The 57,671-nt window shown below is 68.6% G+C and carries 43 protein-coding genes (1 of these 43 running past the window's edge); 16 read left to right on the forward strand and 27 right to left on the reverse strand.

The features are described from left to right. Positions 1–686: the 3' portion of an FAD-dependent oxidoreductase gene (locus OHA64_RS48730; RefSeq protein ID WP_405606373.1), read on the forward strand. It extends 499 nt beyond the left edge of the window; 686 of the gene's 1,185 nt are visible here — the last part of the coding sequence; its start codon lies off the left edge, out of view; it ends in the stop codon at positions 684–686. Positions 687–764: 78 nt separating this feature from the next. Here the strand turns inward: OHA64_RS48730 and OHA64_RS48735 are convergent, their stop codons facing one another. From OHA64_RS48735 to OHA64_RS48790, 12 genes are all read right to left on the reverse strand, one after another. After that, positions 765–1,079, reverse strand: coding sequence for a non-heme iron oxygenase ferredoxin subunit (locus OHA64_RS48735; protein WP_405606371.1), 315 nt, complete (start codon positions 1,077–1,079; stop codon positions 765–767). After that, positions 1,076–1,900 (reverse strand): SDR family NAD(P)-dependent oxidoreductase, encoded by an 825-nt coding sequence (locus tag OHA64_RS48740; protein ID WP_165340141.1) that lies wholly within the window; start codon positions 1,898–1,900, stop codon positions 1,076–1,078. The genes OHA64_RS48735 and OHA64_RS48740 overlap by 4 nt, the downstream gene beginning before the upstream one ends. After that, positions 1,897–2,424, reverse strand: a complete 528-nt coding sequence (locus tag OHA64_RS48745) for an aromatic-ring-hydroxylating dioxygenase subunit beta (protein WP_328643415.1) — start codon at positions 2,422–2,424, stop codon at positions 1,897–1,899. Before OHA64_RS48745 ends, OHA64_RS48740 begins: the two co-directional genes overlap by 4 nt. Before the next feature lie 31 nt (positions 2,425–2,455). Further along, entirely contained in the window at positions 2,456–3,652 is a 1,197-nt protein-coding gene (locus OHA64_RS48750; protein WP_405606368.1) for an acyl-CoA dehydrogenase family protein, read from the reverse strand. 36 nt (positions 3,653–3,688) lie between these two features. After that, positions 3,689–4,792: an acyl-CoA dehydrogenase family protein gene (locus OHA64_RS48755; RefSeq protein ID WP_206341633.1), complete on the reverse strand. Its 1,104-nt coding sequence runs from the start codon at positions 4,790–4,792 to the stop codon at positions 3,689–3,691. 30 nt (positions 4,793–4,822) lie between these two features. Beyond that, the gene (locus OHA64_RS48760; protein ID WP_405606366.1) at positions 4,823–6,142 is read right to left on the reverse strand and encodes an SRPBCC family protein; all 1,320 of its coding nucleotides are present in this window, start codon (positions 6,140–6,142) and stop codon (positions 4,823–4,825) included. Between the two features lie 113 nt (positions 6,143–6,255). Continuing rightward, positions 6,256–7,017, reverse strand: coding sequence for a dienelactone hydrolase family protein (locus OHA64_RS48765; protein WP_405606364.1), 762 nt, complete (start codon positions 7,015–7,017; stop codon positions 6,256–6,258). A gap of 28 nt (positions 7,018–7,045) precedes the next feature. Further along, positions 7,046–8,575, reverse strand: coding sequence for an AMP-binding protein (locus OHA64_RS48770; RefSeq protein WP_405606362.1), 1,530 nt, complete (start codon positions 8,573–8,575; stop codon positions 7,046–7,048). Beyond that, complete coding sequence (locus OHA64_RS48775) at positions 8,572–10,875, reverse strand: CoA transferase (protein ID WP_405606360.1); 2,304 nt, start codon at positions 10,873–10,875, stop codon at positions 8,572–8,574. The genes OHA64_RS48770 and OHA64_RS48775 overlap by 4 nt, the downstream gene beginning before the upstream one ends. Before the next feature lie 110 nt (positions 10,876–10,985). Next, positions 10,986–12,194, reverse strand: coding sequence for an NAD(P)/FAD-dependent oxidoreductase (locus OHA64_RS48780; RefSeq protein ID WP_405606358.1), 1,209 nt, complete (start codon positions 12,192–12,194; stop codon positions 10,986–10,988). A 143-nt stretch (positions 12,195–12,337) separates the two neighbouring features. Further along, a complete protein-coding gene (locus tag OHA64_RS48785; RefSeq protein ID WP_266802490.1) occupies positions 12,338–12,865 on the reverse strand; it encodes a gamma carbonic anhydrase family protein in 528 nt (175 codons plus the stop codon). Between the two features lie 2 nt (positions 12,866–12,867). Further along, on the reverse strand, positions 12,868–13,719 hold the full coding sequence (locus OHA64_RS48790) for an alpha/beta fold hydrolase (RefSeq protein ID WP_405606356.1): 852 nt from the start codon (positions 13,717–13,719) through the stop codon (positions 12,868–12,870). Between the two features lie 295 nt (positions 13,720–14,014). On the opposite strand from OHA64_RS48790, the gene OHA64_RS48795 reads away from it, so the two are divergent. Together OHA64_RS48795 and OHA64_RS48800 are read left to right on the forward strand one after the other, a co-directional pair. Continuing rightward, positions 14,015–14,707 (forward strand): zinc-binding alcohol dehydrogenase family protein, encoded by a 693-nt coding sequence (locus tag OHA64_RS48795; protein ID WP_405606354.1) that lies wholly within the window; start codon positions 14,015–14,017, stop codon positions 14,705–14,707. Beyond that, the gene (locus OHA64_RS48800) at positions 14,671–15,321 is read left to right on the forward strand and encodes an NAD(P)-dependent oxidoreductase (RefSeq protein ID WP_405606352.1); all 651 of its coding nucleotides are present in this window, start codon (positions 14,671–14,673) and stop codon (positions 15,319–15,321) included. The genes OHA64_RS48795 and OHA64_RS48800 overlap by 37 nt, the downstream gene beginning before the upstream one ends. Positions 15,322–15,496: 175 nt before the next feature. Here the strand turns inward: OHA64_RS48800 and dmpG are convergent, their stop codons facing one another. Genes dmpG through OHA64_RS48815 form a run of 3 tightly spaced genes read right to left on the reverse strand, consistent with a single transcriptional unit; the run spans position 15,497 to position 18,335 of the window. Continuing rightward, the gene (dmpG, locus tag OHA64_RS48805; protein ID WP_405606350.1) at positions 15,497–16,513 is read right to left on the reverse strand and encodes a 4-hydroxy-2-oxovalerate aldolase; all 1,017 of its coding nucleotides are present in this window, start codon (positions 16,511–16,513) and stop codon (positions 15,497–15,499) included. Next, positions 16,510–17,505, reverse strand: a complete 996-nt coding sequence (locus OHA64_RS48810) for an acetaldehyde dehydrogenase (acetylating) (protein ID WP_405606348.1) — start codon at positions 17,503–17,505, stop codon at positions 16,510–16,512. The genes dmpG and OHA64_RS48810 overlap by 4 nt, the downstream gene beginning before the upstream one ends. After that, complete coding sequence (locus tag OHA64_RS48815; protein WP_405606346.1) at positions 17,502–18,335, reverse strand: 2-keto-4-pentenoate hydratase; 834 nt, start codon at positions 18,333–18,335, stop codon at positions 17,502–17,504. Before OHA64_RS48815 ends, OHA64_RS48810 begins: the two co-directional genes overlap by 4 nt. A gap of 194 nt (positions 18,336–18,529) precedes the next feature. On the opposite strand from OHA64_RS48815, the gene OHA64_RS48820 reads away from it, so the two are divergent. Together OHA64_RS48820 and OHA64_RS48825 are read left to right on the forward strand one after the other, a co-directional pair. Continuing rightward, positions 18,530–18,661 carry a hypothetical protein gene (locus OHA64_RS48820; protein ID WP_268978797.1) on the forward strand — a complete coding sequence of 44 codons (132 nt, stop codon included), beginning with the start codon at positions 18,530–18,532 and terminating at the stop codon, positions 18,659–18,661. Positions 18,662–18,774: 113 nt separating this feature from the next. After that, entirely contained in the window at positions 18,775–19,134 is a 360-nt protein-coding gene (locus OHA64_RS48825) for a hypothetical protein (RefSeq protein WP_405606344.1), read from the forward strand. Between the two features lie 79 nt (positions 19,135–19,213). Here OHA64_RS48825 and OHA64_RS48830 read toward each other — a convergent pair whose 3' ends face one another. Genes OHA64_RS48830 through OHA64_RS48845 form a run of 4 tightly spaced genes read right to left on the reverse strand, consistent with a single transcriptional unit; the run spans position 19,214 to position 27,734 of the window. After that, positions 19,214–24,079, reverse strand: a complete 4,866-nt coding sequence (locus OHA64_RS48830; protein ID WP_405606342.1) for an SAV_2336 N-terminal domain-related protein — start codon at positions 24,077–24,079, stop codon at positions 19,214–19,216. Next, on the reverse strand, positions 24,076–25,104 hold the full coding sequence (locus OHA64_RS48835; protein ID WP_405606340.1) for an AAA family ATPase: 1,029 nt from the start codon (positions 25,102–25,104) through the stop codon (positions 24,076–24,078). The genes OHA64_RS48830 and OHA64_RS48835 overlap by 4 nt, the downstream gene beginning before the upstream one ends. Positions 25,105–25,111: 7 nt before the next feature. After that, positions 25,112–27,238 (reverse strand): trypsin-like peptidase domain-containing protein, encoded by a 2,127-nt coding sequence (locus tag OHA64_RS48840; protein WP_405606338.1) that lies wholly within the window; start codon positions 27,236–27,238, stop codon positions 25,112–25,114. Positions 27,239–27,254: 16 nt separating this feature from the next. Next, positions 27,255–27,734 carry a CU044_2847 family protein gene (locus tag OHA64_RS48845; RefSeq protein WP_405606336.1) on the reverse strand — a complete coding sequence of 160 codons (480 nt, stop codon included), beginning with the start codon at positions 27,732–27,734 and terminating at the stop codon, positions 27,255–27,257. 702 nt (positions 27,735–28,436) lie between these two features. Here OHA64_RS48845 and OHA64_RS48850 point away from each other — a divergent pair. From OHA64_RS48850 to OHA64_RS48870, 5 genes are all read left to right on the forward strand, one after another. Beyond that, a complete protein-coding gene (locus tag OHA64_RS48850; protein WP_405606334.1) occupies positions 28,437–29,705 on the forward strand; it encodes a hypothetical protein in 1,269 nt (422 codons plus the stop codon). Positions 29,706–29,814: 109 nt separating this feature from the next. Next, on the forward strand, positions 29,815–30,261 hold the full coding sequence (locus OHA64_RS48855; protein ID WP_405606332.1) for a hypothetical protein: 447 nt from the start codon (positions 29,815–29,817) through the stop codon (positions 30,259–30,261). A 4-nt stretch (positions 30,262–30,265) separates the two neighbouring features. Then, positions 30,266–30,916, forward strand: coding sequence for a hypothetical protein (locus OHA64_RS48860; RefSeq protein ID WP_405606330.1), 651 nt, complete (start codon positions 30,266–30,268; stop codon positions 30,914–30,916). Continuing rightward, positions 30,913–33,984, forward strand: coding sequence for a hypothetical protein (locus OHA64_RS48865; RefSeq protein WP_405606328.1), 3,072 nt, complete (start codon positions 30,913–30,915; stop codon positions 33,982–33,984). The genes OHA64_RS48860 and OHA64_RS48865 overlap by 4 nt, the downstream gene beginning before the upstream one ends. Next, on the forward strand, positions 33,977–35,395 hold the full coding sequence (locus OHA64_RS48870; protein WP_405606326.1) for a Wadjet anti-phage system protein JetD domain-containing protein: 1,419 nt from the start codon (positions 33,977–33,979) through the stop codon (positions 35,393–35,395). Before OHA64_RS48865 ends, OHA64_RS48870 begins: the two co-directional genes overlap by 8 nt. A gap of 144 nt (positions 35,396–35,539) precedes the next feature. Here OHA64_RS48870 and OHA64_RS48875 read toward each other — a convergent pair whose 3' ends face one another. The 5 genes from OHA64_RS48875 to OHA64_RS48895 form a co-directional block, all read right to left on the reverse strand. Beyond that, the gene (locus OHA64_RS48875; RefSeq protein ID WP_405606324.1) at positions 35,540–36,574 is read right to left on the reverse strand and encodes a hypothetical protein; all 1,035 of its coding nucleotides are present in this window, start codon (positions 36,572–36,574) and stop codon (positions 35,540–35,542) included. 129 nt (positions 36,575–36,703) lie between these two features. Then, complete coding sequence (locus tag OHA64_RS48880) at positions 36,704–37,477, reverse strand: AAA family ATPase (protein ID WP_405606322.1); 774 nt, start codon at positions 37,475–37,477, stop codon at positions 36,704–36,706. Further along, entirely contained in the window at positions 37,474–38,991 is a 1,518-nt protein-coding gene (locus tag OHA64_RS48885; RefSeq protein WP_405623789.1) for a Mu transposase C-terminal domain-containing protein, read from the reverse strand. The genes OHA64_RS48880 and OHA64_RS48885 overlap by 4 nt, the downstream gene beginning before the upstream one ends. 393 nt (positions 38,992–39,384) lie before the next feature. Beyond that, positions 39,385–42,594, reverse strand: coding sequence for an AAA family ATPase (locus tag OHA64_RS48890; RefSeq protein WP_405606320.1), 3,210 nt, complete (start codon positions 42,592–42,594; stop codon positions 39,385–39,387). Then, entirely contained in the window at positions 42,591–43,847 is a 1,257-nt protein-coding gene (locus OHA64_RS48895) for an exonuclease SbcCD subunit D (protein ID WP_405606318.1), read from the reverse strand. The genes OHA64_RS48890 and OHA64_RS48895 overlap by 4 nt, the downstream gene beginning before the upstream one ends. A gap of 165 nt (positions 43,848–44,012) precedes the next feature. Between OHA64_RS48895 and OHA64_RS48900 the strand changes: the two genes are divergently transcribed. The 5 genes from OHA64_RS48900 (at position 44,013) to OHA64_RS48920 (ending at position 50,034) form a co-directional block, all read left to right on the forward strand. After that, a complete protein-coding gene (locus tag OHA64_RS48900) occupies positions 44,013–44,834 on the forward strand; it encodes a hypothetical protein (RefSeq protein ID WP_405606316.1) in 822 nt (273 codons plus the stop codon). Positions 44,835–44,882: 48 nt separating this feature from the next. After that, positions 44,883–46,028, forward strand: a complete 1,146-nt coding sequence (locus OHA64_RS48905) for a hypothetical protein (RefSeq protein ID WP_405606314.1) — start codon at positions 44,883–44,885, stop codon at positions 46,026–46,028. Next, positions 46,025–47,485, forward strand: a complete 1,461-nt coding sequence (locus OHA64_RS48910; protein ID WP_405606312.1) for a hypothetical protein — start codon at positions 46,025–46,027, stop codon at positions 47,483–47,485. The genes OHA64_RS48905 and OHA64_RS48910 overlap by 4 nt, the downstream gene beginning before the upstream one ends. Continuing rightward, positions 47,482–48,810 carry an AAA family ATPase gene (locus tag OHA64_RS48915; RefSeq protein WP_405606310.1) on the forward strand — a complete coding sequence of 443 codons (1,329 nt, stop codon included), beginning with the start codon at positions 47,482–47,484 and terminating at the stop codon, positions 48,808–48,810. The genes OHA64_RS48910 and OHA64_RS48915 overlap by 4 nt, the downstream gene beginning before the upstream one ends. A gap of 195 nt (positions 48,811–49,005) precedes the next feature. Further along, on the forward strand, positions 49,006–50,034 hold the full coding sequence (locus OHA64_RS48920) for a hypothetical protein (RefSeq protein WP_405606309.1): 1,029 nt from the start codon (positions 49,006–49,008) through the stop codon (positions 50,032–50,034). A 433-nt stretch (positions 50,035–50,467) separates the two neighbouring features. Here the strand turns inward: OHA64_RS48920 and OHA64_RS48925 are convergent, their stop codons facing one another. From OHA64_RS48925 to OHA64_RS48935, 3 genes are all read right to left on the reverse strand, one after another. Beyond that, on the reverse strand, positions 50,468–51,781 hold the full coding sequence (locus OHA64_RS48925) for a hypothetical protein (RefSeq protein WP_405606307.1): 1,314 nt from the start codon (positions 51,779–51,781) through the stop codon (positions 50,468–50,470). A gap of 94 nt (positions 51,782–51,875) precedes the next feature. Continuing rightward, complete coding sequence (locus OHA64_RS48930) at positions 51,876–52,238, reverse strand: hypothetical protein (protein ID WP_405606305.1); 363 nt, start codon at positions 52,236–52,238, stop codon at positions 51,876–51,878. A 211-nt stretch (positions 52,239–52,449) separates the two neighbouring features. Beyond that, on the reverse strand, positions 52,450–52,665 hold the full coding sequence (locus tag OHA64_RS48935; protein WP_405606303.1) for a hypothetical protein: 216 nt from the start codon (positions 52,663–52,665) through the stop codon (positions 52,450–52,452). A 420-nt stretch (positions 52,666–53,085) separates the two neighbouring features. On the opposite strand from OHA64_RS48935, the gene OHA64_RS48940 reads away from it, so the two are divergent. Further along, complete coding sequence (locus OHA64_RS48940) at positions 53,086–57,450, forward strand: NACHT domain-containing protein (protein WP_405606301.1); 4,365 nt, start codon at positions 53,086–53,088, stop codon at positions 57,448–57,450. The last annotated feature ends 221 nt before the right edge of the window (positions 57,451–57,671 follow it).

The following is a 57,671-nucleotide window of genomic DNA, read 5'->3' on the forward strand; positions in this document are numbered from 1 at the left end:
GCCAGGTCCGGCGGTCGCTGGGCATGGGCTTCCCCGGCGTGACCTGGCCCAAGCGGTTCGTGGCCGCCGATATCCGGTTCGACCTCGCCGGGCTCGGGATGTCTCCCTCCTCTTGGCAGCTCGATCTCGACAACGGCGCGCTGATCGGTCTGGCCGACGACACGGGCCTGTGGCGGTACACCTTCGCGGAGAGCCGGCTGCTGCCGGAGGAGACGATCGCCGACCGCATGTCCGCCGTGTTCAAGGCCGTGCTGCCGCACGGGGCCGACCCGCTGCTGGAGAGCTGGGCGGCCTCCCGGGTCCATGAGCGTGCGGCCGAGAGCTTCCGGTCGGGACGGGTCGTACTCGCCGGAGACGCCGCCCACGTCACCAACCCGAGCCGTGGCTTCGGCCTGGCCTGCGGGGTCTTCGAGGCCCTCGCACTCGCCCGGCTGCTGGCCTCCGTGGTGCACGGCGACGCGGAACACACGGTTCTCGACCAGTACGCGGAGGACCGCCGCAAGGTCTTCGAGGAGTCCGTGTCCCCGCTGTCGGCGCAGGCCATGCGTCTGCTGTTCCTCACCGAGAGCCCGGAGCAGTTCGCCGAGGGAGTCGAGCACTGCCGCCGTATGGCCGCCGATCCGCACCTGCTCCGCGGCCACCTCCTCGAGAGCCTGGAACTGCGCGGCACGTTGTTTCTTCCATGAGACGTTTGTGCCGTGAGACCGGCAGTGAGGCCCACAGCGTTGCGCTGTGGGCCTCACCGTCGCTGAGCCGGCTCGCGCTCAGCCGACGACGAACACCTTGCCGTCGTCGATCTCTGTCGCGTACGTCCGGAGCGCCACGGTGGCGGGGAAGCAGAGTGCCTCGCCCGTGCGGATGTCGAACCGCGCCATGTGCAGCGGGCAGGTCACCTCGCAACCCTCCAGGTCGCTGTCGGACCCGAGCGACCACTTCTCGTGGGTGCAGGTGTCGGCCGTCGCGTAGAACTCGCCTCCCTCCGTGCGGTACAGGGCGATCGGCGGGTCCCCGGGCACGGTGATGGCCGTGCCCGGCGCAACGTCCTCGGCCAGGCAGGCGAAGCGGCGTTCGGTGGTCATGGCCCAAGCCGTCCTTCCTGACCCGAGCCGGAGAGCCAGGGCCAGTACTTGGCCGTGGCTCCGCCATCGACGGTGATGTTGCTTCCGGTGATCATCGAGGACTCGTCCGAGGCGAGGAACACCACTGCGGGGACGTAGTCCTGGGGAGTGGGCAGCCGGCCCATCGGGAAAAGACCCTGAAAATTCATCGGGTACTCGCTGGGCCCGGCCATCAGTCCCACGAGCTCACGGGCCCGCTCAGGGTCGTCGGGAAGGGTCACGGTGGGAGTGAAGCCGTTGACCCGGATGCCGTGCCTGGCCAGTTCCATGGCGGCGGAGCGGGTGAAGTTGATCAGCCCGCTCTTGCCGGTGGAGTAGCCGATGTTGCCCGGTTCACCCTGCCAGGCCGCCGTGGACAGGATGTTGATCACGCTACCGTGAGTGCCGGCGTCAATCATGTGCATGGCGACTTCGCGGGTGAAGAGGAAGGATCCGCCAAGGATCACGTCGAGCTGCCGACGGTAGTCCTCGACGGTCATCGTCAGCAGCCCGCGCTTGTGGAACCACACGGCGCTGTTGACCAGGATGTCCACGCGCCCCCAACGGGCCACCGCCTGCTCCACGACCTCCGGGGCGTGCGCCGGGTCGGTGACGTCGCCGATGGCGGCGATCGCCTCGCCGCCCGCCGCCTCGATGGCCGCGACGGACGGCTTGACCGACTCCTCGTCGAGCCCGGTGCACACCACCCGGGCGCCCTCGGCGGCGAGTCCCGCCGCTATGGCACCGCCGATGAGCGGGCCGGTACCGGTCACGATCGCGACCTTGTCCTGCAGGCGGTTCACAGGATCACGCTCACCTTGCCGTGCGGGTGCAGCGCGTCGAGGTCGAGTACGGACTTGCGGAGCTCGTAGCGGAAAGATCCGTCCTCGTCCTGAAGCAGGATGTGCCGGTACTGGCCGACATACGTGTCGACCGTGCCCGAACGCACCCGGTACACCGCGAAGTTGGCAGTGACGGTCAGCCGTCCGTCGGTGGCGTCGGTGACCCGCACATTGGTGATCAGGTGCCGGGTACGGGAGTGCGGGTACTCGGCGTGTGCGGCGCGGGTGAGCAGCGAGTTCACCCGCTGCTCCAGCAGGAAGCGGTCGTCCTGGATGAGGAAGAGATCCCGCGCGGGGTCGCCGTCCGGCTTGTCGGTGGACGGAACCTGGTACTGCCCGTGCGGGGCGAACAGCTCCAGCCACTCGTGCAGCCGCCATGTGTCGAGCAGCTCGGCCTCCTCGTAGAGGTAGCGTTCCACCGAGCGGACCAGGCTGTCGGGGACATGCGCCGGTGCGATCGGCGGGGTGGGGGCTTGGGTGGCCATTGCGACTCCTTGTTACGTGTCTGCGCTCGGTTCAGCCGACCAGTCGGCCCATGAGTGAGCGGCCGGCGATGATGCGCTGGATCTGGCCCGACCCCTCGAAGATGTCCATGATCTTCATGTCCCGGTACCACTTCTCCAGGAGCAGTTCCTTGCTCCAGCCCTCGGGCCCCAGGAGCTGGATGCAGCGCCGGACCACGCGCTCGCAGGACTGCGGCGCGTAGCCCTTGGCAGCGGCGGCGGCCGCGGTGTCGCTGCGGTCCTTGCCGATGTCGACGAGATACTGGGCGCGCAGGACGAGTCGGCGGCCCCGCTCCAGCGTGTGCTCCATGTTCTCCAGCTCGGTCTCGATCTGGGACCACCGCTGCGGAGTGAACCCCGCCTTCTGCCCGACCAGGAGGCCCTTGGTGACATCCAGCGACGCCTGGGCCAGGGCGATGGCCATGGAGGAGATGCGAGGACGGTTGTGGACCAGAGCGGCGAACGCACCGCTGCGGCCGCTGGCCCTGGTCTCCGCTTCGCCCTCGGCCGTCCAGCCGAGCCGGTTCTCCAGCGGGACCACACAGTTGTCGAAGAACAGTTCGGACGTCACCCAGCTGCGGATGCCCAGCTTGCTCTCGCTGACCTTGGGAACGGTGAAGCCCGGCGTTCCCTTGGGCACCACGAAGGAGCTGATGCCCTTGGCGCCCAGCGACTTGTCGACCGTGGCGAACACGGTGACGTACTCACCGGTGGCTCCGTTGGTGCAGAAGATCTTGGTGCCGTTGATCACCCAGGTGTCGTCCTCGCGGGTCGCGGTGGTGGACACCAGGGAGGTGTCCGAACCGAAGCCCGGCTCGGTGAGTGCGAAGCCCGTCGGGGCGCCCCCCTCCACGATGGGGTCGTACCACTTGGCGACCTGCTCGGGCGTGCCCATGGCTTCCACGACCAGTTCGCCGATGCCGCCGCCCAGCACGGGCGGCACCCACACGTCGCCGTAGACGAGCGCTTCCGTGATCACCGCCTTGGACACATAGCCGCCCTCCTCGAAGTCCGGTACGGAACCCTCTTCGGGCTTGTCGGCGCGGCCGAGCGGGACCGGGCTGGTGTCGAGGATCTCGGCCCAGTTCGCCGGCGGGGCGTGCCGGTCGTCGGCCTCTCGCGCGTATGGCCGGCACTCGGCGACCGACCATTCACGTACCGTATTGGCGTAGTCGGCCAGTTCCTTGCTGATCTCGAAGGGCAGGCTCATGACTCCTCGTTCTCTGTGATCGGGTCTGTGGGGCGCTCAGAGCGCGGGGGTGAAGGCCGACCGCAGCGGGTCGAAGTCGATGGCGGAGAGCGCTGCCGCGCTCCGGTACCACTGCTCGACCGGGTGCTCGTCGATGAAGCCATGGCCGCCGAGTGTCTGTACGGCGGTCCGCGTCGCCTCTGCGGCCACCTCACTGGCGTAGTTCACGGCTCGGGTAACGGCGGGTGCGGCCTCGGTGTACCGCTCCGCGTCGACCAGGACAGCCGCCTCGAACACCTCAGCGCGCACTTCGTAGATCCGCATCAGCGCTTCGGCCAGCGGGAAGGAGACGCCCTGGAATCCGGCGATCGGCTTTCCAAAGGCGACACGCTCGGTGGCGTAGGCCGACGCGTACTCCACCGCGCGCGTCGCGGTGCCCACCTGAGCCGCGGCCAGGGCCAGACGCAGGCGGTGCACGGTTCCGGCGAGTTCTTCGCCGTCGATCGCCGCGGCGGCCGCCAAGGTCACGTCGAACGACACGGTGGCCAGGGCGGCGGCATCCAGCGCGAGGCCGGGTGTCGTTCCCCGCACGCTGACTCCGGCGGCCGAGACGGGCACGAGCGAGGCGCGCAGCGCCCCGGTGTCCGCGTCGCGGCCCACCACGATCAGGGGGTCGGCCGTCTCGGCGAACGCTACGGCGACCTTGCGGCCCTTGACGCGCACGGTTCCGTCGGGCGCGGTGCTGATGGTGGTGGTGAAGTCCTCGGGGCCCCGCCCGTATCCCTCGTAGAGGGCGACGGCGCCGCGGGCCTTGGGGTCCTCGCTCAGGCGGGCAAGGCCGGCGGTCTGCTCCGGCGAACCGTGACGGGACAGCAGCAGCGCGGGAGCGCCACCCCACAAGGCCGCCATCGTGAGACCGGGATCGCCGTACGCCAGGTTCTCGATGGCGATCATCTGCGTCACGGTGTCCGGAATCCCCCCGCCGCCGAGTTCCTCCGACAGCGGCATGGTCAGACCGGTGTCCACCAGGGTCCGCCACACGTCGTCCGGTACGGCTCGTTCCTCCTCCGCCGTCCGCGCTGCGGGGGCCAGAACGTCGAGTCCGATGGCGCGGGTGAGTTCGGCGACGGCGAGATGCTCTTCAGTGGGCTGCAGATCCATGATCGACTCTCTGCTTTCGGTTGGAGGGGGCTATTTGGCCTCTGCGGTCGCGGAGGCCGGCCGCTGCCGCTGTCCGGCGAAGAAGTCCGGAAGCGGGGCCTGCGGTTCTTCGGGGAGCGCCTCCCCCGCGACCAGCTCGTGCCAGCGGCGCCACCACGTGCGCATCTGGTATTCGCCGTTCATCCCCTTGTGAGGCGTGTGCATCCCACGGGAGATGTCGGACCAGGGCAGTTCCCGCTGGGCCGCGTAGGACCGCTGGCACGTCTCCAGTGCCTCCACGTCGTCGGGCGAGGCGAGTCCGCCCGGACCCCAGAAGGTGAGGAAGTTGTCCAGGCGCTGCCTGTGCAGTTCCTCGCCCTCCTCCGGTGGCACCAGCTGCCAGGCACTGACTTCCATGTAGTCGGGCGTGACGGGCTCGATCCTGCGGATCAGCACGCCCATGACCAGGTCGATGACCACCAGGTTGGGGAAGATCACCAGGTTGCGGGTGCCGCCCATGCGATCCACCCACGCGTCGCCGTGCGTCTGACGGAGCCGCTCGAAGTGTTCGGCCTTCTCGTGTTTGGCCTCCTCGGACAGCGGCCGTCCCAGCGCGGCGCCGCTCGCGGGAGTGCCGGCCATGACGGCGTGGCCACCGCCCAGGTTGACGGCTATGGAGTTCGAGGCGAAGGAGATGTCGGCCTTGCCGTGGGCGGCGGTGATCATCTCCAGATAGCGTTGGTGGGTGGAGACGAGGTGGTAGCCGTCGTAACTGTTCTCCGTCAGGAGCTTCCAGTTGGCCTTCACCGAGTACTCGTGCGTGCCCGGCAGGACCCTCATGCCGACCTCGGACTGGTCGGACACCAGGTCCAGGTACTCCTTGGCGCCCGCCAGGTAGGTGGGGAGATCGACGATGTCCGGATCGAAGCTGACGAAGACGAAACCGCGGTAGGAGCCGACCTTCGCGGGAGCCGCCAGCCCCGGTCGCTCGAAGCCGGCCCCGTAGCCCGCGTCGTCGGGGATCGAGACGACCTCGCCCGAGTTGTTGAAGCTCCAGCCGTGGTAGAAGCAGGTCATGAAGCGAGCGTTGCCCTTCGGCTCACGGCACAGCATCGCACCGCGGTGGGGGCAGGAGTTGACCCAGACCCTCACCTTCCCCTTGGCGTCCCGGGCCAGGATCAGCGGCCGCCCGGCCACGGTTCGGGTGACGTAGTCGTTGGGCTTGGCGAGTTCGGTCTCGTGACCGATGTAGAGCCAGCTGTGGTCGAAGACGCGCTCGCGCTCCACGGCGAACACAGCCGGATCCGTCATGACCTTCCGGTTCACCCTGAAGCGGGGGATTTCCTGGTCGACCTCGATGTATTCAGACACCTGTAGTCCGTCCTTTCCTGTCCCAATGGCACCGTGCCGTGGAGCTGCATGTGGCGCTCCCCCCGGTTCCGGCGGCTGGAACCGGGGCGTCGAATTCACAGAAGTGAAAGGAATTACGCGCGGGCCGCGCTTGCGACACGTCTTTGCCATTCCGCGGCCAATGGCGTGGGCCGCGGCACCACGCGCCGATCGAGCCACTCGATGGTTCGCTGCCACGCGTCGAAAGAGGCCACGTGCGCCAGGGTCTCGCGGGCGTCGCGATAGAAATCCCGGGCGACGCCCGGATAGGTGACCACTTCCGTGTGGGCCGGCGAGCCGCCCAGGTACGAGCCCAGCCTGGCCAGGACGTCCGCAGGGGCACCGGGGTCCTGCTGACCGAACAGTCCGAGCCACGGCGTCCGGACGTGCCGGGCCACTTGGATCAGCGGCGGCAGGGCGTCGGACCATGCGTCCGCCACTCCGGACGGGGCGATGCTCACCGCCGCGCCGAGTGCGAACTCGGCGGTGGCCAAGAGTGCCGTCCGGCCCCCGAAGCCGTAGCCGACGAGGCCCACCTGCGCCGGCGACCAGCCGCGTTCACCCAACCGCCCCACCAGCACGGCGACGTCGCTCACCAGATCCCGGTCGGTCGTGCCGGTCGGGTCGCCACCGGTGGGCGACAGGTCGACGGCGACGGACTCGTATCCGTGCTCGGCCAGTCCGCTCATGAACCCGGCGGCGTCCCGTTCCAGGGCGCCGGCGTCGCAGAGCACGATCGCCGCGCCTCTCGGGACACCGCCGAGCTCGATCCGGGCCACCGGCAGCGACCTACCTGATCCATGCCTGAACGAGTCCTCCGCAACACTCGGCTCGATCCGCGGAAATGCGATGTCCATGCGCATGTACCTCCATGGCGGCCACGTTCTATGGCTCACGCAACTTGCTCTTGAGTACTTTTCCCGAGGCGTTCCTCGGGAGCTGCGCCACGAAATCCACCACGGTCGGGCTCTTGTAGCCCGCGAGGTATTCCTTGGCGTACGAAATGACCTCGCCCTCTGTCAGCGAGGGCTGTGCGGGCGCCCGTACGACGACGGCCCGCACCGTCTCGCCCCACCGGCGGGAGGGGGCCCCGATCACCGCGACCTCGGCGATCCCCGGGTGAGTCGAGAGGACGTGCTCCACCTCGGTCGGGTACACGTTCTCGCCGCCCGTGATGATGACGTCCTTGAGCCGGTCGCACAGATGGAGATAGCCACCGCGCAGGAACCCGGCGTCGCCGGTGCGCAGGAACCCGTCCGGGGCGAGAACGTGTGCCGTCTCCTCCGGGGCCTCCCAGTACGCGGACATCGCCGTCGGTGTCTTCGCCCAGACCTCGCCCACCACGCCTTCGGCGACGTCCTTCTCCGTCAGGGGATCGACGACCCGTACCGTCACTTCGGGAAGTGGGAGCCCGGCCGAGCCCAGTCTGCCGTCGGTGTCGGCCAGATCGTGGTCCTCGGGAGGCAGCACCGTGATGCCGATGGTCTCCGTCGATCCGTAGAACTGGAGGAACTTGCAGCGGAAGCGGCGCAGGCAGGTCCGCAGCAGGTCGGGGTCCATGGGAGAGCCGGCATAGGCGATGGTGTCGAGGGCGGAGAGGTCGTAGTGGTCGACGTCCTCGTCCTGGAGGGCCTGCAGAACCGCGGGCACGACCATGGTCGTGGTCACCCGGTGGCGTTCCACGACTTCCAGCACCGAGCGGGGTTTGGCATCGGCGGACAGCACGCAGTGTGCCCCGACGGCCAGTGCCGCGATCGCTGTGTTCAGCCCTGCGGCGTGGAAGAGGGGAAGCGCCGCCAGCAGAACGGATTTTTGGGTGACGCCCATGACGCCGGCGGCGCTGAACGTCGCGCGCACGGCCCGGCCGTCGAACAACGCGGCCTTGGGCACTCCAGTCGTGCCGGAGGTGTACATCATGAACGCGGGATCGGAGTCCGTGGTCACGGCAGGCGGCTCCTGCGGGTCCCGGCAGAGAAGCCATTTCTCGTAGTCGTCGGTCTCGTCCCCGATGACCACGACGGTTTCCACCGTCGTAAGCTCGTCCCGGACAGGGGTGAGCTTGCCGACGAGATCCTCCGAGACGAACAGCACTCTGGGGCGCGCGTTGTTGACCACGAAGAGCAACTCCGGCGGGGCGAGCCGCCAGTTCGCGGCGACGCTCACCCAACCCGCCATCGACGCACCGAACAGGACCTCGAAGAACTCGGGCCTGTTGCGGCCCAGGTAGAGCACCCGCTCCCTCGCACCCGGCGCGGAACCGGTGAGCCCCTGTGCGACACGGCAACTGCGTTCGTACACCTCGCGCCAGTTCCGGGTCACACCGTCGTAGGTGAGACAGGCAGCTTCGGGTGTGCGTGTCGCCCACGTGCGGCAGATCGCCGCAAGTGCGGCCGTATCTTCGGGAATGTGCGTCATTTGTACGTGATTCCGTACGGGCTGTCGCCCACCAGACGCTTTTCGGCGAGCTCCCGTATCTCCGCCTCGGTGCACCCGAGTTCGGTCAGCACGGCCTCGTTGTCCTGGCCGAACAGCGGGGCGGGGCCCACGGCCGGCGGACGGGGGGCGTGGGAGAAGCGCATGGCCGGTGCGAGGTGTCGCACCGTACCGGCGACCGCATGGTGCACCGGGAACGGCCGCTGCCGATGAACGAGTTGAGGGTGGTCGGCGAGATCCAGACCGACGGCCATGACGGCCGCGGGCACCCCCGCGGAACGAAGGGCCGCCACGATCTTTTCGGCGGGCTCCCCGGCACACGCGTGGGCAAGGCCGTCGTCGAGCTGCGCATGCCGTTCGCGGCGTCCTTCGGCCGTCGCGAACTCCGCGTCGGCGGCCCAGTCGTCGCGGCCCAGGACACGGCACAGGGCCGTCCACTGCGCGTCGGTCGTGACGGAGATCGCGATCCAGTCGTCGTCGGCGCACGGGTACATCCCCTGCGGGATCGCGAGCGGGGATCTGTTACCGGCACGTGTGCGCGGCTCTCCAGTGGCCGACGCTTCGATCACCGGGCGGGCGGTCAGCTGTATGGCGACATCGCCCAGCGCCAGCTCCGCGCACACGGCCTCGCCGGTACGGCGGCGCCGCCGGATCGCCGTCAGCAGTACCAACGACGCCAGGTGCGCGGAGAACGGGTCGGTGACCGTGCCGGTGACAACCGGTTCGCCGTCCTCGTACCCGGTCATCTGGGTGACCCCTGCGGCCGCTTCGGCGGTGTAGGTGAACCCCGGGCGGTTATGCCAGCTGCCCGTGAGCCCCCATGCGGGCATGCGGACGACGATGAGGTCCGGGTTGACCTCGCGCATGCCGTCGAAGTCCAGTCCCCGGTCGTCAAGCACGCGAGGCGTGTAGTTCTCCAGCACCACGTGCGCGGTGGCGATCAACCGCTTTGCCAGGTCCAGGCCCTTGGCGTCGGAGAGGTCCAGTGTGACCTCCCGCTTGCCGATGTTGGGGCCGAGGAAGGGGCCTGCGCGCTCCCACGAGCGGTTCACGGTCATGGGATTGCCCGAGAAGCGCATGGCGTCGGGGCGGTTCACCGCCTCCACCTTGATCACCTCGGCGCCCAGGGAGGCGAGATGGGCCGTGGCCAGGGGCCCCGCCTGGAAGGTGCCGAACTCCACGACGCGCAGGCCCTTCAGAGGCTGCGCGGGGTCCGCCTCGGCAGTGGCCGCAGCGGGAGTCCGCACGCTCGGGCGCGAGATCCGGAACGGCGGTGCAGGCTGTAGGAAGCCGGCTTCCGGATGCCGTACGAAGGAGTTCCGCTCGGCGTACGGCGCCAGCTCGGCGACCGTGTCGGGCGAGGTCAGCGGGACCACGGGCACACGGTGGAGCACACCGAGCTCGGTCAGCTCCTCGACCGTGTGGCGCTCGGTGAACCGCCGGACCAACGGGGTGATCTCGGTGCCGTTGTACAGCCGGTCCGAGACCATGTCGAACCGGGAGTCGTCCAGTTCGGGCACCCTTGCCATCTCCTTGAACGCCTTCCACTGCGCGTCCGTGACGGCGACGACGCACACCCAGCCGTCCTTCGCGCGTTCGACACCGGGAACGGGGTTCTGCGGGATCGGGTAGCGCGTGTGGGGAGAGAGCTGGGAGAACAGCCAGGGGAACTGGAGCAGTCCGACCAGCGCCTCGAAACGCGAGACGTCGACGTCGATCGCCGAGGCCGCCCCGGCCTCGGTGCTCAACAGCGCTGACACCGCACCCACGGCCGCGCACGCTCCGGCCGTGAGCTCGCCAAACTCCACGCCGCTGGCGACCGGCGGACGGTCCCCTCTGGGGTGGAGCACGGTGAGGCCGGCCTCGGCCTGGAGTGTGAACTCGGTCGCCGGCAACTTGGCGAACGGGCCGTCGAGCCCGTAGTCGGAAACGGTGACCACGACCAGCCGCGGATTCTCCCTGCGCAGGGCTTCCGCCAGCGCCCGGAATCCCGGCAGGTCGTCGTCGCAGATCACGACGGCCGGGCCGGTCGCGAGTTCCGGCACCAGCCGGGCGACGGCGGTCCGGGCGTCCGCGAGTTCATCGGAGTCGCACCGCACCACGCGCTTGCCCTGGTGCAGATGACTCACGTAGGCCTCGTATCCGGCGTCCTGCGCCGTCGGCCGTTCGCCGGCACGCGGCTCAAGGCGCACCACGCGGGCGCCGACATCGGCTAGCAACCTGCCGCAGTACATGGTCGAGACCCGGCTCCCGGCCTCGACCACGGTGACATCGTGAAGCATCTTTCACCCTCCCGTCAGCGGTGTCCTGCACCTTCGCGCGGCCCGCGGCCACCGGACAGCGGTGGTTCCGTCGGCTGGAACAGCCCGGCGGCCTCGTGGGCCCGCACTACTCACGCGGCTTCCAGCAGGCCCAGGCCGAGGTCACTGACCTGCGCCCCGGAGGCGACCGCCTTGCGGCAGGACATGAAGGTGCGCGGATCGTCGACGACCAGGGCGCCGACGGCCCGCCCCGCCTCATCGGCGTAGACGGCGGTCATCCCGCTGTCTTCGATGCCGCCTCGCAGCGCGCTCAGCCGGCCCTCAGCGGGCCTGCCGACGATCTGGATGCGCCGACCGTACTGGTCGGACCAGACGTAGGGCACCTGGGCCCGTGGCGCCTGCTGCCCGAGGATGTCGGCCGCGACGATCTCCCCGTGCTCCCCGGCATTGGTCCAGTGCTCGATGCGCAGCGACTTGCCGCACATCGGGTGATACCGGTGAGCGATGTCACCTGCGGCGTAGACCGCGCCCACGCCCACGCCCGTGACACGCAGCCGGCTGTCGCAGGCCACCCCGTTGGCGAGATCGAGCCCGGAGGACTCCAACCAGTCCGTGGCGGGACGTGCGCCGATGCCGACGACGACCAGGTCGGCAGGGAGGGTGCGGCCGTCGGCCAGGACGACACCGGTTACCCGGCCCCGTCCGTCGTCGGTGAAGCTGCTGAATCCGACGCCGGCCTCGACCGCGACGCCGTTCATGGCGTGAATGCCCGCCAGCATCCGACCTACCCGCTCACCGAACAGATGGGCCATGGGGATCGGCTGCGCTTCCACGACACAGACGTCCAGCCCGCGCGCCCGGGCCGCTGCAGCGAACTCGGCGCCGATGAAGCCGGCCCCGATGACCACCACCCTGGGCGAACGGTCGAGTTCGGCTCGCAGCGCCCACGCGTCGTCGGCCGTCCGAAGGGTGTGGACGCCCGAGAGGTCGCCGGTACCCGGCAGTGTGCGCGGGGTGACCCCCGTGGCGAGGACCAGCCGGTCGAACGGCAACCGCTCGCCCCCGTCGGTCGCCACGCGCCGCTCGGTGAGGTCGAGACCGACCGCCTTCACGCCGAGCATCAGCTCGATGCCGCGTTCGTCGGCCTCCTGTTTCGTCAGCAGGACGGGAGGCTCGCCCGCACGGTCGGGGGCCAGCACCTCCTTGGACAGGGCCGGCTTGTCGTACGGCTGGTGCCGCTCCTCGCCGACGAGGGTGATGCGCTCCTGGAAGCCCCCCTGCCGGAGAGCCTGCGCCGTACGCACGCCCGCCACCGAGGCGCCGATGATCAGAACAGTCATGCATGCACTGTCGGAATTACCGGCAGCGGCCACAATGTCGAGTGCCGGTCACTGGAACTCATTGCCATGAACGCCACCGATAACGGCAGTTGCCCCGGAACCGGCCTTGATCGGGCCGATCCCGGGGCAGCTCCCGCCCATGCTCACCGAACTGGTTTGATTCCCGCGGCGTGTCTTCGCGCCAACACCTCATACACACCTGGGTTGTTCAGTATCCACTGCTCGGCGGTCGTTCCGACGATGGACCGCTTGACCACCGCCGGAATACCCGCCACCAGGGCCTCCGCCGGGAAGTCCGAACCGGCCGGTACCAGCGAATGCGCGGCGACGAGCGACCGCGCCCCGACCCGCGCACCGTCGAGCACGGTGCTGCCGTTCCCGATCAGTGCCTCTTCCCCGATGACCGCGCCGTGCACGACGCACAGATGCCCCACGGTCGCGCCGGGACCGATCTCCGTGGGCAGATCGGGTGGTCCATGCAGCACACTGCCGTCCTGCACATTGGCTCCTCGGCGCACCGTGATGCGGGAGTAGTCGCCCCGCAGGACCGCGTTGTACCAGACCGACGCGCCCGCCTCGATGACAACGTCGCCGATCAGTACGACGGTGGGCGCGACGAACGCGTCCGGGTGGACGGCGGGTGCGATCCCGTCGAGCTCGTACAGCGGCACTGTCACAGGCTCCCGCTGACGAAGCCGCGCACGGCGGCCACGAAACGGTCGTGCTGCTCGATCTGCGTCCAGTGGCCGCACTTCCCGATGCCGTACAGCCGCACGTTCGGGAGGTGGTCGAAGAACCACTTGCCGCCGTCGAAGACAACGAACCGGTCCTCACGCCCGTGGATGACGAGAACATCCTGCTCGATCTTGGCCGCGTCCTCGGGCGTCAGCGCCCACGGCCGGTCGAGGACGTCTACGAAGGTGGCCCGGTGGGAGCGCTCCACATCCGGCCGCACGGCGCGCGGGATCCGCTGCTCCGCGATCTTCCGCAGGTCCCCGCCGAACAGCTGCGGGTCGTAGACGAACTGTTCCAGCATGTGCTGCATGGCCTCGGTCGTCGGATTGTCGTAGAACAGGGCCAGCGACGGGATCGCGGCACCGGGCGGAATCGGCGAACCGCCGGAACCCATGAGAACGATCTTCTCGACCCGCTCCGGCGCCTGCAGCGTCGCACCGAGCGACCATATGCCGCCCATGGAGTTGCCGACGAAGACCGCCTTCTCCAGTCCCAGCTCGTCCAGCAGCCCGATCAGGGTGTCGACTCGGAGCTGGGTGAAGGCCGCCATGCCCTGCGGCGGCGGCTCGGGGTGGCTGGAGTCGCCGAAGCCGATGACGTCCGGCGCGAGGCAGTAGTAGTCGTTCCCGAGATCCTTCAGCACCGCCTCCCAGTTCGAGAGGCCGGTCGCGCCCGGTCCGGAACCGTGCAGGAACAGGAGGGCCGGCTTGGACTTGTCACCGGAAGCGTTCAGCTGGAATTCGTACTCTCCGACCGCGACCTTGGTCGTGGTGATCGGTGCGTCGGCCATGCTCACTCCTCACTTGACATGTGCTGCAGACCGCCATGATTCACACGCCACCGTTGTGACGGCAGGAGGTTGTTCCACCCCCCGGAACCCCGTCACTCGCGCGTTGGCGTCCACGCGGCAGAAACAAAGCTGAATCCGATCCCCCTGGACATGTCGAGCACGTCTCGACCGAGCGAGCGCACGGGCGCCGCCCCGGCCACGCCACGGGCTCCGGGCGTCATCGTGCCGCCTCCGGGGTTCCAGCAGCCGAAACCGGCGCTCGGCAGCTCTGGCCGTCCGGCCTAGCGTCGCCGTCATGCGAGCAGCTGTCATTACAAAAGCCGGAGGGGTCCCTGCGCTGCAGGAGGTCGACGAACCCCGCCCGACCGAGCACGGCACGGTTGTGACCGTCACGGCCGCCGGGGTCAACCCGCATGACTTGGTGGTCGCGGCCGGAGTCAACCAACCTCCGCCGGTTCCCTATGTGCCGGGCTCCGAGGGCGTCGGCACCGTCGGTGACGGAACTCGCGTCTACTTCGGACGCACGCACCTGCCACATGGCTCGTTCGCTGAGCGGGCGGTCACCTCGGCGGACTCGGTGCAGGAGATCCCGGACGCGCTGGCGGACGGTGCCGCGCTCGCGATCGGCGTGGCCGGAATCTCCGCGCGGCTGTCCCTGACCCGGAAGGCCGGTCTCCGCCAGGGTGAGCAGGTTCTGGTCCTCGGGGCCACGGGCAGCGTCGGTCGGATTGCGATCCAGGCGGCCAAAGTCCTCGGTGCCGGACGGGTGGTGGCGGGCCGCAACCCCGCCGTGCTCGACGCCCTCAAGGAGCGGGGAGCGGACGAGGTCGTCCGGCTGGACGACGACTGTCCCGCCGCGCTCCGCAAGGCGAGCCAGGGCGGATTCGACCTGGTGGGTGGACATGCTCTACGGAGCGCCGATGGTCGCAGTGATGAAAGTGAGCAAAGTCCATGGCTGAATCACACAGCACGTCTGGTCCGTCGTTGAACGTCGCGGTGGTGGGTGCCACCGGCAACGTCGGCCGCCCCCTGATCGCCGAGCTCATCGCACGGGGACACCGGGTCACCGCCGTGACAACCCATCCGGAGCTCGTCGCATCCCACCCGTCGGTACGGACCGTCGAGGCCGACGCCAACGACTCCGCCCAGCTCGTGCCCGTCATCACGGGCCACGACGTGGTCGTCACGGCGATCCAGTACGCCAAAACAGACCACGCCCGGCTGATCTCGTCCGTCAGGGAATCGAAGGCGCCGCTCTACTTCGTCACGGGCGGAAGCGGAACCCTGCTCGTGCCGGGCACGAAGACACGCGTCATGGACACGGACGTCTTCCCCGCGGAATTCGCGAAATCGGCCGCCGCCGCGGCGCACTTCTGGAAGCTGTTGGAGCAGGTCGACGACCTGGACTGGATCTACCTCGCTCCGCCGCCCGGAATCGGCCCGGGTGAGCGCACCGGCCGTTTCCGTCGTGGTGGTCGGGAACTGCTCCAAACCCCGGACGGGACGCTGCCCGGGATCTCGTTCGACGACTACGCCATCGCGATCGTCGACGAGCTGGAGAGTCCCTCACACATCCGCGACCGATTCACGGTCGCCTACTGAAGCAGGCATCAGGGGCCGACGGCCGGCACCGGAGCCAGTACCAGGGCAGGGGCCTGATCCCGGTGGATCAGGCCCCTGCCGGGCTTCCGCGCCAACAGCGATGAGGAGCAGGCACAAGACACGAGATCACTCAGCGTGTCCCGCAAAGGCACCCGCCGCCCCGCCCTCCCCGCCGTCAGGCCGACGACGCCTGGGACACGAGGTCGAGGGCGATGTCGGTGATCATGTCCTCCTGGCCGCCGACCATCTTGCGGCGTCCGACCTCGACGAGAATGGCGCGGGTGTCGATGCCGTAACGCTCGGAGGCCTTCTCGGCGTGCCGCAGGAAGCTCGAGTACACGCCCGCGTAGCCGAGAGTGAGGGTCTCGCGGTCCACCCGCACCTCGCGGTCCTGCAGCGGTCGTACGATGTCGTCGGCGGCGTCCATCAGGGGGAACAGGTCGCAGCCGTGCTCCCAGCCCATCAGGTCGGCGACCGCGATGAAGGCTTCCAGGGGGCAGTTGCCCGCCCCGGCGCCCTGCCCTGCGAGGGAGGCGTCGACGCGGGTGACGCCGTTCTCGACGGCGACGACCGAGTTGGCCACGCCCAGGCCGAGGTTGTGGTGGGCGTGGATGCCCAGTTCGGTGGCCGGGTCCAGGACGTCCCGATAGGCGCGGAAGCGGTCGCGGACGCCGTCCATGGTGAGGCGGCCCCCGGAGTCGGTTACGTAGACGCAGTGCGCGCCATAGGACTCCATCAGCTTGGCCTGGCGGGCGAGTTCGGCCGGTTCGGCCATGTGGGACATCATCAGGAACCCGGCGACGTCCATGCCCAACTCGCGCGCGGCGGCGATGTGCTGGGCGGAGATGTCGGCCTCGGTGCAGTGCGTGGCTATGCGCACCGAGCGGATGCCGAGGGAGTGGGCCTGCTTCAGTTCGTGGATGGTGCCGATACCGGGGAGCAGCAGAGTGGTGGGGGTCGCCTGGTGTACGGCGTCCACGACCGCTTCGATCCACTCCCAGTCGGTGTGCGCGCCGACGCCGTAGTTGATGCTGGAGCCGGACAATCCGTCGCCGTGGGCGATCTCGATGGCGGACACTCCGGCCGTGTCGAGGGCGGCGGCGATGGTGCGGGCCTGGTCGACGGTGTAGCGGTGGCGGACGGCGTGCATGCCGTCCCGCAGGGTGACGTCCTGGACGTACAGACGGGTCATCGGGACGCCACCTCCGGGGCGATGGGGGTCCCCCCGCTCGAGCGAAGCCGAGAGTGGGGGAGGCCGGCCATGCGCTCCGCGGTGCGCAGCGCGGCCGAGGTCATGATGTCGAGGTTGCCGGCGTAGGCCGGCAGGTAGTGGGCGGCGCCCTCCACCTCCAGGAAGACGGACACCTTCAGTGCGTCGCCACCGCCGCGGGCGAGGGTGTGCAGCGGGTCGTCAGCGGCCGCCCGCTCGAACTGCACCTTCTGCTTCAGGCGGTAACCGGGCACGTACGCCTGCACCCGCCCGACCATCTCTTCGATCGACGCGGTGACGGCCTCCGTGGCGCAGTCGGAGACCAGGCAGTGCACGGTGTCACGCATGATCAGCGGCGGTTCGGCCGGATTGAGGATGATGATCGCCTTGCCGCGCGCCGCGCCACCCACCTTCTCAATGGCCGACGACGTGGTCTCGGTGAACTCGTCGATGTTGGCCCGGGTACCCGGACCGGCCGAGCGGGACGAGATGGAGGCGACGATCTCGCCGTAGTGCACAGGCGTGACGGCGTTCACGGCGGCGACGATCGGGATGGTGGCCTGGCCGCCACAGGTGACCATGTTCACGTTCGTCGCGTCCAGATGCGCGGCGCCGTTGACCGGCGGGACGACGTACGGTCCCAGTGCGGCGGGGGTGAGGTCGACCACCGTCTTGCCGTGCGCGCGCAGCACCTCGTCGTGGTGGCGGTGAGCGCCGGCGGAGGTGGCGTCGAAGACGATCCTCACGTCCTGGAACTCGTCCATGCCGACCAGGCCGTCGATGCCCTCGTGCGTGGTGGCGACCTTGAGGCGCTTCGCCCGGGCGAGACCGTCGGAATCCGGATCGATGCCCACCATGGCAGCGATCTCCAGGCTCTCCGAGAGCCGCAGAACCTTGATCATGAGGTCGGTGCCGATGTTCCCCGAGCCGATGACGGCCACCTTGGTACGGGGAGAAGATGTTGTGGTGGTCACTGCTGCCCTGCCTTCTGGTCGGATGCGGGTGCGAAGCCGACGCGTACGGAGCCGAGTCCGGAGATGACCGCTTCGAAGCGGCTGCCGGGGGTGGCGACAGCCATGGGGCCGAGGGCGCCGGTCAGCACGACGTCGCCGGCGCGCAGCGGATCGCCCATCCCGGCCAGCGTCGACGCGAGCCACACGGCCGCGTTCAGGGGGCCGTCGAGGCAGTCGGCGCCGGTGCCGTGCGAGACCTCCTCGCCGTCGCGGCTGAGCGTCATGCGCACGGCGCGCAGATCGACAGAGGTCAGCGGCACTGGTGTTGCGCCGAGGACGAACAGGCCGGAGGAGGCGTTGTCGGCGACCGTGTCGATCAGACTGATGTCCCAGTCCGCGATCCGGCTGTCGACGATCTCCAGGGCGGGGACGGCGAAGTCCACTGCTCGCAGCACGTCGGCGACCGTCGTGTCGGGGTGCGGCAGGCCGGCCGCCAGCACGAGCGCGACCTCTGCCTCGATCTTGGGCTGGAGCAGCCGCCCGTAGGGCACCGTCCCGCCGTCGGGCACCGCCATGTCCGCCAGCAGCGCGCCGAAGTCCGGCTGATCTACGCCGAGTTGGGCCTGCACCGCAGGCGAGGTCAGACCGATCTTGCGACCGACGAGGCGACCGCCCTGAGCGAGCTTGCGCTCGACGTTGAGGCGCTGCACGGCGTAGGCGCTGCTCACATCTCCGGCAGGCAACTGGTCGCGTACCGGCGGACATGGCGTACCGGACTGCTCAGCCTCCCAGAGGGCGTGGGCCGTTTTTTTCGTCTCCGGGGAGGGCGTGCGGGACGAATGGGACGGCATGGGCGACCTCCGGAAGCGCGGGTGCAGCAATCGAATGCGGCACTCCTTGGATAGACGACACACCCCGAGCACGGCAGAACATGTTCCATTAACCGGAACAGTTCAGTTCTCGGTCAGTACCCCTGATGGTCAGGGGAAGCCACATCAGCTTCGACGCGCCCAGATCGGCCGTGTTCCAGCGGTCGCCCGCGTAGATGTGCTTGGTACCGGAGGCGCACTGGACGGTGATGACGTTCGCGGTCTGCCTGCCGGAGGTGCGTGTGCCGGGAGCGGCGAAGTCACGGAACGACGACCAGGTGCCGCTCAGCGACGTGGCGGTGGCGTAGATGTTGTCGTCCAGGCACTGTCACGTTGGCTGACCGGTGGGATGATCTTCTGGTTGATCAGCCTGGGAAGGGTTGTCCGTGGGGAGCGCGTCGCTGTCGTACAAGGGTCACCGGTGACGAAGGCGCGGGTCAAAATTGTGCAGACCGGTATGGCAGGTGTGGCTATTGCACTGTTCTCCGGGCATGCCTTGCACCAGAGGGCATGCGCGGGAAGTAGTGGTGAACGGACCGGCATCCGGGTTGGACGGTTTCTGCCTACCGTCGAGGCCGGTGAAAACCTTTCCGGCTGCGGCACTGTCGAGCAGTTCCGCTTGAGCGGCGGCCCAGTGACCGCGGTCTTCGACGACGGCATCCCGGTCCGCGCCCACGTGACGGACGACGGCACCCTCGCCATCGAGCTGGCCGAAGGACGCGAGGTGTTGGTGTACCCGGTGAGAGACCCGACCTCGACATTGCCTCGTGGCTCTGAGTGAGCCGGGTTAGTTTTGGGGATGCGGTAGAGCGGTCCCGGGCTCGGGCGTTGCCGAGGGACTCGTCTGGCGGGGTCGCCGACTACTCGCCGTTCGGCTCGAACACCTTCGGGGAGACTGGCTGGCGCGGTGTGCGGGCCTTGTCGTCCACAGGGAGGACTCCTGCCTGGGTGAGGTCCGCGTCCGTCACCATGGCTTCCGCAAGGATGCGGTGGAGCAGCGCCCTCTGCGTGTAGGCGAGCTCCATTAGTCGGCGGAGCACTGTGAGCAGGTCGATGAGTTCGAGGCCCCACTCGTCGGGCCACCGCCTCACGTGGATGTCGTCCAGCGGGCTCGTCTTCCTGTTGTCCGGCCGCGCCTTGCGGTAACCGAACCACTTCTTGAGGACGTTCATTCCGCCCACGTCATAGGACCACACCTCGGCAGGCACCGGCCCGAAGGCACCGTGACCGACGTGAAGGGTCTGTGCGTCCGCGTCATAGCGCATCTCGCCCGGGACGTTGTCACCGACGGGTGCCAGACACCTGACCCTCCGGGCGTCACCGGGCTCGTAGGCGACGGAGGCGTGGTGACGTCCCGAAGCTGAGTCGAAGCACACCTCGCCGTAGGTGGAGGCCCACAGAACCTCCTCGCCGAGGCGCACGGCCGCTTCCCAGAGCCTGGGATTGCGGGTCAGAGGTACTCGCACGCCCGGAGTGAGGAGCTCTTCCTGGAAGTGCTCGGTGAAGCCGGGGTGTGCAGCCACCGCCATGACGTACGCGGCCACATCCTGGGCGCTCACCTGGCTGTGATTCAGATGGGCTGAGAGGACCGGCAGTAGCCGCGGTGGGACGTTGCTGGTGCCGTCCGGGTGCAGGACGGGGTGCACCCGGCCACCTCGCCCGTTGAAATGGTGCATGTCCGGGAGGAGGCTGGTGGCGACGACAGCAGGCCCGGATTCGATCGGATGCCCCGATGGCTGGTTGAGGAAGACCTGACCTGGCTGCTGCAATGCCGCCCAGAGCCCTGGGCGCGGCTGGTCGATGACACGATCGTCGGCGACCAGCCATTGCCGGTCGAAGCTGCGCATGCCGATGCGCACGACTTCCGCGAGCGTGGAGGTCTCTTGGCTGATCGGCACGCCGTGCGAGGAACGGCCGGGCAGCCCGCCCCGGATTCTGTCCGTGGATCGGTCCCTCGTCTCCTTGAACAGCTCGGCTTTGACCGCGGGATCCTCTTCGCTGACGAGCTGGTTCCAGCGCTGCTCCAGGATCTGCTTGCCCGGCGACACGGCCCATGCCCGGTGCGTGGCCACACCTTGGCTTCCCCAGGGGAAGAGATCGCTGAGTGCGGGGTACGCATCCCAGTCGGAACGCGGGGCCGGGGTGAAGGGAGCGGTACTGCCCGTACGGGTGGTCCGCCACTCGTCCTGGTCCGGCCGCACGGTCTTGAGGTGCTCGAATTTCTCGGTCCGGCGACTGTGCGCGCCCAGTGCCCGACCGCCCAGCTCGAGCAACTTCGCACGCGTCTCCGCATCCGTCGAGTAGACGACAGTCCCCGCCATGCCCCGTGTCAGCAGAACCTTGTACACGTTGCGGATCAGCCGGTCCGTCTCCTCGTCCGCCGCGCCCCTGAGCGTCGGGTCCTTGGAAGACTTCCGGTCAGTGACGAATCGATCGCCTCGCCAAACCATGTCGGGCCCGATGACGACTCCGCTCCAGTCGAACTCGAAGCCCTGCGCCGTGTAGATGGTGCCCACCTGACCGGATCCGGCCGGATCGGTGGCCCACAGCGCGGCAGGAGGCGCCCCGGACACCGAACGGTCACCGCGCAGATTCCAAGGGCGGGCCCAGTCACCGATCACCACGTCCAGGGGAAGAGGATCGCCCGGCCTGGGCTCCGACGACCAAGGCCAGCAATAGCCCGCGGTCATGCGGGCACCGTAGCCTTCGCTTCGGCGGTCCTCCAGGAACGCCTCCATCTCCTCCGGGCTGTCGGCAACGAGGAGTTGCATCCGGCCGTCCGGTTCCCAGAGCGTGGGCTCGCCCGCCTCCAGCCCGAGAAGACGCACCACCCAGTTCAGGTAGACGTCGCTGCCGCCGCAGCGGAACTGGCTGTCCAGCGCTATGACCCGGAACGGCAGCCCCTTCCTCCCGGCCGCCCCCACGATCTCCGACACGGTGCCCATCTCGCCGGGGCGCACCACTTGGTGCTCGTCGAGGAGAAAGACGGGGACACGTGCCACGTCGATGAGCTCATCGATCTGCGGGCGTTCGGTGCGCAAAGAGGCCCGGGTGTAGCGATTGGCGGAGGTCTCGCGGATTCGGTGGGCCTCGTCGCAGATCAGAACGTCGAGGGAGTTCTCCGGGGCCGTCATGAAACTGTTGAAGTACTTGAAGAGGTCCTGCACTTCACGCTTGCGGCCGCCTGCAACCTTGCGCAGGGTTTTAGTGAGCGACGGCGAGCCGGTGGCATGCAGGGCTGGTACGCCCTGCCGGTACAGCTCGCCCAGCAGGTGGAGTGCGATCACGCTCTTGCCGGTCCCGGGGCCCCCGGTGATGACGACGACTTCCTTGTGAGCGGAGTGCTGTGCCTTCCGTACTGCGTTGAGAACCGTGCGATAGGCGATCTGTTGTTCGTCCAGGAGGATGAAAAGCCCTTCCTGCACTTCCTGGGCCGCGACAGCCGTCAGTTTGCTCGGGGGGAGGAGCTTGCCCAGGAGGAGTTGGTCGGCCGCTTCTGCTCCCGAACGTCCGCCGTTGAACCGCCCACGCAGGTACGTGAGGAACTCTGCCCGGCGTTCACCGGTGAACAACCGGCTTCCGTCCTCGCGTTCGATGTCCCGCAGCCCGTCCACTCCAGCCTCGGTGGCGTTGGGCAGGTAGACGGCCCCGCTGACGCGTTCCGGGTGTCTTGCCAGCAGGCTGTTGAACTTGACCAGGTACTCGCGGTAGCGCTGTACCTGGTCGATGGGGTTGAGGACGAGGAACGTGTCGGTGCCGGCAGAGCACAGAGCCGGATCGTTCGTGTCCGGTCTGGCCACAGCCCACTGTTTCAACTCGACGAGCACATACGACGGAGCCGAGCGGACGGGGTCCAGGCCGGACAGGATCACGTCTACTCGTCTGCTGTTCATCGGCAGGGTGAACTCAACGAGCATCTCGACCTCGGAGAGTCCGGCGTCGATCAGGCATCCCGCCAGTGCGGGAAGACCTCTTTCCCAGGCTCGGATTTGTGAAGAAGCTGGCCTGTGTCCGAATGCTCGGACGTAGCGGTCGTTGAGGAGTAGCAGCAGCGAACCGTCCCCTGCGTCGGCGGCGACCGCTCCTGCGGACGCCCGCAGCAGGGCGCCGCCGAATGTCGCGGGCATCTCCCGGACACTGGCCGGTGTGCTTGCAGCGTCGGACGGCGGCCTGCCGTGGGTTCCGTCCTTGGTGGTGGGGTCGGCCACCACCGCGAAGGGCGAAGCCCCGTCCGACAGCCTGATCGTTCCCGAGGCATCGGCCATGAGCGCGGAGAAGTCCGGCAGCCGGCCGAGGTACGGCTCGAGGGCTCGGCCCACGGCCTCGGTGATCTCCTGGGACTGTGTCCTGCTCAGCGCACTGGACAGGAGTTCCCGTACGCCGGGCCTGAAGTCGTAGAGGCCGTCTCGACGCAGCGATTCCGGGAACCCTTCGAGCGTTTGCTCGTCGTCGAGACGCTCCAGCAGCCCTCCGAGCAGCACCTCGGCGACGTGTGCCGAGGTGGCCTCGGGAAGGGTGGCACCGCGGACGAGTTGCATCAGGAGCGGGCTGAGGGGCCTGATCGCGGAAAGCCGGACTGCCAGACGGTAGGCCTGCGGAGAAAAGGACCCCCGGAACACGGCGATCAGCCGGTCCGGCGGCACAGTCGCGGGGGCAGGTCCCGCCTCCGCCGCCCCGGCGCTGAGAGACCCCAGCGCAGTTGCCTCGACGAGGTGGGGGACGGCGGGCCCGGTCAGCAGCTGCGCCCACGACGCCAGCGAGGACGGCGACAGTGCGAGCACCGGCAGGGACAGCCGGCCCGAACCGAGTTCCGCACGTTCACCTGTCAAGGGGTCCAGCATCAGCACTTGGTCCGCCGCCGGGAAGCGCTGGGTGGCCCTGAGCAGGTGCGGCTGCGGCTGGAACCTTGTGGCGCGCCACAAGCGCCGCGGCAACGGGTTGAGAACGGCGACGGGCCCACGTGCCCCCCAGTCTGCGACGGCGTCAACCGTGTCAGGGCTCATCCAGGCCGGATGAACGCCGTCCGTCAGCAGGAAGGTGACCGATGCCCCGGCACCGTTCTTGTGGTGCCGCGGGCTCAGCTTCTGCGGGGTGAATCTGCTGACGTGGATGGTGCGGAAATTGCCGCTGCGCTCCAGCAGGCCGCCGAGTTCCGGCACCAGTGACCGCCACACGCGCATGGACGAAGAGTCGTCGACCAGGAGTAGGGCTGAGTGCCGCAGCTCACGCTCGGGGCGCAGCACCACGTCGAGGGTGCCCGATTCCGCAGTGAGCCTGACGGTGGCCTCCACATCGACGACCTTGCGATGCAGGTGATCCCGGTACTGGCGCAGGGGTCGGAGCGATCGGGCCAGGCCGTGCGCTCCGGGCAGGGCCCGCGGCGCCGGGACGCGCACGGCACGAGCGGCCGTGCCGGTGGCGGTTTGGGCTGTCCTGCTGTCGGGGAACAGAAACCGGCGCCGCCCCGTTACCGGTTCTTCCGTCGGGCTCGTGGGGCCAGGTCCGGAACCCGTCGGGTCGAAGCCCTGCTCATCGGTGTCAGCCTGCCCGACGTCGTCGGCCAGAGGCCCGGCCTCTTCTGCCTCCGCCGGATCCGGCGCCGTCGCGTCGCCCGCTCCTGTCCGGGCTCCTTTCATGACACGGGCCAGGAGGAGGACGTCCAGGAGCTCCTCGCCGCCGAGCGGGTAACCGAGGTCGTCCAGGACCCGACGCAGTCGGGCGATCACGCCGGGAAAGCCTCGTCGAGACGGTGCATGACGGCGTTGATCAGCTGCTCGCGGCTCAGATCGGCTCCTGTAACGCGCAGATGAACCGCGGCCAGGAGCTGATCGGTGGCAAGGGTCTGCACAGCCGCTCTCTGCAGGAAGTTCTGGATGAGATCCTCGGCGTCGGCAAGCGCCTCGGCTCCGAGATGGAGGCGGACGATGTCGCGGAGCTTCTCCTCGTCTGGGTCCGGCAGATCGAGGCGCACACAGCGACGGAGAAAGGCCGGGGGGAAGTCCCGTTCTCCGTTACTGGTCATGACCACGATCGGAAAGTGGCTGCACGACACGGTTCCGCGGTGCACCTTGACACGTTTCCTGCTGCCGGTGACCAGCACGTCGGCGCTCTGTTGGTCCTCGGGAAGCCGCGCGAGTTCGGGAATCTCGAATGCTCCCTCCTCCAGTACTACGAGGAGGTCGTTCGGCAGATCGATGTCGGCCTTGTCCAGCTCGTCGATGAGCAGTACTCGGGGGCGATCCGTGGCGGCGAGTGCCGTGCCCAGCGGGCCGAGTCGCAGGAAGTCGCCGATGCCCGACCGGCGGCCCCTAGGACGTTGCCTCAGTTTCCTGGAAACGCCGCGCGTGGCTCGTGTCTCGCGTTCCAGCGTTGCCTCGCGCAGTCGGCCCACCGCGTCGTAGCGGTAGAGGGCGTCCGTCAGCGTCGAGCGGCTGTTGACCGGCCAGCGGAGTACGTCACCCAGTTCCAGATCCTCGGCGATGGCGTGGGCGAGGGAGCTCTTGCCGGTGCCGGGACGCCCGGTGACCAGCAGGGGGCGGCGCAGGTGCAGTGCGGCGTTGACGACTGCGACATGTTCCGGGCCCATGAGGTACTGGTGGGCCGTCGGAGTCTTCGGCGATTCGGCGAGACTCCGCCACGGTGGCGGAGCGGGCAGGTCGGCCGGTCCGCGGAACACCCACCAGTCCTCGGCTGCCGCGCCGGGGTCGTGATCGGGTGCTGGGCTGTGCGACACGGTCGCTCTCCTTGGCATGGTGGGTTCAGGGCTGGGTGAGGGCCCAGGCATCGGGAGCAAACGGTGGCGGTCGGTAGTCCGGCCCGTCGTACAGGAGTGACAGCCGACGCCCGTGGTGGGTCGGGCAGTCGGGGTCGGCCAGGGCCCTGGCCCGTTCCCGCCGCACCGTCTCCGGCAGGTCCGTGTGGCTGATGCCTTCCATCAGGTCGAGCAGCCGCTTGGCCGTCTCGGTGTCGTGATCCTGACGGTGCCACAGGACAGTGTGCACACCTGCCTGGAGGCATTGCCGGAGCACCTGGTTCTGGTGCTGCTGCTCGCAGCACATGATGACGACGCCGGCGTCCGGAACCGCCTCGAGCTGTGCCTGAGCGACGCCCGGGCGTGCCGAGCGCTGGTCGAGGACGAGGGGCCGGGACAACGGGAGCGCTTTGGTGCGCCGCTTCCACCCGGCGTAGGTGTCCCGCGTCCGTCCGGAACTGCGCAGGACGACCCGACGCATGACGCCCAGGAAGAAGTCGTCGTCCTCGTCTCCCCTCAGGTGCCAGGTGTCCACGTCGAGCCGCAGCCAGAGAGGTTCCACGAAGAACTCCACCAGCGCCTGATCTGCGTGTTCGTTCACCTCGTTGCGCAGCACTGCCCGGACGCCCTCGACCACCTTTTCGCTCGACACCTCGGAGTCCTGCACCAGGACGACCTCGTGGCGGCCGTCACCGTCACAGACCCATATCTGATAGGTGAAGCGTTGCCCTGGGGGTACGGGCAGCAACTCGACCTGGATGCGGGGAGTCGCTGCGGCCCCGGTGGGATGGCCGCGGGGCTTCGGGCGGATATCCTCCCGGAATTGGTCGACGGCGGCCTCAGGTATTCCCAGCTGCGGTGCCACCCTGTCGACCCAGGCGTCCAGTTCCTCCGACAGAGGATTCCCCACGGAGTGCTCCACAAGGCCGATCCGGACAACTGACTGGAGGAGCGGAGGCATCAACCGGTTGTCAGACGGGTACCCCTCGAGGAGGTCGGTGACGTCCACCAGTCCAGAGACTAATGGCAACTCGTCGGCGTACGGGAGTACAGCACGCAGCAGATCCTCGGGGTCGGTCTCACGGCACTGGGCGAGAAGGCCGACCAGTTCCCGCCGCTGTCGCGCTGTCAGCGTCTCCCTGGGGCTGACCACACGTGCCGCGCGCAGGAGCCGGTCCCAGGCGGCCCTTTCGTCCGAGGAGCTGAGGGCGCCGGTGTCCACCAGGTACTCCCGGACCACTTTCAGCAGTTCCGGCACGCCGCGTCGCACGCCGACGGCGAGAGCGAGCAACCGGTGATGATCCGCCGCCTGATGGATGGACTCCCTGCCAAGCTTGGCGGCCAGCCTGACCTCACACTTTAGGACGGCCTGAGTGCCCGGCAAAAGCCTTTCCAAGGCAGCCAGCGTCCGCTGCTGGCCGTGTCCTGCTGTGGGCACCTCGACAGGCGGAAGGTCCGGCAGCTCGGCCTCGATGGCGGGCAGGCCGATCGCGTACAACGGGCGCCGTGCCACCGGGGTCTTGCCGGGCGCGTCCACGTGTGTGGCGACCACGATCCCGACCACGGCCTCCCGGTCCCGGTCCCACAGCGGCCCACCGCTGTGTCCCTCCCGCGCCTCGCCTGCGTCGACGTCCAGCACGATCCAAGGCTCAGCCACCGCACGCGGCGACGCGACGATGGTCATCGCGGGGTGGCCGCTGGCCCACAGCGCGATGACGGCGTGCCCGTCCCGCTCTGGAAGAAAGGGCGCCGGCTCCGCACCGTCGGGAGGGGGCTCGGCGAGTCTGAGCACAGCCAGGTCGCCGAAATACGGAAACGGAAACTTGCCCGCCGTCCCCGCGGCACCGCTGTGGGGTGAAGGATGTGCCCGCGGCGGACGCCACATCGCCTGTTCGACACGGCCGACCAACTCCCGGTCCGGGGCCACATGGGGCATCCGTAACCGGACGACGTTTCCCTGCGCCGGTACGGAGTCTTCGAAGCGGTGTCGTCCCAATGCGCTGTTGACGACATGGGCACAGGTGAGGACCAGGGAGTCAGAGATCAGAACGGCAGCGCCGACGAACTCTTTCTGCCCGAGGACGGACACGAACGACCGGCGAAGTGCCGCGTCACTGTGAGTGGAAGGGATCACCTGGTACAGCCTTCCGTCACGACACAGAGGGAGAAGCCGCCCTGTTCAGGGAACGCGGCTCTTCCGGGACAGGGACGCCGTCCGGTGAGTCGGTGAAGTTCCAGGTGGCGGAGACGGTGAAACTCGCCTCGCCCTTCCCCGAGAAGACCCCAAGGCTGAAATCGCTCCCCAGGGTCACGCCGAACTCGACGGTGACCTCGTTCGGCCGCCGGGCGGACTCGGTGAACGACTGGTGGATCCCGTCGAGTACGCCGCCCAACGGACGCAGTGCCTCGGCGAGCGCTTCGCCGCCTCGGGTGAGGGCCTGCGCCGCACGCTCGTTGACGCTCACGGGCTGGGCGGAGCCGAAGTCCCCCGGAAGGCCGAGAGGTTCGCTCGCGTCGGTTTCGCGTCGGCTGGTGCCCGGCTCGGGCATCGCAGAGGAGTCCTTGAGCACCGGAGTGAGGTGCAGGCGCACCATCGAGCCGTCATCAAAAGTGAGATTCACGTCCCCCATGAGCACCATCTTGTCATGATCAGCAGTCGGCCGTGGCCCCAACTCCCTTACCCGGCCACCCAGGGCGCTTCGACGCCCGCGCCCGGGCATCGCCTCGCTCACGGGTACATCGGCGCGTGTTATCGAGATTAAAGCGGTATGGACAGACAGGGTCCTCGGCGATGATCAGGTTGTCCGGTTCGAACGGCGCGCGTGAGCCGAGTGTCTGCCGGATAGCGCTGACCCCAGCGGCGCGCATCGGGCGAGGACGGGTACGTCCCCGAGCGTGGACCTGAGATCGCTGTTGCTGTCCTCGTGGAGCACTGCCCGGCTCTCGGCGAGGCGCTGTTCGGCAGCCGACGACCACGTAAGGGCCTGTATCCGTGCCCCACTACCGCCGGGCCCAGACTGGAGCGGTGGCCGCGAGGCTCACTGGAATGATGCGTGGCGCAGCGCCGCGGGACGGGCGGAATCCAGTGATCGCCGATGTGCTGACGGCTGACCTACGCGGCTCCGCCGAAGTGGCGGCAACCGCGCGGAGACGTGAGCGGGTCGGTTCGTACATGAGGTGCTTGATCTGGCGCAGGGCGGGCACGAACGCAAGTTGCCACCGCCGGGGTTGAGGAAGCACAAGACAAGTTGAGTGGTTTCCGGGTTTTTCGGGCCCTACAGAGGTCATGCTGTTTTGGGGCCTCACGAGGTGGGGGAGTGAGGGGGCACTTGTTGGACCAGCCTGACTTGTTCTCCGTACAGCAGGAGGGCAGCGCGGACGGCCTTGAGCACATACCGCCGTTCGCGGCACCGATCGCTGCCACATCGAGCGCGGTAACAGATGATCCGGTGGCACTGCGCATTGCCGAGGCGATCCGGGACGTGTTCGGCGATTTCGGCTCCGAACATGGCCTGAGCCGCTCGGAGATCGCCCAGGCGTGCGCTGTGGTGGCCTCCGCTGACGAGTTCGATGCGAGGTTCCGGGTCTTCACCAAGCTTCGTCTGCTGGAGTCGCTGCACGGCAAGGCCTACGACCAGCGCTATGTGTTCAATCCGACCAGTGGTGCAGCGCTCTTGGTCTACGAGCGGCTGGGGGAGGCCGGAGGCGTCCAAGAGATCACCATGCTGCTGGATCGGACCCGCGAAGGCCTCCTGAACGGCTCCCTGACCGAGGAGCAACTGGCCGCCAAGATCGCGCAGGCCCGGCGGAGCCTGGCGAACTACACCAATCACCTGCTGCGGCTCGTGCGGACCAGGCCCATCGAAGAACTGCTCGGCCAGCGCCACCACCACGCCCACACCACATCGCTCGAGGAGGCGAAACACCTCGTTCACGCCATCGCTGAGCAGTACCCCGCGCTGCGTCCCGCAGGAACCCGCCTGATCCAAGAAGCACTGCGTTACACGGCAGCCGTCCATGAGTTCTACGACCGGCTCATGCAACAAGCCACCACCCGCCGCGACTTCAGCATGCTCCTTCCCGAGCAATACCTGACTGCGGCCCTGCGCTCCTCCACGGATGCACTCGCGCAGGTGCTCGCCACGACCGTCTTCGACCCGCCTCACGTCCAGATCACCACGGGCCAGATCCTCACTGCCGCGGCCGATCACCAGCCCCCGCCACCGAGACAGCGTCTGCCGCGCCCCCCGGCGCAGCCGCCCGGCCCGGACCCGGTCGAGGCCACACGCGCCAAGGTCGCGCTCGCGCGGCAGCGACGGGAGGCCACCGTGACCCTGCTCATGGCGGGAAAAGACGAAGCCGACGTCACCGCCGCCCTGCGCGCCCTGCCCTGGCAGGCAGCAGTCAGGCACATGGTCGACCTGCTGCGCGCCGCAGCCGATCCGGCCATCCCGTTCATGCTCGACATCTCCCGCGAGGTCATCGTGGACGCCGCAGGCCCGGTCACCTACGCCTCACCGGTGACCGTGTACCGCATTCCCGACAGCCCCCAAGATATGAACGACGACACCGAAGCCGCACCGCAGAGCCCCCATGAGTGACCCCTACCTGTTAGCGCGCGCCCGAGCACTGCGAACTGTTCCTGTCCCTACGGACCGCGCAGAACTCACCCGGCTGCGCCGCGCCGTCGATGATGTGGAGCGCCGTTTGGTGGATGTCGCCACCCCCGACGGTATCCAGGAGCTGATGACCGGCTGGGCCCCTGATGTGGAACCTGCAAGCGGAGCCCTGGGCGACAGCGACGTCCACCGCACCGCCTCGGCCATCCGCCTGGTCACACTGGCCTGCTGTATCCGCCACTGCTGGCCCGACCCCAGCCAGCCGCTGTACCCGGGACAGCCCGCCGCACAGGAGGACATCATCGCCTCCCTGGCTCCTCTCCAGGACACCCTCGTCCCCCGGGAAGGCGTGGCCGCGCTGGGCCAGACCTCGCATTTCCTCACTGCCCTGCGGTTCCTGCGCGCCTGCGACTACCTCTCGGCGGACGTCGGCGACGGCATGGTCCGTCTCGGCCCCATGGTCGCGCTGTGGTCCGAGCGCGATGTGGCTGAACTCCGCAGCGGCTACGACGTCCTGCCCGCCCTGAGGAAGGGATGAGCCGGTGGACGTACCGGCACTGGAAGCCCTGTCCCACAACCGGCGGGCCGATGTCCGAGCGGCGGTCTGCGCCGTGGAGACCGCCATGCTCCCTGTGCGGCCAGCGCACTACCGCGCCCTCGCGGAGACCCCGCTGCGGGTCGTGGTGGAACAGGTACTGACCGCATCCGGACGCACTCTGCTCGTGGTTGGCGGCGGCTACCTCTCCGGTTACACCGACGAGATCAGACAACGTCTGGCGCACGAAGGAATCGGGGTCCTGCCTCGCGAGGACCGCGCTGTCCTCACCTTGATCCTGATGTTCAGCGTCGCCATCCCCCGAGCATCCGGCACTACCCTGCCCGACCAGCTGTGGACCCGGGGCACCCCCGTGCCCAGGGACCAGCTCAAAGGCTGCCGGGTGTCCGACACGGTCCTCACCAGCGCGCTGCAGCGTCTCACCGACGCAGACCTGGTCCGTCGTACCAAAACCGGCTACGTCCTGGGCAACCAGTTCCTGCGCCTGACGCCGACCGTGGGCACCGAACTGTTCGAACGATTGATCCTGCTGGCCGATCCTGACAGTCCCCTCGCTGAATCGATCCGTCGCCGCCACGCCGCCCGTGCCGTGCCCACGGCTACCGCTCCCGACCACGAGGTGCACGACACACCATGACCAGCCCGCCCACGTCCGACCTGTCCCGGGGCATCGTCGGCGACCGCCAGCTCGTCGCCGTCCAAGCTTTCGACATCGCCCGGCTCACGGCACACGCCGTTCCGATCGTCCCGGAGACCTTCATCGCAGTCTCCGGTCTCGGCCCCAAGGACGACTCGAACGGCTCCGGCAAGACCAGCTTCCTCATTGCCGTTTCCCTGCTGCTGGCCGACCCGCAGTGGCGCCTGGAGACCAACGGTGGTCGGCACGCCAGCGGCATCCTGTTCCGCCCCGACGCAGCCGGCGTCGACCAAGCCCACCAAGCATCGCCGGTCACCCACGGCTACATCGTCGGCGTCTTCGCCCACTCTGACGACCCCGCCACCAGCCCCTTGACCGTATGGGTCCGCATCGCCACCACCACTCCCTACCTGCAAGCCAACTGGACCGAAGGCCTGCACGTCGCCGACGCCCCCACTGACCACGAGCGCAGCATCCAGGCCGACGCCCTGTGGCGCGAGCTCGGAACCCGCCAGATCCTCTCCGCCCGCGCCATGGCCGAGAAGCTCTACGGCACCGCCCCGCGCTGCCTCACCTACCTCGACACCGCCCTCCGTCCGCCCGTTCCCTCACTGCTCAGCCAGCAGCTGACCGAGATGGAGCCCCACGACATAGGCCGGTCCCTGATCGCTCTGTCGGGCATGACACCCCTGGTGGAGGAAGAAGACGATCTGCGCGGCCAGGCCCTGGAACACCAGATCGCACTCGACAAGGCCCAGACCGAGCACGCTCAGGCGCTGCTCGCAGAAGAAGAGGTGATGAGCGGCGTGCGCGCCCGCGAGACCGCCCGCCTCTCTCTCCAGCGCGGCGACGAGGCATGGCGCCGCTACCTCGCGGCCTCCTACCGCGACGCCCACCAGAGCGACCAGCGCATCGCTGCGACCATGGAGGAAGAGAAAGGGGCCGCTGCGACAGCCGCAGCCCTGGTGCGGGACGCCGAGGAGCAGTTGAAGTCCCTCGGGTCCGCCGAGGAACTCGCCACTCAGGAACGCGAAGCCCGCCAGATGTGGTCCGACGCCCAACAACTTGTCCGCGAACTATCCAGCAAAATAACGGAGTTGACCACTAAGCAGACGCTGCTGCGCAGTCAGCGGACCATCCTCCTGCCCCAGGTGCAGGGCTGGGACGGCAGCGACTGCGCCACCGCAGCCACCCGCCTGGAGCAACGCCAGCGCGATCACGCCAAGGCAGAGTTGCAACGCGTCGAGGCCGAAGACACCGTCACCCGCGCCCGCACACACCTGCACAACGTCGAACAGGGCCGCAGTGGCCAAGCCGGCCACGCCATCGACCTGCTGAGCGAACACCGCATTCCCGCGCACGGCCTGCTCGACCAGCTCAACGTGGACGAAGCCGCCCGCCCCGAGTGGGAACCGCGGCTGACACCCTGGCAGGACGCGATCGTCGTCGAACCCGAGCATGAAGAGAAGGCCCGACGCCTTCTGCACGCCGCTCTGCCCGGCGCACAGATCATCTCGTCCGACGTGAGGCAGGAACGCCTGCCGCAGGGCATTCACACCACCCTGAAAGTGGCACGCTTCCTTGGCACTCTTCAAGAACGCCTGATCCCCTCGGCCGATGGCACTGCCGTCCGTGACCAGGCGCTGGCTCTGACCGTGACGGGCGGCTTCCCTACCCCGCTGGCCGGGCGCGAAGCCCGGCTCCGACAAGCACGCGCCGATCTCGCAGCCGCCAAGCAGCTCGCAACCGAGGCCACCGAAGCTGTGACCGCTGCCAGCGCTGCCCTCACCTTGGCCAAGACCCAGCACGCGGCTGCCCAGGCCACTGAAGAACTCGCGCGCCTTGGTACCCAGGAGAACGACCTTCAGACCAAGATCGGCGAGTTCTCCAGCCGCGTCAACAACGCCGCGCGCGACGAACAGCAACTCCAGCAGACCTGGAAGGAGGCCGTGGCCCGGCACGCCTCCCACGAGCAGCTCCTCGCCAACGCAAAGCTCACACTGGAAGGGGCTGGCAATGCGCTCAAGGAACGCCACCGTATCCTCGCGGTGCTTGAACGTCAGCGCAGTCAAGCCGCCGCATCCCAGTGGCAGCTGCAGTGGGACGGCACTCTCGAAGATGCCGTCCACTTCCTGGACCAGGCATCGGAGCAGGCCCGTTCATCCCGGCCGGCGGCCCTGCGCCGACAAGCGGAGGACGGACTGCGCCGAGCCTACGAGCACTACGGCATCGACGGCACCCCAGGCGCGGACATCGGCGAAGACCTCCGCACTGGCGAGGAAATGATGCGGACTTTCGCTGACACCGATCCCGCCAGCCTCCCCTCTCTCACCTTCGCCGACGTGGCAGCCCCGCTGGATAATCGCCTCGCCGGCCACCGGGACCAGGATGAGGTTGCCGCAGCGCGCGTCACCCACGACCAGCACGCCCGGGAGCAGGCGATCACAGAACTCACCAACGGGGTCGCCACCAGCGCCCGCAACCTGGAAACCCTCCAGGACATGATCGAAAAGCACCTTGACGGCCTCTTCGCTCAGATCAGCGCCGCCTTCAACGACCTCGACCTGCGCAGCGAAGGCTACGGGGCCAAGCTCGAACACATCAGCGTCCGCCCCCAGGGGGCCGGTGACTGGCAGTGGCAGGTCATCCCGCGATGGAAACGCTCCCGCAGCGGCGGATACGTCCCCTACCGAGAAAACGCCAACAGCGCCCAGGTCAAGGTGCACGCCATCCTGCTCGTCCTCGCGGCGCTCCTCGCCGACTCCCAGACCCAGGGCAGAGTCCTGATCCTGGATGAACTCGGCAACAGCCTCGGAGAGGTCAACCGAAAGGACATGCTCGCCGCCCTGCGCGACGTCGCCCGCGAGCAACACCTGACCATCCTCGGCACCTGCCAGGACAGCGTCCTTGCCGACGCCGCCGATGTCTGCGGGGAACTGCTGTGGTTCGTCCACGCATCAGCGGCCGACATCATCAACCAGCCCACCAGCGCATGGGCCTTCGACAGCAACGGTGCCCGCACCCAGCTCACGGAAGACTGGATCACCGCAGGACGCACCTATGCCTGACCTCACCCCCCGGCCTCCACTCCTCATCGGCGAAGCACACGGCCGCGAGACCGTACCGTTGCGCAACCTGCCGCCGGGCATCACCGCCGTCACCCTGCCGCGCATCACCAAGGACGGCGACGACACCATCCACGTGCGCGTCCCCAGGGACCATCGACGACGCGTCAATCCCCGACAGGTCGACCTCGTCGCCGACCACCCCGTCAGGCCCTACGAGCCGCCGCCCACCCTGACCGCCCGACAACTGATCAAAGTCCTGCAGACCAAGAGCACCAAGCGCTGGCCCACGATCCAAGCCGACCTCGGCGACAACGCCTGGCAAAGCGTGGTCGACCTCATCCGCTGCGGCGCTGTCATCCTGCGCTGCGACGTCGTCAACGCCACCGGCTACAGCCCACGCTCATGGACCCTGACCCAGTCATGGACTGAACTCGCCGAGGATAAACTCGCCGAACTCCAAGGCCGCCAGCACCCCGAGGACCTGCACCGCGAGCTCCTTCACATCATGTCCGGCCTCCCTCAACTCGCCCATGAGCACGCCCTGCTGGCCAAGACGCCTCCCGGCCGGGTCCTGAAAATCCCCGAAGGCACCACCACGCGAGCCGAGGACTGGCGCGTCTACGAGGTCGCCATCCGGGCCGCCGGCATCTGGTGGCCCGCCCAAGGCAAACCCCGCAAGATCACCGCCAAGGAACTCGCCGGACGCAGCCTGCACAACACCAAGAGCGCCTGGACCCCCGTCAGGCAACAGGCCTTCTCTAACCTGATCGGCATCCCCTTCGACCAGGCCGTCGACAAAGCCGACACCGAACTGCGCATCCGCGGCCCCCTCCAGTGGCGCGTCGGTACTGTCATCGCCGATGCGGCAGCCTGCAACCCCTGGCTCGCTCTTCCTGCCCGCGGAGTCCGTGCCCTCGGCATGATCTCCTGCGATGCCCAGGGCATCTTCCTGATCGAGAACGAGGACACCTTCGAACAGGTCTGCAAGATCTCGGAGATAGCCGACAGTTGGCTGTGTATCTGGGGCAAGGGCTATGCAACCGACGGACTGGCCGAATTCCTCCGCGGCCTCGATGGCCTGCCCCTCGCGGCATGGGGCGACCTCGACGCCCACGGCATCCGCATCATCGGTAATCTCGCCGACCGCATCAGGCGGCCCATCACACCCGTCGCGATGACCGTCGACCTCTACCGGGGCGGCACCAAGTACCGCCAGGAGCCCACGAAACTGGAGGAGAACCGCAAGCTCGCCGCCCGGCTAGCGTGCGATGGCATCGAGGCTCTGCGTGATCTGGCCGAAGAGATCGCTCGGACCGACGGGCACGGCTGCGAACAGGAGACGCTCTACGACGAAGTCCTCCCCACACTCCCGAGTTTGCTGAAAGCCGTGCACGTGTCTGGCAGGTCCTGACCTCGTAGAAGCGGGCAGAGCGGGTCTACTCGGGCCGGGCTGTCGTTCACAACTCCTAGCTTTCTGGCCCCGGTTGGTGGCCTGTTGCGAACGCGGCATCAATGCTGCCGCGGTTCTGGCACGCAGGGGGGCGGTACGCACAGCTCAAGGGACGAGGGCGCTGGCGGGCTGGGAGAGGCCGAGCCGGGGCAGCCGTCCGGCGTGCGCGCGCAGATGCCGGGCTTCGGCGGACATCACGGGGGCGAACACGCTGTCCCCGGGCGGGTGGGGTGTCAGACGGTGGTGGGCGCGGGCGCCGGCCAGCAGCGGGCGCGCCCAGGCAGGCACAGCGTGCAGAGGGCAGTACCGATGGTTGACCCCGTGGAGCTTGATGGCACAGACGTCGCCGGTGATGTCGAGGTCGCGGGTGAAGCGCAGGCTGCCCAGGCCGGCCCGGGTGAAGGCCAGCACGCTCAGAGCTCCGGCGATGAGCGGGTGTGCGAGAGCGGCCAGAGCGGCGGCTTCCTCGAACGCAATCTCGAGGGCAGGGGCGGCCTGGACCAACTGCGCCGTTGCCAACGCGCCGGTGCAAGGGGGAGCCGGCCACCCGTGCTTCAGCGACGCCGACCGATTCTCCCGCGGCTGCCGGGCGGGTGACTGCCCCGCCGCCACTGCCACAGCCGCTGGTCCCGCCATCGGTGGAGCGGGAGGGAAGGGCGGGCGCGCGGGTATCGGTCCCGGCTCGGCGAGAAGCGCCTCGAACTGGTCTCGGCCGCTGATACAGCGCTCCGCGCGGGCCAGCACTGGCGGCAGTCCACGCGGCGGCTTCTGCCATAGCAAGGTCAGCTGAGCCCCTGTCAACTCGCGCCAGGCGAGCAGTTGGTCGATGCGCCTGAGGGTCAGCAGATGGGCCCGGAGGACTACCACGTGCCGCACCCCCATCGCGACACCCCAGGCCGCCGCGGCAAGCCAGGCCGCGTTCACCGAATCCAGCCACACATCGGGGGAGTGGAGCCCGGGGGCCAGCCGCTTGCCCAGCGCATACAGCATGTCGTGCGCCAGCGCGGCTGGGCTGCCGCTGGCCGGCGTCGGCTGCACGGTGATGCGGCCTTCCCCGGGCTGGTGTGCCTGAAGCGCCGCCCGGGTGTAGAACAGGTCGTCCCGCTCGTCCACCACGATCGTCACGTCGCTGTACGCCACTGCCACCCCCTTCCCGGCCGCGCCCCGCCACACCGCCCCGGACCTGCCAGGAAAAAACCCTCCTGGCGTGGGCCGCAGCCCGTGTCTGGGTTCCGCGGCGGCCCGCCGCGGGAACCCAGACACGCCGTCCTACATGCCGCCGAGCTTGCTGTAGACCCAGTTGATGAGTTCGTCGTTGACCTCGGTCAGCCCCATCTGCTCCATGCCGTTGAGCATGTGTTTGGTGATGGTGCCCCAGTTGCGGAAGTTGCCGTGCGCCGCGGCGCGGTCGATGCCGCGGACCTTCTGCGGGTCGACGCCCGCCCACAGGGAGTGGAACACCGGCAGGGTGGCGAGGACCTCGTCCTCGGACATGCGCTGGAACTTCTGCCAGATGAAGACGCGCGATGCCAGCATCGGCTCACGCTTGAGGACTTTGTAGCAGTTGTCGCCACCGGCGAAGATCACCGCCATGTCGGTGTTGCGGTCGTCCCACAGATGGCGCCAGTACTCGAACGAGCTGCGGCCCATCCACTGGGCCTCGTCGCACACCAGCACCCGGAACGTCTGCGACAGGGTCTCCTTCAGGAGGGTGTCGAACTCGATCGGGCGGGTCGGCGGCTCCCCGGGCAGCCCCAGGGCCCGGAACAGGCCGTGGCGGATGTCGCGAGGGGTGGGGCCCGAGCGCAGTTCCAGGCGGTAGGTGATGTCGGGGGCGAGCTTGCGCAGTGCCGAGTTCACCGACATCGTCTTGCCGTAGCCGGCCGACCCGTAGGCGCACATCATGGCCTTGGCCTCGATCGTCGCCTGGATGTTGTCCAGCGTCGTCATGAGCGCGTCGGTGGCCACCAGGTGGGCGTCCAGGTGGTGGAAGTGGTCGGCGCTCTCCGGGGGGAGCTTGCCGTAGTCCATGTCGCCGCTCACGTGTTCTCCTTGGGATTGTCGGGGTCCGGCTCGCCGGTGCCAGGCGGGAGCGGGTGTGCCCAGCCGTCCGGGACGGGCTGGTGCGGGATGTAGCCGGGATTGGCCTGCCTTCGGCCGGAGGTGTCCCACCCGGAGAGCTCTGCGTCGGCTTCCGCCTCGGTCAGCGCGCCCAGGCGCTCGGGCGGGGCGGCGGTGGTGGCGGCTTTGAAGCGCTCACGGCGCAGCTTGGCTGCGGCCTTCATGTCCGCGCGCAGCTGTCGTTCCTTGGCCTTACGGGCGTTGCGCACTTCGCGGACCTGCTCTTTGCTGGCTGCCTCAGCCAGGACCGCCGTTCCCAGGTGTACGCCGTCGAGGCCGAACACTTCGATGCTGGTGCCGTGGTGGGGCAGGTGCCGCGTCACGACCGGCACACCAGCCCGGCCCACCATCCACGGCGCGATGTAGTGGCGGTTACGCCACCGCACTCCCTGCGTGGTGATCTTGCGGGTGCGTCCGTCGTCTGTGAGCCCGAAGCGGGCTAGCTGTGCGGCGGGGATGTCGTGCAGGGGAGTGGGGTCCGCCTGCCACGCCTCGATCGGGGTGCGGCCGTTGAGCGCTCGGGGAAGATGTTCGGTGTTCCACCAGTCCACCCACTTCAGCAGCAGCTCTACGAACGCCTCGAAGGCCAGCGCCGGCGCGTCCGGGTCGATGCTGCGGCCGCCGGGGAGTTTCTGCTGGTGGACGTAGCGCGGCATGGAGACGAACAGCATCTCCTCGACCGCGTCGTTCAGCGCCTCGATCGTGCCCTTCAGATGCGGGGTGTACGCCGGCAGGTCGATGACGGGCACGGCGAACGCGCCGAGCGCCGAGGTCACCGCGGCGCACAGGAAGTCCTTGCCGCGGTCCACGCGGATCAGGTCGGGCAGGCCCCCGGCCGGGCCGAAGGGCTCCGCACGGTCCAGGGCCGTGCGCAGGGCCGCGAGCACCGCGTCGCTGCTGGGCGCGTGGGGGGTCACGGCCACGCCCGTGATGACCTTGGTGGCGCAGTCGATGAACCAGGTCACCCAGGGCCGCGCGTGCTCGCCCTCCACCGACACCTGCACGGGCACGCACTTGTGGTCGCCCTCCCAGGCGGCGTTGCGGTGCTCCGTCGGGCGTTGTCCGAACACGTCGAAGGCCCGCCGGGCGGCCTCGCCGTGGGCGAGCCCGGCCCGGTCCCCGGGGGTCAGGTCCCGGCGCAGCGCTCGGTGCAGCGTCGCCAGCGACGGCACCTTGGGCAGTTTGGGGTCCTTCCGGCGGCGCTGCACCAGCTCGCGGTGCACGGCGGAGGCGTTGCCTCCCCACAGCACCAGCAGCCGCCGGATCTCCGAGGTGATGGTGAACTTCGCGCGGGCCGGTGCGGCGTCACCAGGGGTGCGCGCCCGCTCGATCCACCGCCATACCGTGCGTGGCGAGCGCCCCAGCGCTGCGGCGGCCAGGTTCACGTGCGCGGTCCTCAGATGGCCGTGCTCGTCCAGTGCGGTCAGGCGCGACAGCGCCGCGGTCTTGGCCCAGCGGGCGGTGAGGCCCGGTGGGGTGAGGGGTGGTGACGTGGAGTCAGGGGAGCCGCTCACGCGGTCGCCTCCTTCGATGATGTCGCTACGGCGCACAGGGCCGGCCCGGGCCCGGGCGCTTCAGGTCCCCCCGAGGGGGTGCGGGCTGTGCCCGGATACCGGTGTCCCGCACCGGGCACGGCTCGTGGCCCGGTGCGGCCTGTCGCCTGCAACCGGTGGGTCTCTACGAGGTCGCTGCTGCCCGGGAGATGGTTCGCCCGCAGGCCTGCCCGCGCGCCGTTTGCGGGCGTGCGGGGCCATTGCCGGGTGGTGTGGAGCAGGTGGCGGGCCGGCCGTCGCGCACAGGAGGGCGGGAGCCGGCCGGCCCGCTGGATGTCAGGTCAGCTCTTGCAACTGCTTGATGCCGTCCTGGATGAGATTCTCGCGCCGCTCCGGCGTGAGCCACTCCGCACTGGACTCGTGGGCGACCTTGCCGACCCACAGAACGTCGTTGACGGCCTCTGCCACCGAGTACAGGTGGCTGATGACAACGATCGTCTTGTCCCCGGCCAGCACGGTGCTTCGCAGGGCTGCGAGCGCGTCTTCCAGTCGGGTGGCGTCCAGCGAGGCGAATCCTTCGTCCAGGAACAGGCTCTCCAGCTTGCTGTGGCTGCGGCTGTGGAACTCGACCAGCGCGAGGGCCAGGGCGAGGGAGGTCTGGAAGGTCTCGCCGCCGGAGAGGGTCTCCGGACTGCGCGTGAGGTTCGTGGCCAGCTCCATGATCCGGAAGTCCTCGGTGAACGCGTATGCCCCTGCGGAGAGTTCGAGCAGGATCCTGCTGCCGTGGACGAGCAGCGCACGGGTGCGTCGCTCGGTGAGGTAGCTGAGAAAGTTGGCATCCGTGAGGTGGTCGCACACGCTTTTCCACTCCGCGATCTGCCGATGCGCCTCCTGCAGGGCGGTGTCCAGTGTCTGGGCGTAGGGGATCTGGGACTGCGCGGTGCGCAGTTCGGTTCTGGCCCTGTCGTGTGAGGCCTCCGCCTTGCTGGTCTTGCGGCTGAGCGGGTCCAGGCAACCGGGAGCCAGCGGGTCGCCCTTCGCCGGCAGCGGGAAGCCGGGGTCCGGGTCGGTGTCGTCGGCACGGGCGCCGGCTTGCGCGGTGATCTCCTTCTCGAACGCGCGTATTTGTGCGGCGGCCTGCCGCGAGGCCTGCTTCAGCTCGTCGGTCAGCCGCGTGCCGAGAGAGGCCAGAGCGGCCGCGTATGCCTCGACGCCGGGCAGGTCACTGCCGTCCACCGGTGACGGGACCTCGGCCTGTTCCTGGTGGTCGAGGACGCTCTGGGCGTCGGTAGCCGCGTCTGCCCAGCGCTGCAGCCGGGTCAGCAGTGCGCGGGTGGGTACCTCGACTGTCAGCCGGTGCCGTTCCTGCAGGGCTTGCCGGTCTTCGGCGTGTGCGGCCAGCGCCTGCGTGGCCTCGTCACGCTCGCGTTGGGTCTGCTCGAGCCGGGGGAGCAGTTCCTCGGCCGTGGCCTTCGCCCGGGCAATGGCCGACGCATCGGGCAGCGTCTCTTGCGAGGGGCCGCCGGGGCGCAGGGGGACCGGCAGCTCGGCGATCTCCTTCGTCACCGTCAGCAGATCGCTGTCGTACTGCTGCTGTGCCTTGTCCAGCCGCTTGCGCTCACGCAGCAGGCGAGCGCGCTGTCGTCTGAGCTCAGCCAGGGCCGCGTCGTCCTCGGCCTGCGCTGTGGCCAGTCGCGCCTGCGCGCTCGTGTGCTCCTGCAGCGTGTCCGCCTCCGCGTCGCGCAGCGGCCGCACCAGAGCGGTGACCGCACGGGACAGCTGGGGCCGGGTCTTCGGCTCGCCCTCGCTCATGGCCTGTGCCTGGTCGACGACCTCCTGGACGAGCGCGTCCAGCGCCAGGGCTGTGGCGGGCGAGCGCATCGGTCCGATTGCGACCGCCAGCTCCTTCACCTGCAGCAGCGCTGTCTGCATACGCTCGCGGGCACCCAGGTGCTCGCGCCGGTGCTCGGCGGCCTTCGCTTCGGCCGCGCCCAACTCGGCGGCCGCCTGTGCCGAAGCGGACACCGCGTTGTTGTAGGCCAGTGCGTGCTTGCGGACCACGCGTTTGGCCCGCTCCAGGGCCTTGCCGTCCAGCGGCGGCGGGGCGGTGAAGCCGCTGGGCACCGTCTGGGTGCACACCGTGCAGGCGTCCCCCGGCGCCAGGGCGGCACCGGCCGCGTGGGCCGCGTCGCCGCATTTCAGTGCCGCGAGCGCGTCCTGTGCCGCGTCGTGCGCCTTGTGCAGGGGCTCCAGCCGCTCTTGAAGGCCGGTGCTGCGCGTGCGCTGGCCGTCCGCGGATTCCAGCGCTGTGCACTGGCTCTGCAGGTGCACGGCCGCGGCGCAGGCCTCCTGCAGCGCCGCCCGGACGGCTTCTTGGACCTGGTCGGTATCGGTACGTGCACGGTTCACGGCGCGCTCGGCCTGCCCGGCCGCCTCGGCGAGCGCCGCCCTGGCCTGCTCGCGCGCTTGCAGGTCCTGGCGGGCCTGCGCGTCCTCCTGCTCCTGCGCGCTGTGCAGCAACAGCTCCTGCTCCAACCGCCGGGCCGTGGCGTCCAGTTCGCTCACGCGCCGGGGCAGACGGGACAGGGCCGTCAGGGCACTGTCGAGAGAGCGGACGGTGTGACCGGCCTGCGCGGCGGCATCCAGCGCGGTCTGTGCGGCCTCCACGCGCAGGCGCAGCTCGTGTCCGGCCGTGTCGAGGGCTGCCGTTTCGGCGTCGAGGGCCTGCTGGGTGTGTGCGAGTTCGGCCATCGTGGCACCGGCGTCGGCGGTGGCGCGCTCGCGCAGCAGCCGTGCGGCTCGGTCCAGTTCGGTTTTGCGCTGCTTGCTCCGGGCCGCTTCGCCCTGCGCGTGCCGCAGGAGGTCCAGGCGTTCGCGCCGCCGGGTCGCGGTGATGCGGGTGCGTTCCACGTCCAGGACCGCCTGGGCGGCGCTGGCGACCGGGTCCCGCAGCAGGTTCGCGCGGGCCCAGGCGGCCTCGGTCGTGCTCGCCTTCAGAGCCTCCATGCGTGCGAGGGTGTGCTTGCGCACGCGTTCCAGTTCGTGGATGCCGAAGATGTGGCGCAGGATGCCCGCGCGGTGTGCGGGGGCGGCTTTGAGTAATGTGTCGAAGTTGCCCTGGCGCAGCAGGACCGTGCTGACGAAGCCGTCGTAGCCCAGGCCGATGATCTGGGAGACCGCCTCGGTCACCTTGTCACTCGAGTCGACCCGTTCCAGGGACGAGTCGCCGTCCAGGGGCTCGAGCACGGCCTTCGGCCGCTTGCTGGGCTTCCTGTACTGGGTGCGCCGCACGCTCCACGGCCGGCCGTCGACGGAGAACTCGAACGCCACGCTCATCTCGTCGAGTCCGGTACTGATCAGCTCACGGCCGTTAGCCGCGGCCCACGAGGATCTGCCGTACAGGGCGAAGATGATGGCTTCGAGGAGGGTGGACTTGCCCGCACCGGTGTCGCCCAGGATCCCGGCCAGCCGCTTGCCGGCGAAGTTGATTGTGCAGGTGCCGGGGTAGCTGCGGACCCCCGACACGGTCAGTCGCAGGGGCCTCATGACGCCTCCGTCCCCGTCCAGATGTCCTCCAGCGCGGCGCGCAGCAGTTCCTCGGCCGGGACCGGCGGGGGAGCCTCGTCGTCGACCTCGCTGAGCAGGCGGGCGAACGCGGTGGCGGTGGACCGTGCGGCAGGCTCGTCCAGGCCTGCTTCGGTCAGATAGGTGCGGAACGAGTCGGGCAGGTCTGGCTCGTCGGCCGGGATGTCGGCCAGCACGCTGCCGGCCGTTGCTTCGCGTACCGGGGCCGCGTCGACGACGATCGCGCCGGGGACGATGTCAGCGATCCTGCGGCTCAGCAGCACACCGTCGTCCTCGCCGGTGATGGCCGCTTTGAGGAACGTTCCCTCGTACTGGCCGGCCTCGGCGCGCAGGCGGTCCAGCGTCCCTTCGAAATAGGCCAGCCGCCGGCCGCCGGTCAGGCGGTGCGGCTGGACGCGTACCGGCCGGCCCGGGTCGGCGTCGACGACCACGACGCTCTTGACGTCCTTGTGCTCGCCGAAGTCCATCTGCAGCGGGCTGCCTGCGTAACGGGCCGCGAACGGAACGCCCTTCACCGCCTGTGGGGCGTGGATGTGCCCCAGCGCCGCGTACGAGACGGCCGGCAGGTCCTCCGGGGCGGTGGCAAAGGCCGCGTCGGTGTCCACGCCGCGTTCGCTGTGCGCCGGCCTGGCGCCGGCGACGAACAGGTGGGCGGCGAACAGCAGGACGTCCCGGCCCGGGTCGTACTCGTCGTGCAGCGCCTCCGTCAGTTCCGCCTGGAGTCCGCGCATCGCCTGCACGTAGTCGGCGGACGTGACGCCCGATGGGGAGGAACGCTGCCAGAACTGGTTCGGGTGCACGAACGGCATGACGGCGAGGCGTATGCGCTGCTCGCCCCCGCAGGCATCGAACGTCAGGATGCCTCCCTCGCGCCCGGGGCGGAATCGGTCGACGAAGTACAGCCCGCGGCCCCGGGTCGGGCCGCTGACGAGGTTGAGGAACTCAAAGTAGGCGGGGGAGTCGTGGTTGCCGGCGATCACCACGGTGGGGGCGACGGCGGCGAGCTCGTCCAGCGTGCGGATGGCGCGCGACAGGTCCCGGGCGCCCGGGCGGAAGGAGTGGAACAGGTCGCCGCTGTGGACGATCAGGTCCGGCTGGCACTCCCGGGCCAGGGCCGCGATCTCGGGGAGGACTGCGTCGAAGTCCTCCTCACGCGAGTGCCGGTACAAGGTGGCGCCCAGGTGCCAGTCGGAGGTGTGGATCACTCTGCTCATGCAGCCATGAGCCTTTCTGGAAGCGTGGGAGCGCGTCCCCGGATACGTCGTCAGGGGCACGCGCTGGAGGCGTGGCGAGACACGTGAAGTGCCTGCGGCCCCAGAACCGTACATCAGAAACACGAGGTAAAACAGGAAAAGAAGGGTCCTGCTAATATCTGAGACATGCAGGAGCTCCTGGAGGCACTCGAGACACGCATGCAGCAGCTGCAGCACGCGATGCTGCAGGCACGCCTGCAACACGACGACGCCCAAGTGGCCTCGCTGTACGCGGACTTGAAGAGCACACAGGCATACTGGGCTTCGCTGGTCCTGCCCGCCGACGAAACAGCGTCAGCCCAGCCGGAGCCCGCTCCGGCGAGCGCGCCCCGGCCCCCGCGCGGCGGCCTGCCCATCCGCGAGCAGGTCCACCAGACGCTGACCCTGCTGACCGTCCCCACCACGCCGAAACTGCTGAGCCAGGTCCACGAGGCGTTCTACGGGCACCCGCTGAACACCCCGCGCCTGACCACGGTGCGCCGTGATGAGGAACGCTCCTTCCGCACGGCCCCCTTCGCCCGCACGTACTACATCTGCCCGGCCCTGACCTGCGACCTGCTCTCCCCGGCCCGCGCCCTCCTCGCCCTGAGCAACTGGCCGCTGGAACAACGCCTGGTGGGGCCGCTCACCCACCGGGTCCACTTCCTGACCGCCGCGCTGCGCATCGCGGACGCCGCCGGGCAGCGCGCGGACGACGTCCCGCCCCAGCCCCTCCAGCAGCTCCTGCAGCACTACCGCCGCAACATCCCCGGCTACCCGGGCACCCGGGGTCCCGTGGAACTGGACGCGCTGCGCGCTGCTGCAGAGGACGAGCTGGCCGTCCACGCCACAGACGATGCGAACACCCGCGCAGACGCGGCCGACCGCGCCCGCAAGCAGCTCAACGACACCGACCAGATCTTCGGCAGCACCCTGCACAACGCGAACCGCGTCCGCCGCACGGCGTAACCCCCTTCCGACCGCACAGCAGTGCCCCGCCCCTTTCCGAGGAAACCCGTGAGCTCGCTCGACACACGTCTGGACGTGTTGCGAGGACCAAGCCGGCCGCTGCCGCACAGTGCACGCACCCTGGCCGCGCTGACCGCCAACCCTGCCTGCGACCGCCGGGCCGTGCTCGACGCGGCCGGCATCGACAAGGACGCCCTCGCCGCCCACCTGGGCGCGCCCAGGCCCTCGGGGAAATCCCAACTCGCCCTCAAACACGGCCTCGCCTTCGAAGACCGGGTCATCGGCCGCGACCACGCCGAACTCGTACGCCTGCTGCGCGAGACCCTGGACCTCGACCTGCCCGAGGTCGGCTACGAAGACCTCAACTCGGTCGCCACCGACCAGGACAGGTCCACACCCCGGCTGCGCTACATCCACACCCGCTCGTTCATCCTCGCCGCAGCGACCAACCTGGCGCCCCCGCGCACCCTGCTCAACCACCCGGTCCTGCGCCTGCCCGTCGCCGGCCACCACGTCTACCTGGAACCCGACGTCGTCGCCTTCCACCACGACGGCACCTTCCACGTCGTGGAGATCAAGTCCTTCCCCGTCATCTACGGGCAGGCCGACCCGGCCAGCGTCAACGCAGCACTGACCCAGGCCGCCGCCTACATCCTGGCCCTGCGCGACATCCTCGCCGACAAAGGCCTGCCACCCGAGCGCGTCTCCGACGACGTCGTCCTGATCAACCCGCTGAACTTCACCGCGCGCCCCACGGCCGTACTCCAATGCGCCCGCCGACAGGTCAGGACCCTGCGCTTCCACCTGGACCGACTGCGACGCCTGCCCGAACTACTTGACCAACTCCCGCCGGACACCACCTTCGACCCGGTCTCCGGCCCGGACGGGAAGCCGACCCGTCCTGGCACCGAACTTGCTGCCGCACTGGCCCTTCTGACGCCGCGCTACACCCCCCGCCGCTGCCGCAGCCACTGCGACCTGGCCGTCCACTGCCGCGACGAGGCCCGCGCCCGCAACCGCACCGAGGCACTGGGCACCATCGTCCGCGAGGACACAGCCGGCATAGTCACCTCGACTACCGCCCTCGCCCTGGTCGATGGCCGCATCCACCCCTCGGACGCCCAAGCGGACATCACCCGTGCCCTGCGCCACGCACAACGCCTCTACGACGGCCTCCAGGCGGGCACCGTATGAGTCTGCTCGCATCCCTGCTGCGGCTGCGTGCCGACGCCGCAGGCAACGCCATCCGCACCAGCCACGTACGCCACTTCCACCTCAGCGACCAGCCCCTGATGCTGCTGCCACTGAAACGAACCGGACCCGCCGCACGACCCCTGGCAGTCATGCTGGGCACCGACCCCCTGCGGCCGCGCCTGCTGACAGCGCCGCCCTCGGGCAGCACCGCCACCATACGCGCGGCCCTGGCCGAGACGCTGATCGTCCACATCGAATCCCACCAGCTCAGCAGGGAATACCTGCCCGCCACCTCCACCCGCCCGGCATACCAGCGCTACACCGACGCGCCCCAACTCCTGGTCCCCAACCCACAAGCCGTGAAATTCCTGCAGAACCTCGGACTGGACCTGCGGTTCCGCCCCCTCGACGACCAGACCCCCGCCACGCGTTCCGCCAGGCGCCTGGGACAGTGGCTCACCCACTTCACCGACCGCGCCGAGATACCCGGCTCCGCCGCCCTCATCCCCCTCACCGACCTGCTGTCCATGCACTGGATCACGGGGCAGAGTCCGCAGGACGACGAAGACCTCGCCACTCTCCTGGCATGGATCGACCCGCCCCCCGGCAGCGCCGACGGACGCGACGCCGCGCGCCGCGCCGAAGACCCGGCCACGCACCGCCCCGCCGGCCCCGGCACCGCCGCCGCCTTCGACAACGAGAAGCTGGACCCCCTGTTCGACGCCTTCGCCCGCGACCCCGCACCAGCCCTGAAGGATCTCGAACAACTCCTGACGGGCTACCTCCAGCCCACCTGGGACCGCATGTGGCACGCCTACACACTGCTGCAGGCCATCCCCGAAACCCCGAGCGCAGGGCGCCGCTGGGCCACCGAGCGCAGCGAGTTCACCGACCAGAGCACCTACCTCGAACAGGGTGGCCGCTCCCGGCCGGCCCACGACCAGGCAGTGGCCGCCGCCATCGGCCTGGAACGAAAGGAAGCAGCGGCAGCCGCCTTCCACACCGACCGAGCCCTGGAGGATCCGTTCGTGCGTGCCGAACTGCGCACCGCAGGCGAAGCCGTCGGCGGCACCGTCACCGCGGTCGACACCCAGCACATCATCCGCGGAACCACCGGCCGCGCCCTGTGGCGCCCACGGATCACCCTGTCCACCGAGGATCCCGTACATCTGGAACCCGGCCGGCTTCTCGCGAGCCACCTGCACCGCACCGCCCGCTACCAGGTCCGCGAGGTCATCCCCCGGGACAGCGACACCCTCGTGGAACTGGAGATCACCGCCGGCATGGGGCGCGTCGACCGCCCCAACCACACCGTTCTGCCCAGCGCCGGCGCCTTCCTCGTGCTCACCGCCGCCCCCGAACACTCCCGAAAACCAGCCTTCCCCTCACGCGACCAGACCCCCTGGACCCACGGGGGACCACCCCCCGACCACGGCGACAGCAAGGAGGAGCAGTGACCTCCTCGCACCAGCCGGCGCAACCAGCAGACCCCGCCACCCGCGCCATCCTGGACCAACTCCCCACTCTCACCCACCGCGGCATGGTCGTGGACTCCCCGCCCGGCGCCGGCAAAACCACCCTGGTCGCACGCGCCGCCGGAATCCTCACCCGGCCCGGGCACCCCTGCGCCGTCATCGCCCAGACCAACACCCAGGTCGACGACCTCGTGCTGCGCCTCACCAACCTCCACCCCCGCCTGTCGATCGCCCGGCTCACCGCAACGCAGTACACGGTGCCCGACAGCCTGCTGACGCTGCCCCGCGTGCGGGCCAGCACTCGCATCCAGGACCTCAAAACAGCCCAGGTCATCGTGGGCACCGCCCTGAAATGGGCGACCGTCACGGACCGGCACTGGCCCTGGGCGATCATCGACGAGGCCTACCAGATGCGCTCCGGCACACTTCTGCGCACCGCCGGCCTCTTCGACCAGACCCTGTTCGTCGGGGACCCCGGACAACTCGACCCGTTCTCCGAGATCGACACCTCCCGCTGGGAGGGCCTGCCCCACCACCCCGTCAACAGCGCGGCGGCCGTCGTCCTCGACAAGAACCGCGACCTGCCCCTCCACTCCCTGCCCGTCTCCTGGCGCCTGCCCCCCTCGGCCGTCCCCCTGATCAACAAAGCCTTCTACCCCTCCACCTCTTTCCGCGCTGGAACCCACGAGACGCAGCGCACCCTGGCCTTCACCGCCAAAGGCATACGCACCCCCCTCGACGCGACCATCGAACACGCCGCCCGCACCGGTTGGGCACTGCTGGAACTGCCCGCCCGTTGCACCCACCGCATCGACCTCGAAGCCCTCCACACGACCCTCGCCCTCGCCGAACGGCTCCTGATCCGACAGGCCACCACAACCTGCGAACTCAACCCCGAGGGACAGGTCCTGCGCCCCGCCGACATCGCCATCGGCACCGCGCACAGCGTCCAGGCCGAACGCCTGCGCTCCCTGCAGGCCCAGCACTATCCTCGCCTGCACGGCATCAGCATCGGCACCGCGAACCGCCTCCAGGGCCACCAGTGCAGCGTCACCCTGGTCCTGCACCCTCTCTCCGGCCGCACGGACGCCTCCGCCTTCCACCTGGAAGCCGGCCGCCTGTGTGTCCTGACCTCCCGCCACCGCCACACCTGCATCGTCGTCGCCCGCGCCGGCATCGCCGACGTCCTCGACACCCACCCCTGTGACGAGCCGGTTTACCTGGGCGCACCCTCCAAAATCCCCGACGGCTGGGAAGCCAACCACACAGTCCTCCAACACCTGACCCACCACACCATCCAGGCCTGACCCACCCTCAGGAGTCGATCCCCTCAGCCCCCAGAGGCGGTAACCTGATCGCACCCCGCACCCAATCAGCGGGGCGCGAGCCGTTGCTCGTGGCCCACGACAGCCCGGTCATGCACGGCTCCGCCGTCGGCTGGGCCCCGCAACGCAGTGATCACGGCCTGCGGAGAGTCTGCGAAGTCTAGGAGGCTTCAAACGATGGCGGGAAACACCGGCAAGGTGGAGCGGTCCGGCCGCGTGCGCAACGCCCGGCCTCACGTTGCTGCGTCCGGTGTGGAGGCGGTGCTCCGGCTGGCCGAGGGGCTGCCTGCCCTTGCTGACGTGCGGGAGGTGGGGGAACACGAGCGCTCGGACCTGACGCAGACCGAGCAACTGCAACTGCAGCAGACCGAGGAGGTCATCGGCGCTGCCCTCGCGGCGGGGGACGCCGCACTGTGGGTGATCGCGCAGGGGCTGGAGCGCGCCGCCAGGGGTCGCTGGTGGCGCGCTACCCACGCCAGTCTCGCGGCGTACGTGGAGGAGAGGATCGGCCGCTCCGCCGGCTACGTCCGCCAATTGCGCCTGCATGCGCCACTCGCCCTGGAGACGGTCCGCCGGACCGGCACCGTCCCCAAGCCATCGCAGATGGTCGTCACCAGGAGGACCGAACAGCGGCACGGCCTGGACGTCGCAGTCACCCTCTTCGAGGTCGTCCGTGATGTCGCAGCTGAACTCGGAGGCCAGACCACCGCAGAAGTCCTGAAGGTCGTCCAGAACAACCTTCCCAAGCATCTGCCGGAGCAGAACGACGCACAAAGGACAGCGATCGAGCAGATTGCCCGCCGCACGCTGGCACAGCAGCCAAGTGCCCCGGGCCCCGACCGCGAGCCCCCGAGGCCCGCGCCACGGATGGCAGGCCACCGGCAGATCCGCCCACTCCAGCTGACAGATGTCGAACAAAAATCAAACGTGAGCGCTCGAATTCGAGCGCTCACGTTTGAATCAAATTCGAACAGTGGAGCTTCGCGCGCGGCACCCACCGCTGACGCAACACCCGTCGCGCACCTGCGCACCCTTGAGGAAGCCCTCGCGGCCTTGGCCGCCATCGACCAGAGCCTCACCGGCGACGTCTACGCCCAAGCCGCCGCCGACCCGGAGCAGACTTCCGAATACGAGCGGATCCGGCAGCACATCATCATCAGGGCTGCAGCCATCCGCGCCAATGCCCTGCGCGCCCCAACCGCCTGACATCCCGGCAGCCCCCTGCCACGTTTGCCGCTCCGGGAACTACGGGTACATCAACCTCACGCCCATCACCCCCGCCCACCGTCTCTCGCGCCCCGGCGTTGACACATCAGCGCCGCCCGGCTGAACGCCGGGTGTTCCCGCGAACGGCTCCGGGCTCCAGCTGTTACCGGACTCGGCGTGAACGTTTCCGCTGGACAGTGACCGGTATCCGCGGTTGTTAGCCGTACGCCAGCCCGTCGGCCCACCACATCCCCTCCTCCACAAGATCACCACCGTAGACCCCCGCGTCCTGGTGCCCGGGTGCTGATGGCGCGTCACCGGGGATGCCCGCAGACGCCCGGCCTGCTGCGGCGTCCTCGCTGCCGCGGTGGGGGAGAGGCGCCCCGGGGCGGACGGACCCGCGCTGCGGGGGCGGGCTGCCAGGTAGGTGCGGCTATTGATCGAGCAGGAAGTCAACGGTGCAGTTGACTCGCTTGCCGAGATCGCTGCCGGTGTATCGGGAGCTCGGGTTCAGCCCGGAGAAGCCGGACTCCTTGCTCAGCTTGTACTGGACGCGGCGATGGTGGGCGCCAATCCCCTGGAAGCTCAGGGGAACCATCTTGACCATGCGGACGTCCGTGTCTCCAGCCGTAACGAACCAGTTGCCGGTGATGGGGAAGAAGCGGTCGAACGCCTCAAGCGCCGTTGGGATCTCGTCGGCCGGGATGCCGGAGTACCTCGACATCCATTCGAACTCCTGCTCTTCCCGGTCATCGAGATAGAAACCGCCCCATCCCCAGAGCAGCTGCTGCCAGAAGGTTGCGTAGCGACAGAAGTTCGGCTGTTCACGCAGCCAGGCCATGCCGCTGTGGAATGTCGCCGGCAGGGTGTGGTAAGTGAGCCCTTGGAAGATGAAAACGTTTCGGTCCTCCGACATTCTGAACTCCGGCGCGCCGTCGGGATGCGCGAGCGCGTAGTCGACTGCCGACTTCAAGATCGACAGCCGGGCGCGGTGCTCCAGGTACGCGCAGGCCTGCAGTTCTGGGCGCTTCCCATCAAGCATGCCCCTGTAGCTCACGCTGCTGGCCGTTTCCGACTGAGGGTCGAACGTTCCTCCATCGAGCTCATCGGCATAGCCGCGCGTCAGCTTCGGATGCTCGCCGTACGCCTCGTACAACATCGCCAGGGACTCTTCCGGGGCCCGTGCGAAGAAGGTGCCGTTGTTGATCTGCCGGTGGTAGGTCTTCGCCGCCCGGGCTCCCTCGTCTCCCGCCTTCGCCTGCTTGTGGAGGAGCTTGACGAACTTCCGCTCGACACCGTAGGAGTGGCGCCACAGCCCGATGAGTTCTGGTTCTGAGAACGCTCCGAAGCCCTTCTCCGTGAAGTACGCCGGAGCGGTCTTGAAGTCGTCGAAACAGACGACGTCCAGCCCCAAGGGCTCCATCCGGCGCGGCGCGGTCCCACGGTCGTCCCACCGGGTGATGAAAAAGGCGCTGCGGGGAATCTTCAGGTACTGCATCCAACCGACGACCTTGAAGAGATCGGTGTATCCCCAACCCCCACCCTTGACCTCGACAAGCCTCCGTACAGCCTCTTCATGCGCGTAGTCCGTGGTGACGATGTCAAGCTCCAGGAGGTCCGCAGGATCGGACTCCACGATCTGCTTCTCCACGTAGTGACCTGACGCCTGGAACAGCGCGGCGACATAGTCCTCGAGTTCATCGCCGGCCCCCGGGATGTCCGGCAGCTCAACAGACCGTCCGCTCATCAGTAACCCCCTCTGATCAGATGGACTCTATCGGCCGGAAGGTCGACTCCCGTGCCCGGCCGCGATCCGGTCTCCACCGACGATGAGCAGCGATTCACCAGTCGCCGGGCGCGCTGCCCACCCACGCGATCGGCCGGCCCTCGCTGTTGCGGCCCCAGTGCGGTTCCTCCATCGAGGTCTCGTGGCCGTCGTCCAGGACGCAGATCCGTCCCCAGCGGCCGTGCTTGCCCGGACAGATCCCGGTGAGCCGGGCGGCGTCGCCGTCGCGCACGGCTTGGTCGTAACGGTCCTGGAAGGGCTGGAGGCGGGTGCGCAGCTCCAGGCCGAACTGCGTCTCCGCCTCCTGAATCTGCGCACTCACCCGCTGTACCTGCGGGTCGGCCAGGACGACCGAGATGGCCTTCTCCGCCCAGAGCGCGTCCATCTCCCGGCGCTGCCGCCGTACGGCCGCCTGCACCCGCTGCTCCTCAGAGCAACACCGGTCATCACGCTGCCGCTTCCTCCGCCGCCCACGCCAGCCCGAGGCCCGAGGGTTTCCGGAGCTGATCGGCGGTCAGCTTCGCTCTGCGGCCCTTGAGGTTCATCGCCCATAACGCAGCTTGATCGCGTGTTCCTGACCGTCCTCCAGCTCTTCTACAGGGGCCTGGGGACGGTCGAGCTTGTGGCCGTTACTGCGTCAGGGCCGCAACGCCCCGCGCGAAGGCCCCCACGGGCGCTGTGGCGGGCTTCGTGGGCGCCTCCGCCTCCGCCTCCGCGGGCGGGGGCAGTGGCGTGATGCCGAGCTGCTCCAGGCGCCTGCGATACCCGGCCTTCAGCCCCGTCCAAGTGGCGTGCTGGCGCTGCTTGATGAGCCATCGTCCGACGTCCTGGCCGTGGATGGTCATGCCGGCAGGACGTCGGTTCGGCCAGCTTGGCTGTCTTCGTCGCGCAGCAGTTCGCGTACGGCCGCGTAGTGCCGCTGCCAGTCGGCCGGCCATTCGGGGTTCCAGTCCGGGTCGACCTCCTGGAGCGCGGTCTCCCACTCGGGGCGGCCCGCCAGGGCGTCGGCGACGGAGGCTGGACAGCCACTGCCCCACCGGCCGGTCCAGCACGGTCGCCGTACGGGAAGCGCACAGCGTCCAGTGCTCCTCGTACGCCTTCGCGGCCTCCAGATTCTCCTGGAACTTCTCATCGGCCACCGACCAGACCATGAGGTGTCTGGGGCACGGTGTGGTGTTCCTGGCAGGGGTGCCGGCGGGGGCGGGTAGCGTGGTGGCTTTCGGGTGGTTGGGCCTGGAATTTCACGGTGGGTTACGGGGCGCTGGATGGTCACAGCTGGTGGGGCCGGGGACAAACTCCCCAATAGGTTCGAGCATTGGTGGACGGCGCTGCAGGTCGCGCGGTTGCTCAGGGGAGAGGCATCGAGCATTCATCTGGAGCCGTTGAACGCGGCCGGTGAGGGCATTGAGTTCGAGATTCGGCTTCCGGACGGTCCGTGCTGTGATCAGGTGAAGGCCAGCGGGAAGGCGTGGACCCCGGGTGTGCTTGCCGAGGTGCTGCGGAAAGTCAAGGCGCAGCTTGCCGAGGGCAAGCGGGTCCGTCTGATCGTGGCGACTGACGCACCCAGTCTGCGTGGCCTGTGTGTGCGTGCACGGGATGCGGATGTGTTCGAAGACTTCGAGGAGAGCCGGACAGGTCCGCACGCTGCATTGTTTGCGAAGGTCGTTGCGGCGTGGGCGGATGTCGACCAGGAAACCGCGTGGAAGTACCTGCGGCTGGTCGAGGTTCTGCATGAGCCGGAGGAAGGGCTCCAGCGGGCCGTGAACTTGAGCTATGCCGCGTTGGTGCAAGGCGACTCCGAAGCTGTCGTCTCTATCCTGCGCGCCCTGTTCGACCAACAGATCCACCATGTTCTGACCGCTCCGCTGGTGTGGGGCTACCTGGAGAAGAGAAAGGTCAGGCGACGTTTCCTGGTCGGTGACACGACCACGGTGGATGCTCTGCGGGGGACGGTTGAGCGTTTCGTCTTCAGCGCTAAGGCCCAGCCTGTGCCTTTTGGCCTTGCTGCACGCCCGCATGCGGACGATCTTGTCGAGCTGCTCACCGCGACGGGCTCGTCCGGTCGGCAGATCGTCCTGTGCGAGGGAGCAGCGGGCATGGGGAAGTCCACGGTCGTCAGCGAGGTCGCGCAGCGCTTGCAGGAGAGGGGTTGGTATACGGCCGCCGTGCGGATGAGCGCGGTGAGCGCGGACACGCAGAGCGCGGCCGCCCTGGGCCGTAGTGGCGCCATGGGCCTGGAGGATTCCCCTGCGGTCGTCCTGGCGAGCGTGGCGGGCGGCCAGCCGGCGCTGCTGGTGGTCGACCAGTTGGACGCGGTCAGCACCTACGGCGGCCGGATGGCCGAGGTCTTCGTCGCCGTGGACGAAATGCTGGGGCAACTGCTCTACGAGCCCAAGGTCAAAGTGCTGCTGGTGGCGCGCACTGTCGATGTGGAGCACGACTTCCGCCTAAGAGAACTGGCCTCCCATACCGAACGCGTCAGGCGGTTCAGGCTGGACGAGCTGTCCGACGATGCCGTCCGCGAGGTGCTTCTGCGTTCCGGAAGCGATCCCGCCAACCTGAGCTCGCAGACGCTACGGCTGCTCAGGGTTCCCCTACACCTGTCCGTCTTCAGCCGGCTCACTGCCGCTGCCCGTACGGGCAGCTACCGCACTCTGCAGCAGTTGTACGACCAGTTCACCGAGGAACGCCGGAGAGCCCTCGAACCCAAGACCACCCCAGCAGCGTGGTCACGCATCACCGGAGCCTTGGTGGAGTACCTGAGCGACAACGAGACCCTGAGCGCCCCAGATCCGATACTGGACGCCTTCGATCGCGCCGATCTCTGGGTCCTTGAGTCCGAGGGCATTCTCGTGAAGGAGGCCGGCGCCCGCACCGGGTTCTTCCACGAGTCCTACTTCGATTACCTCTTCGCGCGCACTTTCATGACTGGCACCACCACGCTCCACGATTTCCTCGTGGACTCCGGACAGGCGTTGTTCCGCCGGGCGCAGACCCGGCAGATCCTGGAGCACACTGAGGCGATCGACCCCAACCGTTTTCGCACTGATGCCCGTGAACTCCTCGAATCGCAGGTGATCCGCCCGCACATCAACGACGTGGTCATCACGGTCCTGCGTCAGATCGATGCCACATCCGACGACTGGAACGTGGTGGCGGACCTGGCCTGGAGTCCCTCGCCACTGGCGCCCAAGATTCGGTCGCTTCTTGCACAACCCGCGTGGTTCGATGCCGCCGATCATGACGAGTACTGGGAAGGCCTGCTTGCAGATCCCGCCACAGGCGAAGAGGCATTCAACTTTCTCGTCAGCGTCGTCGGCCAGCGGTCGCGGCGGGTCTCAGACCTGGTGCAGCCTTACGTCGGTGTGTCAGATGTCTGGAGAGAACGGCTGCAGCGCCTGGTCTTTTGGGCCATGAGCGCCGACCTTGAGCCGCTGGTGGTGGAACTCATCGACCGAGGCGAACTAGACGACCCCCACGGACGTGAGACGGGTGGCACGGCTCTCATGAGCAACCTGGACTCTCTGGCGGGCCAAGACCCCCACAGCGCCACCCGGATTCTGGGCGCATATCTCCGCCGGGCCGCAGCACGCGCCTTGTGGGACGGGCAGCCGGACCCGTTCACGGCGGGCTTCCTCACTGAGTACACACCCACAGCCCGCGACGTGATCTCTCCCTGTGCTGACGGCGCTCCCGCTACCTTCGTCGTTGAGGTACTGCCCTTCGTCCTGGAGATCGCCGCTGCGAAGAAGGCCGGCAGGGAGTCCGGCGACAAGACCTCCTGGGCGCACCCGTACCTCGGAACCCACGACGTGGGATCCCTCCTCATCCGAGGCCTCGACCAGGCACTGCGCGCACTGGCAGCAAGCCAGCCCGACACAGCCAGAAGAGCCCTGCAACAACTCATGGCGATCAACGGGCCAGAGACCAACTACATCGTGGCGCGTGTGCACACAGTCATTGACCAGCCCGATGAGGCAGTGGCGTGGCTGTTGGCAGACGACCGTTTCCGTCAAGGAACCTGGGATGATGTTTTGTGGGCCACCCGGGACATGATCAAATCCGTAACTCCCGGCTGTTCCAAGGACAGCCTCGACTCTCTTGTCACGGCCCTTCTGGGCCACTTCCCCTCTTGGGAACGTCCTCGCCTCGATCGCCGAGGCTTGTTGGGGATCACCCAGTACCGGCTGCTGTCGGCGGTAGACCCGACGCGCCGCTCGGATCTGGTACGTCGACGGCTGGGGGAGTGGGAAAGGAAGTTCGGGAGGGACGCACCAGGGGTCCTGACTCTCTCGCCATCCTCAGCGGTAGGCGATGTCGTGTCGGCCATCAGCGACGCGGCAGCTGCCCGGATGGAGGACAAGCATTGGCTGAAGGCCCTGGCCATCTACGCCAAGCCGGAGAACAACGGGCCGTGGAGCAGGCGAGGAGGGGCCTTCGCACTGTCTCAGACGTTGGGCCGCCAAGCAGAGCTCGACCCGCAGCGGTTCGCCCGCCTAATTCTTGCGTTGGACAGCACCACGCTCCTGGTCTATTTCACCGCTGTTCTTCACGCCAACGCGCCGTCCCTGGACGCGAACGTCTTTGCCGAGCTGTGTGCACACACCTACCAGTGTGTCGGTCCATCCAGCATCCCGGAGATCTGCCGCGCTATCGAGTCCAACCCCACCAGAACCAACCAGGCCCTCGTCAGACTGCTCGACATCTTTTCCGAAGACCAGAGTGCCAGCGACGGCTACACCGCGACCGATAACCTCGTCACTGCAGGGATCAACACCAACCGAGGACAGGTCGCAAGTGTGGCTGGAACGTTGTTGTGGCAGGGAGAGCAGCACCTGTCCGCACTGACGCCGATTGTGAAGCGTCTGGCCAAGGATCCGTCACCGGCTGTGCGGGCTTGCGCCGCACAGCCGGTACATGCACTCCGCAAGTACAGCCCCGACACCGCCATGGATCTCTCGGACGAACTACTGGCCTCCACTGCCGCGGACATTTATGGTGCCCACACCGTGCGCGACATGCTGATCTCGGCCCTGCAACAAGACACGTCCCGCTTCAGCCCTCACCTCTTCCAAGCCTTGTCGCTTCCGGCGGATGCCGGTAACAGCGGCGGCCAGGCCTGGGCTTGCCTCGCGCTCTGGGGAGTCCTGACACCAGACCTCCCTGCCACGGTTCAGGAACTGAGCGAGCCCGCACGAAACGGTGCGGCCCAGGTCTTCGCCCAACACCCAGAGCTCTCCCTCCCATGGCTGGCCGACCTCTTCAACGACACCGACCCCACCATCCGTGACAGCGCAGCCAGAGCCACCTTCAATATCAAGCAACTGAAAGCGGCTGCCCTGAACGATTTCGTCCAGACATTCACCCGCAGCAAGGCCTTCCCAAAGAACAAGAGGACCTTCCTCAACACCCTCAACCAGCAGACCAGCCTGCCCCCGGCCGCGATCGAGGCATGCGAGCAAGCGGCAGCCCAAGGAACTGACGCACGGTTGACCGGGCGCTACCTCATCCCCTTGTTGCTGCGCCTGGACCGGCAGGGCAGTCCAACTGACCGCGACCGCTGCCTGGACGTCATTGACCACTTGGCACTCACCGCGGACCTCGCGCCTGTGGACGAGGCCCAACGATAGGTTGCCACCGAAAGACCAGTTTTGCCCTCATTTATGGATATATCTTGAAGATCGGATCGTGGGATCCGAAGAGGTACTGTCGTTACCTCCTCGAATGTCCTACGTACTCGCCCACTCCAGCCCGAGCGCAGCCAGCGCGGCGACCTTGTCAGCACTGAGCTTCCCGTGCCTGCTCTTGCTGTTGGACAAGAACACCCGAGTTTGACCTTGGCCCCGTCCTC

The sequence above is a fragment of the Streptomyces sp. NBC_00076 genome (assembly GCF_045041235.1).
In the GTDB taxonomy this organism is placed as follows: domain Bacteria; phylum Actinomycetota; class Actinomycetes; order Streptomycetales; family Streptomycetaceae; genus Streptomyces.

Bases quoted from the DNA above. Each gene is read 5' to 3' on its own strand.
- OHA64_RS48820 (WP_268978797.1), top strand. From the start codon at position 18,530: ATGTGCTTGGTACCGGAGGCGCACTGGACGGTGATGACGTTCGCGGTC.
- OHA64_RS48845 (WP_405606336.1), bottom strand. From the start codon at position 27,734: ATGGGGGACGTGAATCTCACTTTTGATGACGGCTCGATGGTGCGCCTG.
- OHA64_RS48925 (WP_405606307.1), bottom strand. From the start codon at position 51,781: ATGAGCGGACGGTCTGTTGAGCTGCCGGACATCCCGGGGGCCGGCGAT.
- OHA64_RS48770 (WP_405606362.1), bottom strand. From the start codon at position 8,575: ATGACGCACATTCCCGAAGATACGGCCGCACTTGCGGCGATCTGCCGC.
- OHA64_RS48755 (WP_206341633.1), bottom strand. From the start codon at position 4,792: ATGGATCTGCAGCCCACTGAAGAGCATCTCGCCGTCGCCGAACTCACC.
- OHA64_RS48900 (WP_405606316.1), top strand. From the start codon at position 44,013: ATGCAGGAGCTCCTGGAGGCACTCGAGACACGCATGCAGCAGCTGCAG.
- OHA64_RS48910 (WP_405606312.1), top strand. From the start codon at position 46,025: ATGAGTCTGCTCGCATCCCTGCTGCGGCTGCGTGCCGACGCCGCAGGC.
- OHA64_RS48790 (WP_405606356.1), bottom strand. From the start codon at position 13,719: ATGGCCGACGCACCGATCACCACGACCAAGGTCGCGGTCGGAGAGTAC.
- OHA64_RS48765 (WP_405606364.1), bottom strand. From the start codon at position 7,017: ATGGACATCGCATTTCCGCGGATCGAGCCGAGTGTTGCGGAGGACTCG.
- OHA64_RS48890 (WP_405606320.1), bottom strand. From the start codon at position 42,594: ATGAGGCCCCTGCGACTGACCGTGTCGGGGGTCCGCAGCTACCCCGGC.
- OHA64_RS48815 (WP_405606346.1), bottom strand. From the start codon at position 18,335: ATGCCGTCCCATTCGTCCCGCACGCCCTCCCCGGAGACGAAAAAAACG.
- OHA64_RS48940 (WP_405606301.1), top strand. From the start codon at position 53,086: ATGGTCACAGCTGGTGGGGCCGGGGACAAACTCCCCAATAGGTTCGAG.
- OHA64_RS48735 (WP_405606371.1), bottom strand. From the start codon at position 1,079: ATGACCACCGAACGCCGCTTCGCCTGCCTGGCCGAGGACGTTGCGCCG.
- OHA64_RS48745 (WP_328643415.1), bottom strand. From the start codon at position 2,424: ATGGCCACCCAAGCCCCCACCCCGCCGATCGCACCGGCGCATGTCCCC.
- OHA64_RS48870 (WP_405606326.1), top strand. From the start codon at position 33,977: ATGCCTGACCTCACCCCCCGGCCTCCACTCCTCATCGGCGAAGCACAC.
- OHA64_RS48750 (WP_405606368.1), bottom strand. From the start codon at position 3,652: ATGAGCCTGCCCTTCGAGATCAGCAAGGAACTGGCCGACTACGCCAAT.
- OHA64_RS48935 (WP_405606303.1), bottom strand. From the start codon at position 52,665: ATGACCATCCACGGCCAGGACGTCGGACGATGGCTCATCAAGCAGCGC.
- OHA64_RS48800 (WP_405606352.1), top strand. From the start codon at position 14,671: ATGGCTGAATCACACAGCACGTCTGGTCCGTCGTTGAACGTCGCGGTG.
- OHA64_RS48795 (WP_405606354.1), top strand. From the start codon at position 14,015: ATGCGAGCAGCTGTCATTACAAAAGCCGGAGGGGTCCCTGCGCTGCAG.
- OHA64_RS48775 (WP_405606360.1), bottom strand. From the start codon at position 10,875: ATGCTTCACGATGTCACCGTGGTCGAGGCCGGGAGCCGGGTCTCGACC.
- OHA64_RS48835 (WP_405606340.1), bottom strand. From the start codon at position 25,104: ATGCCAAGGAGAGCGACCGTGTCGCACAGCCCAGCACCCGATCACGAC.
- OHA64_RS48865 (WP_405606328.1), top strand. From the start codon at position 30,913: ATGACCAGCCCGCCCACGTCCGACCTGTCCCGGGGCATCGTCGGCGAC.
- OHA64_RS48895 (WP_405606318.1), bottom strand. From the start codon at position 43,847: ATGAGCAGAGTGATCCACACCTCCGACTGGCACCTGGGCGCCACCTTG.
- OHA64_RS48920 (WP_405606309.1), top strand. From the start codon at position 49,006: ATGGCGGGAAACACCGGCAAGGTGGAGCGGTCCGGCCGCGTGCGCAAC.
- dmpG (WP_405606350.1), bottom strand. From the start codon at position 16,513: ATGACCCGTCTGTACGTCCAGGACGTCACCCTGCGGGACGGCATGCAC.
- OHA64_RS48780 (WP_405606358.1), bottom strand. From the start codon at position 12,194: ATGACTGTTCTGATCATCGGCGCCTCGGTGGCGGGCGTGCGTACGGCG.